The sequence below is a fragment of the Sphingopyxis sp. 550A genome, from assembly GCF_053569535.1.
Window position 1 is genome coordinate 763,397 of sequence record NZ_CM131615.1, and the last position, 57,186, is coordinate 820,582.

Below are 57,186 nucleotides of genomic sequence, written 5' to 3' on the forward strand. Positions count from 1 at the left end.
CGGCGATGCTCTATCCGCTCAAATCGCTGTTCGCGATGATGGTCGGGACGGCGCGCACGCCGCAGGATTATATGGCGACGACCTATGCGGCGATCTCGCAGAGCGGCAGTGTCGTGGTGCTGATCGCGACCGGGCTCGTCATGCTGCTGGTGACGATGCGCGACACGACGGCCGAGATGATCGCGCGCTCCGAAACCGACCCGCTGTCGGGCGTCTTCAATCGCCGCGGTTTCGAACGCCATGCCGAAGCCGCGCTCGCGCGTGTCGGCGAGAGTGGGGGCGATGACGGGGGCCAGGCGGTGCTGATCGCTGCCGATCTCGATCATTTCAAGCGGATCAACGACAATTTCGGCCATGCCGCGGGCGACGGCGTGATCGCCCATTTCGCCGCGATGCTCGCCGAGGCCGCGCCACCCGAAGCGATCGTCGGCCGCGTCGGGGGAGAAGAGTTCGCCGTGCTGCTGCCCGCTGCGCTGCTGTCCGACGGACGCCTTTATGCCGAGGCGGTGCGCGCCGCCTTCGCCGCCGCGGAATTGCCGGTGCTTGGCGTCGATCGCCGGTTCAGCGCTTCCTTCGGTGTCGCGCAATGGATGCCGAAAGAGGCTTTGCCGGACCTGTTCCACCGTGCCGACACCGCGCTCTACCGGGCCAAGGCGGGCGGACGAAATCGGGTTCGTGTCGCGCTGGTCGACCTCCCGCCGACGCCGGTGCGCGGCGCCGCCTGACGGGGCCACCCGGCCTCATCCGATCGCCGCGAGCATGGCCTCCAGCATTGGGCGCATTCGCCGGATCTCGTCCCGATGCGCCGCCGACAGCGCCGCCAGTGCGTCGCGCGCCTTGGTGGTCAGGCGCAGTCGTGCGCGGCGCCGGTCGTCGGTTGCGGCGATCCGTTCGATCCAGCCCTGATCGGCGAGACGGTTGATGAGGCCCGTCGCGCTGTGCGGTTTGAGCATCAGCCGCCGCGCGACGTCGCCGATGGTCGGCAGGTCCGGCCCGGTGCCGCGAATCGCGAGCAGCGCCTGATGCTGCTGCGGGGTCAGCCCCTGCTCGATCGCGCGTGCCTCGCTGAACGCATGGAACTGGCGCAGCGCATGGCGGAACTCGGCGAGCGCGGCATAGTCGGCATCGGTGAGGGCGGTCTCGCGCGGCATGGCGGTCGGCATAGGGGGCGGCACGAAAGGAGGAAAGCTCTATTGAATTATATCGTATTGCGATATAATGGCGCGGGCCGCCCGTCCCATCCTGTTGGAAGCCGCATGTCCGTTTCTCCCGCCGCCTATAAACTCGCGGACCATAGCGCCGACCGGCGGATGCTGCTGCTCGCGGGGCTGGCGCTGGCGATCGGTGCTGGCGCTGCGGGCGGCGCCTGGGTCCTGCTGAAATCGATCGCGCTCGCGACCAACCTCTTCTGGTTCGGCCGCTTCTCTTTCGCCGCGACCGCGATCACCGATGCGTCGGTCGGCCTGTTCGTCGTCGTCATTCCGGTGATCGGGGCGCTGATGATCGGGGTGATGGCGCGCTTCGGGTCGGACAAGATCCGCGGCCACGGCATTCCCGAAGCGATCGAGGCGATCCTCTATGGCCAGAGCCGCCTGTCGCCGAAGGTCGCGGTGCTGAAACCGATCTCGGCGGCGATTTCGATCGGCAGCGGCGGGCCGTTCGGCGCCGAGGGGCCGATCATCATGACCGGCGGCGCGATCGGCTCGCTGTTCGCGCAGCGCTTTCGCCTCAGTGCCGCCGAGCGCAAGACGCTGCTGGTGGCGGGCGCCGGGGCGGGGATGACCGCGATCTTCGGCACCCCGCTCGCCGCGATCCTGCTGGCGCTCGAGGTGCTGCTGTTCGAGTGGAAGCCGCGCAGCTTCGTCCCCGTCGTCGTCGCGGTGCTCGTCGCGATGGGCGTTCGCCCGCTGCTGATCGGCAGTGAGCCGATGTTTCCGCTTGCCGCGTCGCTGCCGCCCGCTGGATCGGCGCTGCCGATCGCCGGCGCGCTCGGTGTGGTCGTGGGGCTGGAGGCGGCGCTGCTGTCGGCGCTGCTTTATCGCATCGAGGACGGTTTCCACCGCCTGCCGATCCACTGGATGTGGTGGCCCGCGATCGGCGCCGTGGTGGTCGGGCTCGGCGGCCTGATCGACGCGCATGTCCTCGGCGCCGGCTATGGCAGTATCCAGGCGTTGCTCGACGGAACGCTCGCGATGCGCGTCGTCGTCGCGCTGCTGGTGGTCAAGGCGGTGGTTTGGCTCTTTGCTCTGGGGTCGGGGACGTCGGGCGGCATTCTTGCGCCCTTGCTCATCCTCGGCGGCGCGGCAGGGGCGCTTGCGGGGCACCTGTGGCTGGGCGATCCGGGCGTCTGGGCGCTCGTCGGCATGGCCGGTATCCTGAGCGGCGCGATGCGCGCGCCGCTGACCGGCGCGCTGTTCGCGGTCGAGGTGACGGGGTTGTACGGCGCGCTGCCGCTGACGATCGCGGCCGCGTGCGGCGCCTATGCGGTCAGCGTGCTGCTCATGCAGCGCTCGATCCTCACCGAAAAGATCGCGCGGCGCGGGCGGCATATCCGGCAGGAATATGTCGTCGACCCGATGGACCTGGTGCAGGCGCGCGACCTGATGACGCCGGAGCCCGCGACGCTGCCCGGCGCGATGGTCGCGGGCGACGTCCTCGACTTCTTCGCCGAAAGCGCCGAGCATCGCAGCTATCCGGTGGTCGATGGCCAAGGGCGGCTGCTGGGCCTTGTGTCGCGTAGCGACGTGCTCGAATGGCGCGTCGCCGACATGCCGGCCGACCGCACCCTCGCCGACCTGGTCTCCGACGCCGCGCAGCCGGTCGCCCACGCCGACGCGCCGATCGGGCAGATTGCCGACCTGATCGTCGAAACCGGGGTCGGGCGCATTCCGATCGTCGATCCGGCGACGCGCAAGGTGCTGGGGATCCTGTCGCGCCACGACTTGCTCAAGGCGCGCCGCGACCATCGGAGGGCGGAGACTGCGCGGTCGCGGTGAATCTGGCCCGTCATTGCGAGGAGCGCAGCGACGAAGCAATCTCCAGCCCGCGTTGATTCAGGACGATAGCTGGAGATTGCTTCGCTCCGCTCGCAATGACGAGCGGGGTCAATCCACCGCCCCATTGCCAAGCCCCGTCATTCGCGCCATAGGGCGGCGGCCCTTTCCTCCCCGGGTCCACTGGCGCGTCCGCGCTGACCAAAGGGTGTTTGCATGACTGATTTCCTCGATCGCCACGGCCTCTCCGTCGATTCGCGTCTGGCGTCCTTCATCGAGAACAAGGCGTTGCCCGGAACGGGGCTCGACGCGACGCGCTTCTGGGGCGATTTCGCGGCGCTGCTCGGCAAGTTCGCACCCGAAAACGCCGCGCTGCTCGCCAAGCGTGAGGATTTGCAGGCGAAGATCGACGCCTGGCATCAGGGGCGGGAAGGGCAGGCGCATGACGCCGGGGCCTATCAGGCGTTCCTGCGCGAGATCGGCTATCTCGTCCCGGAGCCCGCGCCGTTCGCGGTCGGCACCGCGAACGTCGATGCCGAAATCGCGACGATGGCGGGGCCGCAGCTCGTCGTCCCCGCGCTCAATGCGCGCTTTGCCTTGAACGCCGCCAACGCGCGCTGGGGCAGCCTTTACGACGCCTTCTACGGCACCGACGCGCTCGACGCGCCGCCCGCGAAGCCCGGCGGCTATGATGCCGAGCGCGGCGCGGCGGTGATCGCGCGCGCGAAGGTCTTTCTCGATGAAGCGGTGCCGCTGGCGAACGGGAAATGGGCCGACTGGCAGGGAGGGGACCTGACGCTCGCCGACCCGTCGCAGCTTGTCGGCACGCGCGATGGCGGTATCCTCCTCAAGCACAACGGTCTGCATATCGAACTGGTGATCGATCCCGCGAGCGCGATCGGCAAGACCGACCCTGCGGGCATCGCCGACGTGATCGTCGAAGCCGCGCTGACGACGATCATCGATCTCGAGGACAGCGTCGCCGCGGTCGATGGCGAGGACAAGGTACTCGGTTATACGAACTGGCTCGGCCTGATGCGCGGCGATCTGGTCGAGAGTTTCGACAAGGGTGGCAAGGTGATGACGCGCCGCATGGCCGCCGACCGCGACTGGACCGCGCCCGACGGCACGGCCTTCGCACTGCACGGACGCAGCGTGCTGTTCGTGCGCAACGTCGGCCACCTGATGACGACGCCGATGATCCGGCTCCTCGACGGCAGCGAGGCGCCCGAGGGATTGTGCGATGCGGTGATCACCAGCCTCTGCGCGGTCCACGACCTCAAGGGGCTCGGCAGCCTCCGCAACAGCCGCGCGGGCAGCGTCTATATCGTCAAGCCCAAGCAGCATGGGCCGGAGGAATGCGGCTTTACGAACCGGCTGTTCGATGCGGTCGAGGATATGCTCGGCCTCGCGCGCCACACTGTCAAGGTCGGGGTGATGGACGAGGAACGCCGCACCAGCGCCAACCTTGCCGCTTGCATCGAGGCCGTGAAGGACCGCATCGTCTTCATCAATACCGGCTTCCTCGACCGCACCGGCGACGAGATTCACACCTCGATGCGTGCCGGGCCGATGATCCCCAAGGGCGAGATGAAGGCGTCGGACTGGATCGCGTCGTACGAGGACCGCAACGTCCGCATCGGCCTTGCCTGCGGGCTCAGCGGCAAGGCGCAGATCGGCAAGGGCATGTGGGCGATGCCCGACCTGATGAAGGCAATGCTGGACGCCAAGATCGGCCACCCGAAATCGGGTGCGAATACGGCATGGGTGCCGTCGCCGACCGCTGCGACGCTCCATGCGCTGCATTATCATATGGTCGACGTCTTCGCGCGGCAGAAGGAGATCGCGGGTGAGGCGGTGCCCGCGCTCGATCGGCTGCTGAACATCCCCGTCGCAACGGGGCGCAACTGGAGCGAGGCCGAGGTTGCGCGCGAGCTCGACAATAATTGCCAGGGTATTTTGGGCTATGTCGTGCGCTGGATCGACCAGGGCGTCGGCTGTTCGAAAGTGCCCGACATCGACGACGTCGGCCTGATGGAGGATCGCGCGACGTTGCGTATTTCGTCGCAGGCGCTCGCGAACTGGCTGCTTCATGGCGTCTGCACCGAAGCGCAGGTCGACGCCGCGCTGGCGCGCATGGCGGCCAAGGTCGATGCGCAGAATGCGGGCGACCCGCTTTACGAAAAGCTGACGCCCGACGGGATTGCGTATCAGGCGGCCCGGGCGCTGATCTTCGAGGGGGTGACGCAGCCGTCGGGTTACACCGAACCGCTGCTCCACAAGTTCCGGCAGGCGAAGAAGGCGGCGTAGGGGCGGCATCGGCTCTCTCCCCTTCCGGGGAGAGACGCGCTGGCTTGCTGGCTTGTCCGGCTAGCCGGAGTTGAGAGGGGTTTGCACCGCTTCTACCCCCTCTCCCAACCCTCTCCCCTGAAGGGGAGAGGGCTTCCACCGCATCTCACCTCAAAACCGCCGCTTCGATACAATACACCTTGCCTTTGCGCCCTATAAACCCGCATCTGATCACAGGGCAGGCAGGGGGCATGGCGATGGCGGCACCGTTCAATTTCGGGCAGCTCAAATTCCTGAAGGCGCTGACCGAGGCGCTGTTCCATGGCGCCGAGATGAAGATCACGCCCGATCAGGTCGTCGCCAACGTCAGCGACCTGTTCGCGAAGGTCGGCGGGACGAAGCTCGACGAGATTCGCCTGTCGCTCACCGCGACCGAAATCGTGCTGGGCCCGCTGTTCGCGCTCGCCGATGTCGAGGAGCGCGCGCGGCGGATCCGGAACCGGCTCCAGAATAGCCAGATCGACCTGTTCCAGGACATGGCGCGGCTGCGCGGCATCATCTACGGTTGCTATTACGGGCATTGGATGCCGGGCGATCAGGACGCCAACGCTGCGAACCCGGTGCACAGGCAGATCGGTTTCACCCTGCCGAAGCATCGCCATCGCGGTTCCGGCGAAATCGAGATCACGCGCGTCGAGGGGCGCGAGATCGATCCGGCGCATATTCTGGACGCCGCGACGCTCGCGGACGAATATGACGTGATCGTCATCGGGTCGGGCGCGGGCGGCGCGGTCGCGGCGCATGGGGTCGCGGCGCAGGGCTACAAGGTGCTGATCGTCGAGGCCGGACCCTTCTATCCTTCGCCGCGGATCAATCATCACGAGCTCGACATGGTCGCGAACCTGTTCAAGCACGGTGCGCTGCAAACCTCGACCAACCGCGATTTCGTGGTGTTCCAGGGACGCTGCGTCGGCGGGTCTTCGACGATCAACAACGGCATCTGCCTGCGCGTGAACGAGGCGGGCCGGACGCACCCCGACGCGGTCGACGTGTTCGCCAGATGGGCGAGCGTCGGCGCGCCGATCGACGCCGATGCCTTTCACAAAAGCTATGACGCGATCCGGGACCGCCTCGGCATCGCGCCGATCGAACCGCGCAGCGGGCGGCACAACGGCCCGCACCTGCTGAACGGCTGGCACGCCTATGCCGCGACCTCGACCGACCCGAAGGATCGGCGCGCGGTCGCCGACTGGTTCGCGAAGAATTTCGGGCCGCCGCACACGCCGACCGCCTGCGCCTATTGCGGCTATTGCAACACGGGATGCGCCTATGGGCGGCGGCTGGGGATGGCGCAGACCTATCTGCCCGACGCCTGCCGCGACCATGGCGCGCGCATCCTGCCCGGCACCAAGGCCGACCGCATCATCTGGCAGACCGCGATCGACGGGCGGCGCGAGGCCGAGGCGGTGAAGCTGATCCTGCCCGATGGATCGCAGGCGCTCGTCCGCACCCGCGTCGGGGTGATCGTCGCGGGCGGGACGATCGCTTCGTCGAAGCTGCTCGGCCGCAGCGACATCGACGGCACCGGGCGGCAGGTGTCGCTCAACATCGCCTCGCCGGTCGTCGCGCTGATGCCGCCCGGCGCCGGCGGCGATGCGTGGGACGAGGATCAGATGGCGACCTATGTCGATTGCGGCGACTTCCTGCTCGAAAGCCATTTCCAGCCGCCGATGGCGATGGCGTCGTTGATGCCCGGCTGGTTCGCCGACCATGCGGCGCGGATGCAGAATTTCGGCCGCGTTCATTCGGCGGGCATCCTGTTTCCCGCCGACCGGCGCGGGCGGGTGAAGGACGGCAAGCTCAAGTTCCAGCTCGACAAGGCCGAGGATCTGCCGCTGCTTCGCCGCGCGATGGCGACGCTGACCAAGGTCCATTTCGCCGCAGGTGCGCTCGAATGTTACCCGGCGCTCACCAAAGGGCAGACGGTGACCCCCGGCATGGATGTCGATGCCTTTTTCGAGGACGCGATCGAGGAGGCCGACGATGTCACGCTGTCGAGCAGCCATCCGCACGGCGGCAATGCGATCAACGAAGACCCGCGGCACGGCGTCGTCGACCCCGAATGCCGTGTCCACGGCACGACCAATGTGCTGGTGACCGACGCCAGCGTTTTTCCCACCTGCATTCGCGTCAACGCGCAATGGACGACGATGGCGATGGCGCATTATGCGACGGCGCGGGGCGATCCGTTCCGGTGATGTGGCAGGTCTTTCAGGGGGTTGGGCCGATTGCCCGAACTTGACGCTGCTGGAGGGATGATCCAGACAAGGGGTCATTCTCCATGCCCGGAACAGGAGCAGCGAATGAAAAACATCTTCGTGATCGGGATGCTCGCCTTGGCGGGCTGCGCTTCTCCCTCGCCATCGGAAACGCCGGTCGGCTTGGCCAATCCGGCATCCGTCTATTGCGTGGAGCAGAAGGGAAAGATTGAAATCCGTCGCGGGCCGGATGGCGAAACCGGCTATTGCCACCTTCCCGATGGCCGTGTGGTCGAAGAGTGGGAATTCTACCGCTCGCAGAAAAAGGATGCCGGTGCCTGAACATCGCGGCGAAGCGGCGCAAGCAGCCCTGGACCTGCTTATTGCCATGGCTCTGCGGGATTCTCGCGCCGATTCTGCTGTGAAATTTGTCGCTACGGCCTAAGAAGCGGGCGCTATGAGTATCGCCGTCGCCGCCCTCTATCGTTTCGCCGCCTTCGACGATCCCGCCGTGCTGCGTCAGCCCTTGCTCGATCTGTGCGCGGCGGAAGGGATCAAGGGCACGCTGCTTCTCGCCCGCGAGGGCATCAACGGCACGATCGCGGGCAGCGCGGATGGGGTCGCGGCAGTGATTGCGCATATCCGCGCGCTCCCGGGCTGCGCCGAACTCGACGTCAAATATTCGGCCGCCGCGGCGATGCCGTTCCGGCGGCTCAAGGTGCGGCTCAAAAAGGAAATCGTGACGATGAAGGTGCCGGGGCTCGACCCGGCGCGCGGCGCGGCGCCCTATGTCGACCCGGCCGACTGGAATGCGCTGGTCGACGATCCGGACACGGTTCTGATCGACACGCGCAATGGCTTCGAGATCGGCTATGGCAGCTTCGCCGGCGCGATCGATCCGCAGACCAAGAGTTTCGGCGACTTCCCCGGCTGGTGGCGCGACCATGCCGCCGAATTCGCGGGCAAGCGGATCGCGATGTTCTGCACCGGCGGCATCCGCTGCGAGAAGTCGACCGCTTTTCTGCGGAGCGAAGGCGTCGAGGATGTCGTGCATCTGAAGGGCGGCATCCTCGCCTATCTGGAACAGGTGCCGGAAGCGGACAGCCGCTGGCACGGTAGCTGCTTCGTCTTCGACGAGCGGGTGAGCGTAGGGCACGGGCTGGCCGAGGTGGGGGAGAAGGAATAGCTGGGACGCCCCGGCATGGCATCCGCTTCGGGGGTAGAGGGCGGCCGTTCCCCCTCTTTGTCATTCCCGCGAAAGCGGGAACCCAGTGTGGGGTCAGCCGATGCCCACTCTGGGTTCTCGCTTTCGCGGGAATGACGAAGTTATGAAACACGGAATGCCGCTTATCTTTCGCTGACCGCCTTCACCCCACCGTCAGCGTGTAAGTCACGCGATAGTCGCTCGCGTCTCCGGTCAGCGTCCTGGTGAACGTCCCCGGCTCGCTGCCGAGGTCGACGGTGCCGATATGGTCGCTGCCGCCGATATCGTCGAATTCGCGGAGCTGGAAGCTCACCGGCTGGTCGAACGAGAACGCCTTGTCGACGACCCAGCTTTCGCCTTTCTTGATCGAGAAGATCTCGCTCTTGCCCTCGGGAAAGCGCTCGCCGGTGTTGAAGCGCAGGAAAAGCTGGTCGGGCAGACCGAGTCCCAGCCGCCCGGTCAGCTTGACGCAATCGACGCGGACGTTCGAGAGGATATATTTGGGGCCCGCCGGCCGGACCGCCGCGGTGATCGCCGCCGGTGGTGCGGGCGCTTTGGGGTCTCTGGTCAGCCGTGCGACGCCGTCGCTCGCCTGCGCCGCATATTTGCCCGCGGGAAATTCGGCGAGATAGGATTTGAACGCGCTTATGCTGTTGTCGGCGAGCGCGCCTTTCCACATCAATTCCTCCATCGCCGCGCGGTTGGCGGCGCCGGGGCGCGGGACGAGATAGACCGGTGTCCCGGTGATGCTCGCGCTGACGAAGGGGCGCTGGAGGCCGCCGGTCGCCGCGAGCACATCATCGCGGATCGCGCCGCCGAGAAGCTGCACCGGCAGATCGGGCTGCGGCAGGCGTTTCGCGAGCGAGGTCGCGAAGGGCGAATTGGCGCCGCTGCCGTCGGCGGCGGTCTGCCCCGGCGCGGCGGCGAAGATAACGAGCACGTCGTCGGCCTCGACCCCCGCGAGCCCGGTCTGCACCGCGCGCGTCCCCGACCGCCAGCTGCGGCCGAAGGGATTGTTGCGGCACGAATCGAGGATCACCATGCGGATTTGCGCGCCCGACACCGATTCCATCAGCCGGTCGAGGTTGATCGCTTCATAGGGCAGGTCGAGGTCGGACTTGAGTTGCGCGTCGGTGGGGATCAGCCAATTCTTGCCCTGCGCCTCGATCCCGTGCCCGGCGTAATAGACCATGGCGACTTCGGCGCCCTCGGCCTTGGCGCGAAAATCGCGCATCGCCTTCTGGAACTCGTTGACCGCAAGGTCCGCGGCGACGGTGACGTCGTCGAACCCCGCGCTCCGTGCCGACGCGGCGACGAGCTTGATGTCGTTTGCCGGGTTCACGAGGTGGCTGGTGTTCGCATAGTCGCTGTTGCCGATGATCAGCGCGACCTTGCGCGCCTCGGCGCCGGTCGGGGCGAGCAGGAAGAGGGTGGTGAAGAGGACAAGCCAGAATCGCGTCATCGCGCCATCCTTTCGTCAGGCGGCGGCGTGCGCCGCGCCATATTCGATCCAGCCGAAGGGGCGGGGGGTCTTGGGCATATAGGCCGCGCCCTGCCGCTCGACCGCGAAGCCCGCCTTTTCATAGGCGTCGCCGATCGGCCGGGTCAGGTGACAATTGCCGCCGATGCGTTTCCACAGCGGCTCGATCCGCCGCTGCCATTTCGCGACTCCCGCGTCGGGCGCGCCGCCATGTTCGAGGAAGAGCGCGGTGCCGCCGGGTTTAAGCACCCGGCGGATTTCGGCGAGCACCGCGGCCTGATCGGCGACCGAGCAGAGAGTGAAGGTGGTGACGACGGTGTCGAAGCGCCCGCTCTCGAACGGCATCGCCTCGCCGACCCCGCCCTGGATGTCGGCGTCGATCCCGCGCGCCGCCGCCGCGGCGCGGCTCATCGCCAGCAGTTCGGGCGAGGGGTCGAGCCCGGTGAAGCTGACGATCCGCATCGGATCGTAAAATTCCATGTTGATGCCGCCGCCGCAGCCAAGCTCCAGCACGTCGCCCGCCGCGTGCGGCACGACCCGGCTGCGCGCCTTCATGATCTGCCCCTGCGAACAGGCGCATTTGATCAGCCGCGGCACCCCATGACGTTCCCACCAACTCGCCATCGTCCCGTCTCCCCTTGGCGCGGAAGGTGAGCCTTGCTAGCGCGGTTGGCAACACCCATCTGTGCGATCCCGCACAAGATCAGAAAGACCGTCATGCCCGCCACCCACCATACCAAGATGCTCATCCTCGGCTCCGGCCCCGCCGGCCTGTCGGCCGCCATTTACGCGGCGCGCGCTGGGATGCAGCCGATCGTCGTGCAGGGGCTCCAGCCGGGCGGGCAGCTCACCATCACCACCGACGTGGAAAATTATCCCGGTTTCGCCGAGGTGATCCAGGGCCCGTGGCTGATGGAGCAGATGACCGCACAGGCGACGCATGTCGGCACGAGCATGATCTGGGACACGATTGTCGACGTCGACCTGTCGCAGCGCCCGTTCAAACTGACCGGCGACGGCGGCGATGTCTATCTGGCTGAAACACTGGTGATCGCGACCGGCGCGCAGGCGAAGTGGCTCGGCGCCCCCGGCGAGCAGGAGCTTGGCGGCAAGGGCGTGTCGGCGTGCGCGACGTGCGACGGCTTCTTCTATCGCGGCAAGAAGGTCGTGGTGATCGGCGGCGGCAACACTGCGGTCGAGGAAGCGCTCTATCTCACCAATCACAGCGACGATGTGACGCTGATCCACCGCCGCGATCACCTGCGTGCCGAAAAGATATTGCAGGACCGGCTGCACGCGAACCCCAAGATCAAGGTGCTGTGGAACAAGCGCGTCGATCGCTTCGTCGGCGGCGAAGGCACGGCGGGCCTGATCGGGGTCGACCTGATCGACACGGTGACCGGCGAGGCGAGCCACGAGCCGACCGACGGCGGCTTCGTCGCGATCGGCCACAGCCCCTCGACCGAGCTGTTCAAGGGCAAGCTGCCGCTCGACGACGACGGCTATCTGCAGGTGACGCCGGGCACGTCGCTGACGTCGATCCCCGGCGTGTTCGCGGCGGGCGACGTGACCGACAAGGTATATCGCCAAGCAGTGACCGCCGCGGGCATGGGCTGCATGGCCGCGCTGGATGCCGAGCGTTTCCTCGCCGAGGCCGAGTATAAGGCGCTGGTGGAGGCGTAGAAGGGGACGGAAGGGCCGTTCGCGACCGATTGCGGTCATAACAACCTTCGTCACCCCAGGGTCCATGGCCTGTCGTTTCCTTCGGCGCAGCGCCTGACGAGAGCGCAGGCCATGGATGCTGAAACAAGTTCAGCATGACGAGGTGGCAAGGTCCGCTCCCCACCACCCCAAAGCCGTCGTCATTCTGCGGACGAAGCGGAATTGACGATCGTCAATCCGGCCGCGAGCACAGCGCGTAGCCGTGGCCTTTTACCGTGCGCAGCATCGGCCAGGCGAAATCGCGGTCCACCTTGGCGCGGAGCCGCGACATATGCACCTCGACCCGATTGGTTCCGGGGTCGAAATCGAGCCGCCACACCGCCTTCAGCAGCGCCGAGCGCGACAGCGGCCGGTCGGGAACGCGTGCGAGGTTGGCGAGCAGGTCGAATTCGCGCAGCGGCAGGCGGATCAGCCGCCCCGCGCGCTCGACGCGGCGGTCGATCAGGTCGATGCGAAGCTCGCCCTCGCCGAGTTGGCCCGCGGCGAGCCGGCTGCGGCGGATGAGGCTGGCGATGCGCGCGAGCAGTTCGGGCAGATTGTCGGTCCAGCCGACCGCGTCGTCGGCACCATGGGTCAGCCCGGTCATCCGGTCACCCAGCGAATCGCGATCCGACAGGACAAGCAGCGGACGGCGCCCCGCGATGCTGCGCGCGAGCCGGACGAACGCGGACGGCTCCTGCCAGCCCAGAAAGGGATTGATCACCAGAAGGTCGAAACAGCAATCGAGCCAGGGGCGGAGCCCGCCGACCGGCGCGGGCAGGATATGCGCACGATGCCCCGCCGCCGTTACGGAATCGAACAAGGCCCGGTCGCGCAGCGGATGATAGACAGCGACCAGCAGCGTCCTGTCCTCGTCCACCGCCGCGCCGATCGCTTCCATTCGCGTCTCCCCCGATCCGCCATGCGCGGCATTGCGCCGCGCCTCCGCTGTGCTAACCCCGAGTCATGACCAGTGCCACCTTGCTCGAAGCCGACTTCGCCACCCTGCCCGATCTCGTCCGCGCCCATGCGGCCGAACGTCCCGATGCCATAGCCGCCGCCGACCCGGCGCGGCGGCTGAGCTGGTCCGAACTGGACGCAACGATCGACCGGATCGCGGCACGGCTGCAGACCGACGGCCTTGCCAAGGGCGACCGCACCGCGATCGCCGGGCTGAACAGCGTCGAACAGATGGCGGTGATCCTCGGCACGCTGCGCGCCGGCGGGGTCGCGGGGCTGATCACCAACAGCGCGACCGGCGAGCAGATGGCGGCGATGATCGCCGACACTGGTGCGCGCCACCTGTTCCTCGACAGCGCCGCGGCGGCGAGCCTCGAAGGGCAGAGCGTCGCCGCGAGCGACCGCATCGCGATGGACGGCAGCGGCGTCGGCGTGGCGCTGGACGCGTGGATGGCGCCCGCGGGCACGGCGCCCGCGCCGGTCGCGATCGATCCGCTTGACGGGTTCAACATCATCTATTCGTCGGGCACCACCGGCACGCCCAAGGGTATCGTCCACAGCCATGCGATGCGCTGGCAGCATATCCAGCGCGGGGTTCCGGCCTATGGGTCCAAAGCGGTGACGATCCTGTCGACCCCGCTCTATTCGAACACGACGATGGCGAGCTTCCTCCCCACCGTCGGATCGGGCGGGCAGGTCGTGCTGATGAAGAAATTCGACGCGCGCGGCTTCCTGGAGCTGGCGGAGCGCGAGCGCGCGACCAACACGATGCTGGTGCCGGTGCAATATCGGCGGATCATGGCGCTCGACGATTTCGACCGCTTCGACCTCTCCGGCTTCGTGATGAAATATTGCACCTCGGCCCCCTTTCCCGCCGCGCTCAAGGCCGACGTGCTGAAGCGCTGGCCCGGCGGGCTCGTCGAAATCTACGGCATGACCGAGGGCGGCGCGGCCTTCATCCTCGAGGCGCATCAATTTCCCGACAAGCTCCACACCGTCGGCAAGCCCGCGCCCGGCCATGTCGCCAAGGTGATCGACGAAGAGGGCAACGAACTGCCGCAAGGATCGGTCGGCGAAGTCGTCGGCCGCTCGCCGGCGATGATGACCGGCTACAACAACCGCCCCGACGCGACGAAGGCGATGCACTGGCACGATGCCGAGGGAAACCTCTTCTACCGCCACGGCGACATCGGCCGCATCGACGAGGACGGCTTCCTGACCCTGATGGACCGCGCCAAGGACATGATCATCTCGGGCGGTTTCAACATCTTTCCGAGCGACCTCGAAGCGATATTGAACGCCGACGAGCGCGTCGTCGAAGCGACCGTCGTCGGGATGCCGAGCGAGGAATGGGGCGAGACGCCGGTCGCCTTCGTCGTGCTGAGGGACGGCGCGGACGCCGAAGCGGTGCGCGCCGACTGCAACGCCAAGGTCGGCAAGACCCAGCGGCTGAGCGCGATCGAGGTCGTGGAGGAACTGCCGCGCAGTGCGATCGGCAAGGTGCTGAAGCGCGAATTGCGCGATGCCTATGCAGGGTGAATGGCGGGTAGCGGCCGGGAGCGGACCTAATCTTGCATCGTCATCCCGGACCTGATCCGGGATCCATTCATCCGGCGCTGAGAGAATGGATCCCGGATCAAGTCCGGGATGACGAAAGAAAAGAACGGCAGCTCCCCACCCCAAAGCTGATGTCAGCTCAGCTTCTCCAATATCCGTGCCGCCAGCCAATCGGCATCCGCTCCCGCAAAGCTGTGCGACCCGCTGTCCAGACGTTCGACCTTTATGTCGCCCGGCCGGCAATTTTCCGCAAACGCCTGCGCGGTGCGGTCGCCGGTCGCGAGCAGGATCGTCGCGGGGCAGGGTAGCGCCGCCATCGCGTGGTCGAGGCGGGTGGGCAGGCTGTCGGGGGCGGCGGGCGGTTTCGGCTTGCCGAGCGCCGACAGGCCGCGCAGCAATTTGCGGACATCGACCTCGCCTTTGACCAGCCGCAGCAGGCTTTTCGGGTCTTTCAGCCGCGAAAGATAGCGCGCGCGGATCGCGGCGGCCGGGGGCAGGGCAGGTTCGTCGGCTTCCGCCTCGCTCTCTTCATAGGTCCAGGGATTGGCGAGGATCAGCCCGCCCAGCGGCAGCGGCTGATGCAGCAGCAGCGCGCTCGCTGCGTCGCAGTTGCCGAAGGCGATGATGCGCTCGACATGCGGCGCGGCCTCCCGGAAAGCGGCGATCGCGGCGGCGATGTCGGGACCGCTGCTGGTATAGCCGCCGTTCGCGCCTTCGCTGTCGCCGATCCCGCGGCGGTCGAAGCGGAAGACCGGATGGCCCGCCGCGGCGATGCGCTGCGCGAGCGCCGCCATGCCGCGATGCGCGCCGCTGCGGACCTCGTTGCCGCCCGAGACGATCAGCAGGCCCGTCGCGCCGGGCGCTTCGTCGAGGCTCGCGGCGAGCATCGCGCCTTCGCAGGCGAAGCTCAGATGACGCCGCATGTCCGGCTCCATGCGACGATGTCGGCGGCGATTGCGGCCGCCATCGCGGCATCCTCTCCGGGTTCGGCGCGCAGCCAGAGCGGGGTGCCTGCGATGCCATCGGCGCCGAGGCCGATGCTGCGTAGCGGCCCGACTGCCTGCGCTTCGGCGGCGCCGAGCTGCGCGACCATGGCGGGCGACAGAGCGTTGCCTGCGAGCAGCAATGGCGTGGCCTGTGCCGTCTCGTGCAGGCTGTCGAGCGACGATTCGATCCCCGCCTCGCGATCGGCGGCGACGCGCGCGCGCATCATCGTGCGGAGCAGCGATGCGCCGCCGACGGGCGCGAGGCGCCACCATGCGGCGGCCTCGGCGTGGTGATCGATCAGTGCGCCGCCGCGGATCGATGCGATGATGACGGGACCGGCGAGGCTCGCGGCGACAGCGGCGAGTGCATTCTGCCAGCGCTCCAGATCGACGTCTTCGAGCGCGATGAGGCTTTCATTCTGGCCGGGTAGGTCGGGCAGCACCGCCGCGAAATCCTCCATGCTCAGCGCGCGCATCGCGAGTACCAGCGTGCGGCGCAGCCGGTTCGCTTCGTCGAACAGCGGCGGGACGATCAGGACGGTGGCGCGGGGAGCGTTTGCGGGGGCGATGCGCAATTGATGTTCGAGAACATCCGCCGCCATGACTGCGATTCCCTCCCGTCATCCCGGCGAAGGCCGGGATCTCGCCATAGCTGGAAACGCCACGGCGAGATCCCGGCCTTCGCCGGGATGACGGGATGAAAGGGAAGCGATGGCCGTCAACCGGCCACCTTGCGCTGCGAGAAAGCGAGCAAGTGCCCATAGGTTTCGAAAATCTCGCCGTCGATCTCGTCGTCGTCGATGGTGATGCCGAGCCGGTCTTCCATCTCGGTGAGCACGGTCGCGACCGCCATCGAATCGAATTCGGGCAGCTCGCCGAACAGGCCGCTGTCGTCGGTCAGCGCGGCGGCGCGGTCCTCGCCGAGGCCGAGCACGTCGGCGAGCAGGGCGCGAAGGGTGGCGTCGACGGTGTCGGTCATATGTCTTTCCTGATCAGCGAACGCGCAAAGGCTTTGAATGCCGGTCCCCATGCCGCGATGCGCGCCGGATTGAAAGCCTCGATGCGCCACAGCGGGTCGTGCCGGTTCATCCAGTCGCGTTTGTAGGCGTCGTTGCCGGTGCCGAAATCGACCCGCGCCACGCCGTCGGTCTCGATGACATGGCGGAACAGCGCCGCCGACAGCAGGGTGCCGGGCGAGGCTTTCAGGCTGTCCTCGACATGTGCGAGCTTGTGGATGAAGGCGGTGCCGTCCTCGACGGTCCAGAACTGCGCGGCAACGGGTCGCCCCTCGATGCGGGCGAGCCCCATGCGAAAGGTGCCGCGCGCCGATTCGGCCTCGGCAAAGGCGCGGAGCAGCGCGGGGTCGCCCTCTTCGGGTTTCCAGCTCGCCGCGTAGATGGCTTCATAGGCGGCCCAGGCGTCGGCGTCGAAGCGGGTAAAGAGCGCGATGTCGACGACGCCCTTTTTTGCCTTGCGCTTGACGGTGTTGCGGAGTGCGCCGGGGCGGCTCTCCCACCATAGATCGTGCGTCAGGCCCGTAAGGTCGAGCCAGTGGCGGTCGCCCGCCGGCACCGCCCTGACCCACCAGCCAGCGTTGCGGAGCGCGATGCTAATGTCTCCGGGCAGGCCGTCCATCTCGGGCACCGGATAAAGCGTCAGGCGCGCGGCGCGGTCCCTCAACCGTGCGAACAGGTCGCGCAGCGCCCCGCCGCGTTCGCCGGGATGCGCCGGGCCGTCGTAAAGCGGCCGGATGCCGAAACTATACCAGCAGGTCAGCCCCGAAAAATAACCCGGCTTCTCAAGGCGCAGCGGCAGCCATGCGCTGACCGCCCCGCAGTCGCCGCGCGCGTCGTGACGACCTTGTCCCGCAAAGCCATGCGCCGCGAGCAGGTCGAACCACTCGGCGCGATCGAAGGGCGAGGCAAAGCCCGCCGCGCGCGCTGTGGCGGGCAACCCGTCATCATTAGCGTGATCTTCACCGTTCCCTTGCATGACCCAGCGCTCTATCACCTAGCTCCTAACAGCCGATGACCATGATACAAAATCCGCCGTCGCGTCCGATCGACCATCTCGTCCGTTTTGGCGCCGCCGATGCGCCTGCGCTGCTGATTGGCGAGCGCGTGACGAGCTATGCCGATCTCGATGCCGGGGTCGGGCGGCTCGCGGCGTGGCTGCTCGATCAGGCGGGCGGCCCCGGCGAGCGCGTCGCGAGCTGGGGCGCAAAGGGCCGCGCAACCTGCCTGATGTCGCTCGCCGCGGCACGCGCGGGGCTGATCCATGTTCCGGTCAATCCGTTGCTGAAAGGACCGCAGGTCGCGCATATATTGGCCGATAGCGGCGCGGTTCTGCTCGTCACCAACGGTTCGCGCGCCGACATGCTCGGCGCCGGCCGGCCCGACGCTTGCGCGGTGCGCGATCTGAAGGTCGCCGAAGAGGTAATCGATTCGGGCGGCGACGGCCTGCCGCTTTCGATCGCCGAGTCCGACGACCTCGCCGCCATCCTTTATACCAGCGGCTCGACCGGGCGGCCCAAGGGGGTGATGCTCAGCCACGCGAACCTGTGGCTCGGCGCCGAAAGCGTCGCTTCCTATCTGAAGCTTTCGCCGCGCGACCGAGTGCTCGGGGTGCTTCCGCTCAGCTTCGACTATGGGCAGAACCAGCTTCTGTCGGCGTGGCACGCGGGCGCCGCGGTCGCGCCGCTCGACTATCTGACCGCGCGCGACGTGGTGAAGGCGGTCGCTCGCCACCGGATCACGACCCTCGCGGGGGTGCCGCCCCTCTGGGTGCAATTGGTCGAAAGCGACTGGCCGACCGAAACGGCGGCGCTGCTCGAACGGCTGACCAACAGCGGCGGCGCGCTGACGCCCTCGCTGATCGACGCAATGCGCGGCACCTTTCCGAACGCCGCCATCTATCCGATGTACGGGCTGACCGAAGCCTTTCGTTCGACCTACCTCGCCCCCGAACTGGTTGCGACGCATCCGACCTCGATGGGGCGCGCGATCCCGCACGCCGAAATTCTCGTCTGCCGCCCCAACGGCAGCATCGCCGACGATGACGAGCCCGGCGAACTCGTTCATTGCGGGCCGCTCGTCGCCAAGGGCTATTGGCGCGATGCGGAGCGCACGGCCGAACGCTTCAAACCCGCCCCCGCCGCCTCGCGCTATGGCGGGACCGCAGTCTGGTCGGGCGATACGGTGCGGCGCGATGCCGAGGGTCTACTGACGTTCGTCGGCCGCGACGACGCGATGATCAAGACCGCGGGCAACCGCGTCAGCCCGACCGAGGTCGAGGATGCCGCGGTCGCCTCCGGCCTGATTTACGAAGCGGTCGCCTTCGGCGTTCCCGACCCGCGCCTCGGCGCCGCGATCGTGCTGATCGTGCGGGGGAAGGGCGCGCGCGACGAAGCGGGGCTCGCGGCGTATCTTCGCCAGAACCTCCCCAATTTCATGCAGCCGCAAGTGATCGAGTGGCGCGACGCCTTGCCGCGCAATCCCAACGGCAAGCTCGACCGGGTGGCGATCGCCGCCGACTGGAAGGTGACGGCATGAAGCCGCACGGTCCGATCCCGCCCGCTTTCCGCGCCGATGCCAGCGGCATGTTGCTGATCGGCGGCGACCGCGCCGAAGCGCTAGCCGATGCGGCGGGGGACACGCCGCTGTTCGTCTATGACAGTGCGATGCTGGCTGCGCGCGTCGCCGAGTGGCGCGCCGCGATGCCGAAGCAGGTCCAGCTTCATTACGCAATGAAGGCGAATCCCTATGCACCTTTGCTCGCCCATATGGCGGGGCTGGTCGACGGGTTCGACGTCGCCTCGGGCGGCGAACTCAAGGCGGCGCTGGCGAGCGGAATGGCGGCGGCGCATGTCAGCTTCGCGGGACCCGGCAAGCGCGACCGCGAACTCGAAGCGGCGATATCGGCAGGTGCGACGCTCAACCTCGAGTCGATGGGCGAAGCCGATCGGGCGCTTGCGATCGCGCAGAGGCTCGGCATCACGCCGCGCCTGGCGGTGCGGGTCAATCCCGATTTCGACCTCAAGGGATCGGGAATGAAGATGGGCGGCGGCGCCAAGCCTTTCGGGGTCGATGCCGCCGGGGTTCCGGTGCTGGTGCGCCGCCTGATCGACGCCGGCGCCGACTGGCGCGGCTTTCATATTTTCGCGGGATCGCAGGCGCTTGACGCTGCCGCCATTGCCGACACGCAGGCGCAGACGGTGGCGCTCGCGGCGCGGCTGGCGAAGGCGATCGGCACCGCGCCGCCGCTCGTCAATCTGGGCGGCGGGATGGGCGTGCCCTATTTTCCCGGCGACACGGCGGTCGATGCCGCAGCGGTTGGCGCGGCGCTGGCGGAAACGCTCGACGGGCGCGATCCGGTTCTGGCGGACAGCGGTTTCGCGATGGAACTCGGGCGCTGGCTCGTCGCCGAGGCCGGGGTCTATCTGACCCGCATCGTCGACCGCAAGACCAGCCATGGCGAGACCTTTCTCGTCACCGATGGCGGGCTTCACCACCAGCTCGCCGCGAGCGGCAATTTCGGCACCGTGATCCGGCGCAACTATCCGATCGCGGTGGCAAGCCGCTTTGGCGAAGCGCCCGCGGAGACGGTGTCGGTGGTCGGCTGCCTCTGTACCCCGCTCGACCGGCTCGGCGATCAGGTTGCGCTGCCGCGCGCCGATGTGGGTGATCTTGTTGCGATTTTTCAGGCGGGGGCTTATGGGGCGACCGCGAGTCCAGCGGCCTTTCTGGGGCAGGGACCGGCGCAGGAAATGCTCGTCTGAACCGCCGGTACGGTTAATTTCTGTGCCAAGGCGGCACAAGGTTCGACAAGCGCGGTGCGAACTTATCCCAATACTAACGGTATGTTCACCCTTTCCGAGCAATGGCTGACCCTGACGCAAAGGCTGTTCTGGCGGGATATGGAGCCTGCACAGGGCCGCGGCCGCTCGAAAGGTGATTTGAATATGATGTCCTTCCCCCTGCTTCGCGCCGCCAAGGCGGCGCTTGTTTCGGGCATCGCCGCCACCGCGCTGACCGGCTGCATGGGCGCGGGCGGCGCCGCGCCGCAATTGCCGAGCGCCAATTTCGTCGCGAATCAGGAAGGACCGGGCGAGGAATATATCATCGGCCCGCTGGACGAGCTTCAGATCTTCGTGTGGCGCAATCCCGAACTGGGCGGCAAAGTGCAGGTCCGTCCCGACGGCCGCATCACCACGCCGCTGATCACCGACATGCCCGCGGTCGGCAAGACGCCGACGATGCTCCAGCAGGACATCAAGCTGCAGCTCAGCCAATATATCACCGATCCGATCGTCAGCGTGATCGTCACCAGTTTCAACAGCACTTTCTCGCAGCAGGTGCGCGTCGTCGGCGCGACCGAAAAGCCCGCGTCGATCCCGTTCCGCGCCAATATGACCGTGCTCGACGCGATGATCGCGGTCGGCGGCCTCGGCGAATATGCGGCGGGCAACAAGGCGCGGCTCGTCCGGTTCGACAAAGGCACGGGCAAGCAGCACGAATATGCGCTGCGCCTCAACGACCTGATCAAGCGCGGCGACATCAAGGCGAACGTCCGGTTGCAGCCGGGCGACGTCATCATCATTCCCGAAAGCATGTTCTGACGCAGGCCCAAGGGGTCCGCACGATGCCGATTGCCAAGGATTAAGAGCAGACGATGAACGGCCTTTACGACGAAATCCGGGTGGTGGTGCACAGCGTCTGGACACGGCGCTGGCTGGTGCTCGGTGTCGCCTGGGGCATCTGTATTCTCGGCTGGCTGGCGGTCGCGTCGATCCCGAACCGCTATGACAGTCGCGCGCGCCTGCTCGTCGAGGTCAATCAGATTCTGCCCGACGACGCCGGCGGCGGTCCTTATTCAGGTGCCCAGCAGATCGACCAGATTCGCGAAACCCTGACCAGCGCGCGCAACCTTGAAAAGGTCGCGTTGACGACGGGACTGATCGGCGCCGACGCCGGCGAGCGCGACAAGGCGGGCGCCGTCGCGATGCTGCAAAAGAATATCAAGGTCGTCCCGCAGCAGCAGAATATCTTCGAAATCACCTCTTCGGTCGGGGTCGGCAGCCTGTCCGACGCCGACAATGCAAAATTGGCGTCGGGCGTGCTCGACAGCCTGATCACCGTGTTCCGCGACGACCAGCTTCGCGGCGGGCGGATGGACGCGCGCGAGGGCCTCAAATTTCTCGATGCGCAGATCGCCGACCGCGAAAAGGGGCTGCGCGAGGTCGAGGCGCGCCGCGGCGCGTTCGAGGCGCAGAATATCGGGTTGATCCCCGGCGGAAGCGGATCGCCTTCGCAGCGCGTCGATGCCGCGCGCGCCGAACTCAGCCAGATCGATTCGCAGCTCGTTTCGGCGCAGGCACAGCTTGCGGCGGCGAACGGCCAGCTTTCCTCAACTCCCGCGACGGTGCCCGGGGTCGGCGGTGTCGGCGGCGGTGTCGCGCGCCAGCAGCTTGCCGGGGCGCAGAACGAGCTTGCGTCGATGCGCGCGCGCGGCCTGACTGACGCGCATCCCGACGTGATCGCGCTCAAGAGCCAGATCGCTTCGCTGAAAGCGATGGCCGATCGCGAAGGCACGGGTGGCGGTGGCGGCGGGATGCAGAACCCCGCCTATGCCTCGCTCGCCGCGATGCGCGCCGATCGCCAGGCGACGGTCAGCGCGCTGTCGGCGCGCAAGACGCAGCTGATGGGCGACATCGCGAAGATCACCTCGCAGCAGATCCAGAACCCCGGCATCGCGGCCGAATATGACCGGATCAACGGCGAATATACCGCGCTGAAGGCGCAATATGACAAGCTGCTCGCCCAGCGCGAGCAGGTGCGGCTGCGCGGCGAGGTGCAGACCGAAACCGACGCGATCAAGGTCGAACTGCTCGACCCGCCGTCGAAGCCGACGAGCCCCGCGGCGCCGAACCGGCCGTTGTTCCTGACCTTGGTGCTTCTGGCGGGGATCGGCGGCGGTATCGGCGCGGCCTTTGCCCTGTCGCAGGTGCGCGCCAGCTATGCGACCGCGACGAAGCTCGAACGCGCGAGCGGGCTGCCGGTGATCGGATCGATCACCGAGGTGGTGACGCCCGACCGCCATGTCGAACGCCGCAAGCGGCTCGTCTGGCTCGGCGGCGGCGCGGCGGCGCTCGTCGGCCTGTATGCGCTGTTGCTGATCGCCGAATTTGTCCAGCGCGGCATGGTCGCGTGAACGGGGAAGACGACATGAACGATCAACGCCCCGTCAAGCGCCCGCCCTCGCTGCTCGAACGCGCCGCCGACATGTTCGGCCTCGACCCCGCAAAGAATGCGGCGACGATCGACGTCTCGAAACTGCCGCCCGAGCCCGAGAAGCAGGCGAAGAAGGCCAAGGCGAAGGAAACGCCCGCCGCCGTGCTGCCACCCGAAGCGCCGGCGGTCGAGGCCGCGCCTGCGGTCGAGCCGGCCCCTGCGCCGAAACCCTCGACGCGCAAGGATGTCGCCAGGGCCGCACCCGCGATCGTGCCCAACCGTCAGGGGACGATCGACCGCGAGCGCCTCGCGGCGCGCGGCATGGTCGTTCCCGGCGCGCCGGTCACCGGCATCGCCGAGGAATATCGCATCGTGAAGCGCGAGATCATCCGCAATTTCGCGGGCACCGCGAACCGCCCGGTCGTGCCGCGCGGCCACCGCGTGCTGATCGCGTCGGCCAATCCGGGCGAGGGCAAGACCTTCACTGCGGTGAACCTTGCGCTCAGCCTTGCGGTCGAGGCCGATCACGACGTGCTGCTGATCGACGCCGACATCGCGAAACCGAGCGTGCTCGAAGCGCTGGGGCTGGCGGAGGGGGCCGAAAGCGGTCCGGGCCTGATGGACGCGCTTGCCGACCCGCATCTGGCGGTGGGCGACTGCCTGATCCAGACCGACATTCCCGGGCTCAAGGTCATGCCCGCGGGCACCCAGCATATGCACGACACCGAATTGCTCGCTTCGGCGCGCACCGAGGCGTTGCTCGCGCAGCTCGAAGCAGGGGCGCCGGGGCGTATCGTCATCCTCGATTCGCCGCCGGTGCTCGCGGCCTCGCCCGCGGCGGTGCTCGCGGGACATGTCGGTCAGCTCATCATGGTCGTGCGCGCCGACCAGACGCTTGAATCCTCGCTGCGCGACGCGATCGGCCTGATGGGCGCGTGTCCGCATATCCAGCTGCTGCTCAACGGCGTCAAATTCTCGCCGGGTGGCCGCCGCTTCGGCACCTATTATGGACAAGGAGGCGCGTCATGAAGCGCACCAGTCTCAAGCTGCGCCGCGGGGCGGCGTTCGCCGCCCTTCTACTCGCCGGAAGCGCGACGGGCGCGCAGGCGCAATTTTCGGGCGACCCGGGCTCGGGCGGCGCGGATACGCCTGCCGCCGGAGGCGCGTCGGCGTCGGATTCGAGCACCGATCGCCAGAGCAAGCGCGGCGAACGCCAGAAGAAGCAGCGTCAGGTCTCCGTCGCGCCCTATCTGGAAGTCGACCAGATTCTCTCCGCCGACCTCAAGAATGGCGGCGACGTACTGACCTATACGACCGTCGCGGCCGGGGTCGATGCGTCGATCGTCACGCGCCGCGTCGAACTTGCGGGCACGCTCCGCTACGAGCATCGCTTTGGCGAATCGGGCGGGCTGCGGGACAGCGACACCGTCACCGGCCTCGCACGCGGAAGACTCGAAGTCTCGCGCGGCTTCAACCTCGAGGCCGGAGCGCTCGCGACGCGGACCAGTGCCGACGGGCGGGGCGCGGTCAGCGGGCTGCTCATCGGTGATGCGGGCAATGCCGCCGACCTCTATTCCATCTATGCCGGACCGACGCTTGCGCAACGCATCGGCAATCTCGACGTCGGGGCGGGCTATCGCTTCGGTTATACGAAGATCGATGTCGGCTCGGCGCCGACCCTCGCGCCCGGTGTGGCGGCACAGGACGTCTTCGACAGCTCGACCAACCATCTCGCCTGGGCGAGCATCGGCCAGCGTCCCGGCGACCTGCCCTTCGGCTGGCAGGTTTCGGGCGGCTACGAACGCGAAGATGCGAGCCAGCTCGACCAGCGGTTCGAGGGCAAATATGCGCGTGCCGACGTGACCGTGCCGATCGGCCCGACCGTCGCACTGCTCGGCGGCGTCGGTTATGAGGATATCGAGATCGGCCAGCGCAGTCCGGTCCTCGACGGAAACGGTGTTCCCGTGCGCGATTCGGCGGGCCGTTTCGTCACCGACAAATCGACCCCGCGCCAGCTTTCGTTCGATACCGACGGGCTGATCTGGGATGCGGGCGTGATGTGGCAGCCGAGCCGCCGCACCTCGCTCACCGCGAAGATCGGCCGCCGCTATGGCGACACCATCTATACCGGCAGCTTCACCTATCGCCCCGACCATGCGACCCTGTTCCAGGTCGGCGTCTATGACGGGCTGTCGAGCCTCGGCCGCGGCATGTCGAGCGGGCTGTCGGCGCTGCCGACGCAGTTCGACCCGACGCGCAACCCGATCAGCGGCGATGTCGACACCTGTGTCTTCGGACAGGGGACGGGCGGTTGCCTCAACGGCCAGATCGGCAATGCCGGGGCGTTCCAATATCGCAACAGCGGCGTTCAGGCGGTGCTGTCTTCGCGCTACGGACGTTGGGCCTATGGCGTCGGGCTTGGCTATGATCGCCGCCGTCTGCTCGTGCCGCACGGCTCGGTTCTCGCCAATCTCGATGGCGTGACCGACGAAAGCTATTATCTGTTCCTGAGCGCGGGGCGTCCGCTGGGCGCCGATGCCGACATCAGCATCACCGGCTATCTCAGCTATTTCGACAATGGCGCCCCCGGAGCGAGCGACGTTCAGTCGGCGGGACTTACGGCCTCCTATTCGCGGCGCTTCTGGCGCGGGCTGACCGGGACCGCCGCCGCGTCGATCAATGCCTTCGACCAGGACGGCTTCAACAGCGAGCTTATCGGTTCAGCCTTGGTGGGACTGCGCTACAACTTCTGATCGGGGAATTTCGATGTACGATCAATATTATGGTTTCACCGGCCGTCCGTTTCAGCTGACGCCCGACCCGGCTTTCTATTTCGAAAGCGGCACCCATCGCAAGGCGATGTCCTATCTCGGCTATGGCCTCGCGCAGGGCGAAGGCTTCATCGTCATCACCGGCGACGTCGGCGCGGGCAAGACGACGCTGGTCGGGCATCTGATGAACACGATCGACCCCAATCGCCTGACCGCGGTCAAGCTGGTGTCGACGCAGGTCGAGGGCGACGACCTGCTCCGCCTCGTCGCCGAACAGTTCGGGATCGAATGGGAAGGGCAGAGCAAGGCCGAGCTGCTGCGCGCGATCGAGCAATATCTGCGCGAACAGGCGCGCGCCGGCCGCCGCACCCTGCTGATCGTCGACGAGGGGCAGAATCTGGCGATCTCGGCGCTCGAAGAGCTGCGGATGCTGTCGAACTTCCAGCTCGGCGACCATTCGCTGCTGCAGATTTTCCTGCTCGGCCAGCCCGAATTTCGCCAGACCTTGTTTCACACCCCCGCGCTCGAACAGCTCCGCCAGCGGGTGATCGCGACGCACCACCTCGACCCGATGGAACCCGAGGAGGTCGAACCCTATATCCTCCACCGCCTGAAGAAGGTCGGCTGGACCGGCAACCCCAGTTTCGCGCCCGAGGCGTATGAGCTGATCTTCGATTATAGCGACGGCGTGCCGCGCAAATTGAACGTGCTGGTCAGCCGGCTGCTGCTGTTCGGCGCGGTCGAGGAACTGCACCGCATTTCGGCGCAGCACGTCCGCAACGTCATCGCCGAGGTCGAGGCCGACCGCGGTATCGACGAGGCAAGCCTCGCGCCGCTGCCGGTCGAGGAGGTCGTCGCGCATGCCGCCGCCGCGGCCGCGCCGCTCGAATGGCCGGCGCCTGCGGCCGCGAACGATCGTCCGCCTTTCGCCGCGCCGGTCGAGCCCGTTGTCGAGCCAGCCGAAGTGGCCTCACCCGCCGCCGCGCTGCAGCCCGTGGCGGATGACGCACAGATCGCCGCGCTCAAGGAGCAGATCGCCAGTCTCGAGGCGCGCATCGTCGAACAGGATGCCGCGCTTCGCCGGGTGCTCGACCTGCTGATCGAGTGGGTCGAACGCGATCCCGAAAATTCGCCCAACCCCGCCCGGTCCGAAGTGTGGGCCGCGTGACGCGCTGAACATCATCGGCTAAGATGCTGATGAAGGTGAGGGAAAATGCAGAACGGCCTGTCGGTCGATGTCGAGGACTGGTTCCAGGTCGGCGCCTTTGAGCGCACGATCGACCGTGCCGACTGGCCGGGGCTCGAATGCCGGGTCGAGGCGAATTGCGACGCGGTGCTGCAAATCTTTGCCGATGCGGGCGCCAAGGGCACTTTCTTCACGCTGGGCTGGGTGGCGGAGCGTTATCCGGCGCTGATCCGGCGGATCGTCGATGCCGGGCACGAACTCGCGAGCCATGGCTATGACCACAAGCGCGTGTTCCAGATGACCGCCGACGAATTCGCGGCGGACCTCCAGAAGGCGCGGGCGATCCTCGAAGATTTGGGCGGGGTAGGGATCCGCGGCTATCGCGCGCCGAGCTTCTCGATCGACACGCGCACCCCCTGGGCGCATCCGGTGCTTGCCGAGCAGGGCTATGCCTATTCGTCGAGCGTCGCGCCCGTCGTCCACGACCATTATGGCTGGCCGCAAAGCCCGCGCCATGTCTGGCGGCCGGTGGCGGGCAGCGATCTCGTCGAATGGCCGGTGACGACCGCGCGGTTCGCGGGACGCACGCTCGCGGCGGGCGGCGGCGGTTTCATGCGGCTGCTGCCCTATGGCTTCACGCGCTGGGCGATCGCGCGAATGAACGCAGAGGGGCATCCGGCGATTCTCTATTTCCATCCGTGGGAGATCGACCCCGGCCAGCCGCGCGTCGCCGATGCGCCGATCAAGTCTAAGATCCGTCATTACAGCGGCCTGTCGGCGATGGCGGGCAAGCTGAAGAAATTGCTTGCCGATTTCGAATGGACCCGCGCCGACGCCCTGCTCCCCGCGCAGCAGGATCGCGCGCAGCCGTGGCGTGTCGCGGCGTGAACGCGCCGGTGCATCCGGTGACGAAGCTGTCGGTTGCGCCGCCGGATAATGCGGCGTCATGGGACGCCTATGTTGCGGCTCATCCCGATGCCACGCCCTTCCATAGCCGCGCGTGGTGCGAGGCGATCACGAAGGCGACGGGGCACACATGCCATGTGCTCGCGGCGCATGATGCGGCGGGGGCCATCGTCGGCCTGCTGCCGCTTCACCATATCCGCTCGCCGCTGTTCGGGCAGGCGCTCGTCGCGACCGGCTTTGCCGTCGATGGCGGGCTGCTCGCCGACGATGATAATGCGGCGGCGGCGCTTGCCGACGCGGCAGCTGCCCTCGCTGCATCGCTGGGTGTCTCATCGGTCGAACTGCGCGGCGGTCCCTTGCCCGAAGGCTCGGGCTGGCGGGTCGAAGACGGCGTATATGCCGGTTTCGCGCGCGACCTGGCCGCCGATGACGATGCCGAATTGCTCGCTATCCCGCGCAAACAGCGCGCCGAGGTGCGCAAGGCGATCGAAAGCGGGCTGACCGTGACGACGGGCCGCGACGCCGCCGAACGCCGCGATCATTATCGCATCTATGCGACGAGCGTCCGCAATCTCGGCACGCCGGTGTTCCCGAAGGCGCTGTTCGACGCGGTGCTCGATGCCTTCGGCGACGATGCCGACATATTGACCGTGCGCGACGGCGGGAAGCCGGTGGCGAGTGTGCTCAGCCTTTACTGGCGCGGCACGGTGATGCCCTATTGGGGCGGCGGCACCGCCGAGGCGCGGAGCCTTCGCGCCAACGAACGCATGTATTACGCGCTGATGTGTCATGCCCGCGCCAAGGGCTGCACGCGCTTCGATTTCGGGCGCTCGAAGGTCGGAACGGGACCTTTCGCCTACAAGAAGAATTGGGGTTTCGAGCCACGCCCGCTCGTCTATGCGCGCTGGCTCGCGCCGGGCGAAACCCCGCGCGACACCAACCCCAACAGCGCCAAATATAGGCTACAAGTCGACCTCTGGAAGAAACTGCCGCTGTGGGCGGCGAACCGCATCGGCCCGCTGATCGCGCGCGGGTTGGGGTAATGGCCGAAATATTGTTTCTGGTGCATCGCGCGCCATGGCCGCCCGACCGCGGCGACCGCATTCGCAGTTGGCATATGGTCGAGGCGCTGGCGAAGCTCGCGCCGGTGCATGTCGCCGCGCTTGCCGACAATGAGGCTGATGCGGCAGCGGCGCGGGCCAAGATGGCGCCGCTTTGTAAGAGTTTGTGCATCGAAGTGCGTAAGGTTTCGCGCCCCGCCGCGCTGGCGCAGGCGGTGCTGCGCGGCGAGCCGGTATCAAACCGGCTGTTCCGGAATGCCGCGCTCGCCGAGCATGTCGGGGCGCTGCTCGCGCTCGGCACCGTCACCCATATCGTCGCTTTCTCGGGCCAGATGGCGCAATATCTGCCGACGCGGTTCGGCGGGCCGGTGATCATGGATTTCGTCGATGTCGATTCGGCGAAGTTCGCCACTTACGCGGAGCAGGACAAGCGCCAGCCGCTGAACTGGGTCCATGCGCGCGAGGCGAAAAAGCTCGCCGCGTTCGAAGCCGAGGTCGCGCGCCAGGTCGACACCAGCCTGTTCGTCAGCGAGGCCGAAGCGGCCTTGTTCCGCGAACGGAGCGGGCTCGGCGGCGATATCGTCTTCGCGGTCGAGAATGGCATCGACACCGATCGCTTCGATCCCGCGCTGCCGTTCGACCGTGTCGGCGAGGGCGAAGGGCCGCTGGCGGTATTCACCGGCCAGATGGACTATCGGCCGAACATCGACGCGGTGCAGAGGTTCGTCGCCGACGTCCTGCCGCTGATCCGCAAGGCGCGTCCGGCAGCGCGTTTCGCGATCGTCGGCCGCGCCCCGCCTGAAGAGGTGCGTGCGCTGGCGGCGCTGCCCGGCGTGACCGTCACCGGCGAGGTGCCCGACGTTCGCCCGTGGCTCGCGGCGGCGGATGCGGTCGTCGCGCCGCTGCTGCTGGCGCGCGGGGTGCAGAACAAACTGCTCGAAGCGATGGCGATGGCGCGGCCGGTGGTCGCGAGTGCCGCCGCCGCGACCGGAATCGACGCGGTGGACGACGAGCATCTGCTCGTTGCCGATGACGCGGCGGCGATGGCGGCAGCGGTAGGACGCCTGTTCGACGACCCCGCCGCTGCGGCCACAATGGGCAAGGCAGCGCGCGCGCGGATGATCGCGCGCTATGGCTGGGACGCACGGCTCGCGCCGCTCGCCGACTTGCTGGGGCTGGACGCGTGACGCGCTGGCAGCGGCATCTCGCGGCGCTGGCGATCCTGTCGGCGGTGATCCTCGCGATTTTTCACGCCGATGCCGTCGATATGATCGGCATCTGGTGGCATAGTTCGACCTTCACCCATTGCCTGTTGATGGTGCCGATGATCGGCTGGCTGGTGTCGCAGCGCGCCGCGTTGCTGAGACCGTTGACGCCGGCTTATTGGTGGCCCGCGCTGATCTGGATGGCGGGCGCGGGGCTGGTCTGGCTTGTCGGCGAGGCGGCGGGGGTCGGGCTGTTCCGCCAGCTTGGACTGATCCTGATGTTGCAGGGGGCGGTTGCGGTCACGCTCGGCGAGAAACTGGTGCGCGCTCTGCTCTTTCCGCTCGGCTATGCGCTGCTGCTGGTGCCGTTTGGCGAGGAGCTGGTGCCGTTGCTCCAGACGCTCACCGCGAAGATCAGCATCGCGCTGCTTCACCTGTCAGGGCTTTCGGCCGAGATCGAGGGCGTGTTCATCACCACCCGCGCGGGCTTCTTCGAGGTGGCCGAGGCCTGCTCGGGGGTCAATTTCCTGATGGCGATGCTCGCCTATGCGGTGTTCGCGGCGCACCTCTGTTTCAAAAGCTGGACGCGGCGGATCGTCTTCGTCGCGCTCGCGCTCGCGACGACGGTGCTCGCCAATGCGCTGCGCGCTTATGGCACGATGGTTGCCGCCGAAATCTGGGGGATCGACCGTGCGGGCGGGATTGACCATGTCTTCTATGGCTGGGTCTTTTTCGGGCTCGTCATCCTGCTCGTGATGCTGATCGCGCGGCGCTGGTTCGACCGGCCCGCGAACGACATCGCGGTCGATGTCGCTGGCCTCGATGGCCTGCCGCGCCATGCGCGGGCGGCGAAGGGGGTTCTTCCCGCCGCGCTCGCGCTGCCCCTGCTCTTCGCCGCCTGGGGCTGGCTGGTCGGCGGTCGTTCGGCGCCGTTGCCCGAAGCCATGTCGATTGCGGCCCCTGCCGGATGGAGTGTCGCGGCGCGGGAACGGGCGGTATGGATGCCGCGCTTCGACGGCGCAGACCAGCGGTTGGTCCGCGATTTCACCGATGCGAAAGCGCGCCGCGTCACCGTCGCGATCGGCGGCTATGCGCGGCAGGCCGAGGGGCGCGAGGTCGTCGCTTATGGTCAGGGCGCGGTCGACCCCGACAGCAAATGGGCGTGGAGCGCGGCGCTGCCACCGGTCGAGGGCGCCAAGACCGAGCGTTTGCTCCATCCCGGCCCGGTACTGCGCGACGCGGCGACCTGGTATGTCGTCGACGGTCGCGCGACGGGCAACCCGCGCGGCGCCAAACTCGCCGAGTTGAAGGCGCGATTGCTTGGCGGCGACCCGCGCGCGCTGTCGCTGATCGTGTCGAGCGAGGAGGGGCAAGGCGGCGCGCAAGCGATCAGCGATTTCGTTTCCGCGTCGGGCGGAGCGCAGGCGATGGCTGACCGCGCGCTGAAACTGCGCTAAGGCCGCTTCCTATATGTGCGGGATCGCAGGCATTTATCATCTGGAGACGGCGAAGCCGGTCGACCCCGCGCGCGTCCGCGCGATGTTGCACCCGATGGCGCATCGCGGCCCCGACGGATCGGGCGACTGGACCGCGCCGGGCGTCGGGCTCGGCCACCTCCGCCTGTCGATCATCGACATCGCGGGCAGCCCGCAGCCGATGGCGAGCGACGACGAAGCGGTGACGCTCACCTACAACGGTGAAATCTATAATTTCCGCGAGTTGCGCGCCGAACTCGAGGATCGCGGCCACCGCTTTCGCACCAGCGGCGACACCGAAGTGATCATCGCGGCGTGGCGGCAGTGGGGCGTCGAATGTCTGTCGCGCCTCAATGGCATGTTCGCTTTCGCGATCCACGACCATGCGCGCGGCTGCCTGTTCCTCGCGCGCGACCGGCTGGGGGTGAAGCCGCTCCATCATGTCCGCCTGTCGGATGGATCGGTCGCGTTTGCGTCGGAACTCAAGGGCCTGCTCCGTCACCCGCTGCTGCGGCAGGAGGCCAATCTGTCGGCGGTCGAGGATTTCCTGGCGCTGGGCTATGTTCCCGACGATGCCTGCATCGTCGCGGGGGTCGAGAAACTGGCCGCGGGTCATTATCTCCTCCTCGAACGCGGCAAGCCCGTTTCCGCGCCGACGCGCTGGTGGGCGCCCGATTTCTCGAAGCGCGTCCGGGCGAGCGAAGGCGAGGCCGCCGAACATCTGGTCCACCTGATGCGTACGGCGGTGACCGACCGCATGGTCGCCGACGTGCCGCTCGGCGCCTTCCTGTCGGGCGGCGTGGACAGCAGCGCGGTCGTGGCTCTGATGGCCGAGGCGAGCGCCAAGGCGGTCAAGACCTGCACGATCGGCTTCGACCAGGCGGCGCTCGACGAGACCGCTTACGCCCAGCAGATCGCCGAGCGCTTCGCGACCGATCATCGCACCCGTACCGTCGCCGCGGGCGATTTTGCGCTGATCGACCGGATCGCCGACATGTTCGACGAGCCTTTTGCCGATGCGAGCGCGCTGCCGACGTACCGCGTCTGCGAACTCGCGCGCGAGGAGGTGACCGTCGCGCTCTCGGGCGACGGCGCCGACGAGGCGTTCGCGGGATATCGCCGCCTCGTCTTCCAGCATCAGGAGGAACGGCTGCGGGGGATGATCCCGCGTTTCCTGCGCAAAGGGCTGTTCGGCCCGCTGGCGCGCGTCTGGCCGCAGATGGACTGGGCGCCGCGTCCGCTGCGCGCGCGCGCGACGTTGGCGAGCTTATCGCGGAGCGGAGCGGAGGGCTATGCCGAGGCGGTCGGGGTGACCGGCCCCGCGCAGCGCGCGCGCCTGTTCAACGACGCTGCGGTCCATGCGCTCGGTGATCATATCGGCGAAGCGCGTTACTGGAAGGCGATGGCCGAGGCGCCCGCCGCCGAGCCGCTCGATCGCGCCCAATATGCCGACCTGATGATCTGGCTCCCCGGCGACATATTGACCAAGACCGACCGGATGAGCATGGCGGTCAGTCTTGAGGCGCGCGAGCCTTTGCTCGACTATCGCCTGATCGAATTTGCTGCGACCTTGCCCGCGTCGATGCGCGTGCAGGGCGGCACCGGCAAGGCGATCCTCAAGAAGGCGATGGAGCGTTACCTGCCGCACGACATTCTCTATCGTCCCAAGATGGGGTTCGTGACGCCGGTGTCGCACTGGTTCCGCGGGCCGCTGGTCGAGCAGGCGAAGGCGCTCGCGACGTCGTCGACGCTGACGCGCTCGGGCTGGTTCGACATGGCCGAGATCGAACGCATCGTCGCCGCGCACCAGTCGGGCCGCCGCGACCATGGGCGGCTGATCTGGCAATTCTTCATGCTGGAGAAATCGCTGGCGAAGCTGTTCGGGATTTGACGCCTGATGGTCGCCGTGGGGTGAGGAGTGGAAATTTCCGCTACTTTCGTCATCCCGGCGAAGGCCGGGATCTCGCCGGTGCGTCATGGCGATAGGGCGAGATCCCGGCCTTCGCTGGGATGACGAAGTTGGGGCGTTAGCAGCCATCTCGATCTGCGGAGAGTGATAGAAGGACGTAGATGAATCGCCACGCCCTCTTAACGACTTGCTGCTAGGCTCGCCGCCGATGACGGTCCACCCCGCCTTTCCGATCAGCGCCGCCGATGCCGCGCCGCTTGCCGTGCGTGTCGCCGACCCGCTGTCGCTTTCGGACGAGTTGGCAAAGGCGTGGGACCGGCTGGCGGACGAGGCAAGCGAGCCGAATCCCTTTGCCGAACGCTGGTGCCTGCAACCCGCGCTGCACCTGCTCGACCCCGAGCGGCGGGCGCGATTGGTGATGGTGCGGGCGGACGGTGCAGGGCCACTGATCGGCGTGATGCCGCTCGCGCCCGCGGTGAAATATGGGCGTCTGCCGCTCCGGCATGTAACCGGGTGGGCGCACGCCAATCACTTTCATGGCGCGCCGCTGGTCCGCGCCGGGATGGAGCCGCTTTTCTGGTCGATCCTGCTCGGCTGGTGCGACGCCGCGAACTGGACGCAAACCTTGCTCCATGTGCCGCGCCTGACCGAGGACGGGCCGTTGCATCGCGCGCTGGTCGAGGTTGCGCGTGGACGCGGGGGCGAGGCGGAAGTCGTCCACCGCGAGGAGCGCGCGCTCCTCGACAGCAACCTGTCGGCCGAAGCCTATTGGGATGAAGCAGTGCGCGCGAAGAAGCGCAAGGAGCTTCGCCGCCAGGCGAACCGGCTCGCCGAACAGGGTGCGATGGCCTTTCGTCATTGGCGGTCCGATGAGGCGGTCGAGCCTTGGATCGACGCGTTTCTCGATCTCGAGGCGCGCGGCTGGAAAGGCCGGGCCGAATCGGCGCTCGCCAGCCATGGCGAGACCGAAGCGTGGTTTCGCGCGATCGTCGCGGCCGCCGCCGGCGCCGGCAAGCTCGACATGCGCCTGCTCGCGCTCGACGATCGGCCGCTCGCGATGTTGATCAATTTCCTCTGTCCGCCGGGCGGCTTTTCGTTCAAGACCGCGTTCGACGAGGATTTCGCCCGCTTCTCGCCCGGCGTGCTGCTGCAACAGGCGAATCTCGATCTGTTGGGCGACGATCGCATCGACTGGGTCGATAGCTGCGCCGCGCCCGGCCATCCGATGATCGACAGCGTCTGGCGCGAGCGCCGCCATCTCGTCTGGGTCAACGCGCCGCTTGCGGGCGGCGCCGACCGGCTGCGCTTCAAGGCGCTGGTCGGCGTGGAAAAAATGTGGCGGCGCTGGAAACGCGCCGCGTCTGCTGAAAATAATCTATAGGAATCGCCATGACGGCCCATCAGACCATCGACCAGCCCGTCTTTCCCGCCGAAACGCTCGCGCGGATGGAGGCGCTCTATCCCGCGGAGGCGGGGCTGCTGCATCATCGCCTGCCCGACCATCCCTTGCTGTCGCTCGACGCGCTGGCGGCGCTCGGCGAAAACCTGCCCGACGCGCAGGTCGAATATAATCCCGGCGAACTGCCGATCGGGATCCGGCCCGAGGATATCCCGTCGAACGGCCTGTCGATCGGCGAGACGATCCGCACGATCGACACCAACCGCAGCTGGGCGGTGCTCAAGAATATCGAGTCAGTGCCCGGCTATCGCACATTGCTGATGGATCTGCTCGGCGAGCTCGAACCGGTTGTCGCGCCGCGCACCGGGGCGATGCTGACGCCGCAGGGATTCATCTTCATTTCCTCGCCCGGATCGATCACGCCGTTCCACTTCGATCCCGAGCATAATATCCTGCTGCAATTGCGCGGCACCAAGGTGATGAACGTCTGGCCCGCGGGCGACGAACGTTTCGCGCATCGCACCGAACATGAGCGATATCATCTGGGCGGGCACCGCAATCTGCCGTGGCAGGAGGAATTTCGCGATCGCGCGCAGCAGGTGCCGCTCGGTCCGGGCGACGCGGTGCTGATGCCGGTGATGGCGCCGCATTTCGTCGCCAATGGCGACGCGCCCTCGATCTCGCTGTCGATCACCTGGCGCAGCGAATGGAGTTACCGCGAATCCGAGGCGCATGCCGCCAACGCGACGCTTCGCCGCATCGGCCTCGACCCCGCGATGCCGCCGCGCTGGCCGAGCTATGCCTGGGCGAAAACCGTCGGCTGGCGGGTGGCGCGGAAGCTGAAACTCGTGTCCTGAACCGACGTTACAGATTGCTTTCAATTCCGCACATTTGGCGTTATGGGCGCCCATCCCGATATTTCGAGCCCCTAGAGGATAGATGGCGAAAGAAGAACTTCTGGAAATGCGCGGCCAGGTGGTCGAACTGCTCCCCAACGCGATGTTCCGCGTGAAGCTGGAAAATGATCACGAAATTCTCGGCCACACGGCCGGCAAGATGCGCAAGAACCGCATTCGCGTTCTGGTGGGCGACGAAGTGCTCGTCGAACTCACCCCCTATGACCTGACCAAGGGTCGGATCACCTATCGCTTCAAGTGAGCGGCGCGGCGACATCTCGCGCGCCAATTCCGGCTCTCGTCTTGGCTTCGACCTCGCCGCGCCGCCGCGAGTTGCTGGCGCGGATCGGCCTGACGCCCGCGCGTATCGCCGCCCCCGACATCGATGAAACGCCGCTGAAGGGCGAATTACCGCGCGCCTATGTCGCGCGGCTCGCGACCTGCAAGGCGCTCGCCGTCGAGCGCGCGGCGGACGAAGTCGTGCTCGCCGGCGACACGACCGTCGCGGTCGGGCGCCGCATCCTCGAAAAGCCGGTCGACGAAGCCGATCTCCGCCGGATGCTCGGGCTGCTTTCGGGGCGGCGGCATCATGTCTGGTCGGGCGTCTGCGTCGTCGGTGCCGACGGACGCCCGCGCGTTCGCGTCGCCGATACGATCGTGGCGTTCAAGGTGCTGAGCCAGGCCGAAATCGACTGGTATGTCGAAAGCGGAGAGGGGATGGGCAAGGCGGGCGGCTATGCGATCCAGGGCAAGGCCGAGGCTTTCGTCCGTTTCCTGTCGGGCAGCCATTCCAACGTCGTCGGCCTGCCGCTGTTCGAGACGCGCGCGCTGTTGAGCAGCGCCGGGGTGCCGCTTGGCTGAGTGGCTTTATGAAGCCGGTATCGGCGAACGCCGCGCCGCGCTGGTCGAGGACGGGGTGATCGTCGAAGCGCGGATCGAGCGTGACGGCGACGGGCCGCGCGTCGGTGCGGTGGTGGCGGCGCGGTTGGTCGAGGCGGGCAAGGTCGCGCTCGATGCGCCGGGCGAGCCGTTCGCGACGCTGGCATCGCCGCCCGGGCTTTCGCTGGGAACGCGGCTCACCGTCGAGATCACCCGCATGGCGCTGCGCGAGCGCGGCCGCGACAAGCCGGCGCGCGCGCGCCTGTCCGACCTGGCGGTGGGCGCCGGTCCCGATCTGCGCGCACGTATCGCGGCGACGGAATATCCGGTCGTCGAACTGAGCGCGATGGGCCCCGATCGTCTGGAGGAAGCGGGCTGGTCCGAACTGATCGAGCATATCCGCGCGGGGCACTGGCCGTTCGCGGGCGGCGCGCTGTGGGTCGACACGACGCCCGCTATGACGCTGATCGACATCGACGGCGACGGGAACGGTCTGGCGCTCGCGCGAGCGGGGGCCGAGGCTGCGGTTCACGTCATCCGTTGCTGCGATATCGGCGGGTCGATCGGGATCGATTTCCCGACCCTCGCCGGCCGGGCCGAGCGGCAGGCGATCGACGCGCTGGTCGACGAATGGCTGCCGCCGCCCTTCGAGCGCACCGCGATCAACGGCTTCGGCCTGATGCAGATCATCCGCCGCCGCGAGCGGCCGTCGCTGGTCGAGCAGGTGCGATTCGATCCTGCCGCCACCGACGCCGCGCTGTTGCTGCGCCAGGCCGAACGGGCAAAGGGCGCGGGCGCGTTGCAACTGACCGCGCGCCCGGCCGTTGCCGATCATATCGCGGCGCATCCCGGCTGGGTCGCCGAGTTGCAGAAACGCACCGGGCGGCCGGTCGAGATCGTGCGCGATGCCCAAGTGAAAGGAGTGGGCCATGCCCAATGAAGCCGCCGCTGCACCCGGCAAATGCCCGCTTTGCGGCAATCCGCGCGTCCAGCAATATCGGCCGTTCTGCAGCCGCGGCTGCCGCGATCGCGACCTCAATCACTGGTTCGACGAACGCTATCGCACCCCCGCGCACGAAGGGCCCGACGGGGGCACCGACGACGCCCGGTTCGAAGGCGATTGACCCGCGAAATTGACGCAACAAAGGCTCTGGACAGGATGAAACGCCCTGCCTATAGCCGCCGCTCGCCAGCAGGCCGACCGGCCTCGCGACGCCCGTGCCCGGGTAGCTCAGTTGGTAGAGCATGCGACTGAAAATCGCAGTGTCGGCGGTTCGACTCCGTCCCCGGGCACCATTATTTCCTCGACGCGCATCGGCTTGTCCGGGAAACGAGCGCTCGCTTTGGCGGCGCCGAAATTCGACCCGTGCTTCGCATCACATCGCTTCGCCGCCGAAAGGATCGAGCGTCCCGAACCAGGCGACCAGGGCCAGGATCGCGAAAGCGGCCGTCGCTTCGGCGATCAGGCTCTTGCACAGGGCGGCGATCGCTTCGGACGGGTTCGCGTCGTCGCGTGCTTCCATCCGCGCGACGGCGGCGCTGAGCGCCGGGGTGAGCCGCCAGCGATTGGCGGCGGCGAGGGCGAGCATGAGCGCGAACAGCGCGAGCTTGGCGAGAAGCCCTTGTCCATAGGGAGCCGCGAGCGACCGGCCGAGATTCTCCGCGCCGATGATCATCTGGCCGTTGATGAGCCCGGTTCCCGCAATGGTCAGGACGCAGATCGTCCCCACGACCGAAAAGCGATCGAGGCTGCGCGCGGCGATCGCGATCGTCCCCGGCGGCGGGCCGCCGCGCCGCGGCGACAGAAGCAGCAGAAAGGCGGCGATCGCGCCGATCCACACCGCCGCCGCCGCCATATGCACGATGTCGCTGATCCGGTGGATGGTCCCGGCAGTTCCCTCGGTCGCGCCGGCGTGACCCGACCAGGCAAGCGTGCCGACCGCCACCAGGCCCGCCGCCGCGAGCAGCGCGGCGACGGGGGTCGGCCATCGCCTCATCCAGATCGACGCCACCAGCGCGGCGGCAAGCGCGGCGCTGCGATAGAGCCAGGCGGTGCCGACGTCGCTTTGCCCGACGATGTCCCGGAACGACTGCGCGTCGAGCGCGAGGAGACCGACGCCCTGCATCGATGCCGCGAGCACCCCCATGCCGAGCGCCGACAGGAGAAGGCCGGCCGCGCAGAGCCATCGTGCGGCGCGCCAGATCCTGTCCGTCGGTTCGGGCCTTGCACGGTCTTGCCGCGTCAAGGCGTAAAGGGGGAAAGCAGCGAGACCGGCGAGGAGCATAAGGTCCGCATAGAGCGCGAACCGGATGCCGATCAGGACGGGATCGCCCACCGCCCTATTTCACCGTGAAGCTGAATTCGCTGCCCATGCGGTGGGTGTCCGCGCCCGCGGCCGACCAGCTCAGCGTGTAGCTGCCCGCCGCGAGCGGACGCTTGAGCAGGAGCGTCATCGACTTTCCATCCTTGCCCATCGCCGAAGAATAGGGAATTTTCATTGGCGGATGATCGGTCATTCCGGGCATGGCGGTCATGACGAGGCTGGTCTTGATCGTCGCGGGAATGAGTTTCTCACTGAAGTGCAGGCTCACCGACGTCACTTTCGAGGCTGTCGAGCCGGCTGCGGGGGTCGAAGCAATGAGCCGGGTGTGCGCACTTGCCGCGACTGGCGCCACCAGCAGGGCGACGGCTGCTGCTGCGGACGGAAGAAAGGACTTGAGCATAAAACCTCCAATATCGGATCTGTCCTGCTAATACGCGGGCGGGCGGATTTTCCCTCATCGATCGGTTTGAGGGATGATCGCCGCGGGCGCGTATGCTCTATATAGGAAGGCTGTTCGGCAAAGAGGTTTCATGGACGACGAACTTCGCATCTTGGGCCGGGTCGATCTGCCGGCGGCGCTCGACGCGCTCGACGACCGGGTCGTCCGCGCGCTCGGCGTCCGGCGCCGCGAAGCGGTGGTGATGCGCCGGGTGATGACGCTCGCCGCCGTTCTGTCGCTCGGCGGCGGCATTTTCGCGGGGAGCGTGGTGCCGCGTCCGGCGGTGGCGGCGAGCCCGCTCAGCCCGCTCGCCCCGGCCAGTGCGCTGGCGCCCTCGTCGCTGCTGGACGCGCAATAACATGCCCTCTCGCCGTGTGCTTCTGGTCTGCCTCATCGCCTTTGCCGCCGCCATCGCCGGGGTGTTCGTCGGCCGTCTGGCGACCGACACCCCGAGAGCCAGTGAAACCGAGCTTCATGCGCTCTTGCACAGCCAGCTCGACCTGACGGCCGCGCAGAAGGTCCGGATCGACACGATCGAGGCCGATTTCGCGGGCCGCCGGCGCGCGCTGGAGCAGGAGATGCGCGCCGCCAATGTGGCGCTCGCGCAGGCGATCGAGGCCGAGCACGGCTATGGCCCGCGCGTCACCGAGGCGATCGACCATAGCCATCGGGTCATGGGAACGCTGCAAAAGGAAACGCTGGAACATCTCTTTGCGATGCGCGCCGTCCTCGACCGCGATCAGGCGCGCATGTTCGACAAGAGCGTGGTCAAGGCGCTGACCGCCGATGCGCGGTGAGTGCCGACCCGTCGCAATGGTCGGACGCGGACCTGGCCGCGCTTGCAAGCGCGGGGCGCGAAGACGCCTGCCGTGAACTGCTGAATCGCTACAAGGCCGGGGTCTACCGGCTGATCGTCCGGCAGACCGGCGATGCCGAGGAGGCGATGGATTTGACCCAGGAAGCCTTTGTCGCGGGTTTCGCGGCGATCGATCGTTATGATGGCGAGCGGCCCTTTCGCATCTGGATCAGCCAGATCGCGATCAACAAGTGCCGCGACTGGGCGCGGCGGCGCAAGGTTCGCGCCTTTTTCGCGCGCGCGCTCCCGATCGAAGCCGCGCATGACGTCGCCAGCGCCACACCGCTGCCCGATAGCGAGGCGAGCGATCGCTCCGAACTCGCCCGCGTTCGCGCCGCGATAGCCGATCTGCCCCGGAATTTGCGCGAGGTTCTGCTGCTGCGCGGAGTGGAAGAGATGAGCCAGGCGGAAACGGCGGTTCTGCTCGACGTCAGCGAGAAGACGGTCGAAACGCGGCTCTATCGCGCACGCGCGAAACTGCGGCAATTGCTTGCCGGCAAGGGCGACGACAGACGATATTGATGCAGTGAGCGACCGATTGGCGTGAGGGGTGGTGGCGGCGCCTGCGTATGAAAGCGAAGGACAAACATAAACGGTCGGAATGAACATGCAGATCAACAGGCGTCGGTTCGTCAGCGGGGTTTTGGGGGGTGGGGCCGCGGCGGCTGCGTGGTTCCCCGCCTGGGCGCAGCCGGTGTCGGCCGGCATCACCGCCCCCATCCCGACGGTGTCGGGTAGCGACATCACGCTGCGCATCGCGCGCCAGACGCTGCGTATCGACGGCAAGCCGAGCCACGCGATCGGGATCAACGGGACGGTGCCGGCGCCGCTGGTGCGCCTGAAGGAAGGGCAGACGGCAAGACTCACCGTCGTCAACGACCTCGACGAGGACAGCTCGATCCACTGGCACGGGATTCTCCTTCCCTTTGAGATGGACGGTGTTCCGGGGGTCAGTTTTCCGGGGATCAGGCCGCGCTCGACCTTCGTTTACGAATTTCCGGTGATTCAGTCGGGCACCTATTGGTATCACAGCCATTCGGGCCTTCAGGAACAGATCGGTCATTATGGACCGATCGTCATCGACCCCGAAGGCGCCGATCCGATCGCCTATGACCGCGAGCATGTCGTCGTGCTGTCCGATCACAGCCGGATTTCGCCCGAGGCGATCTATCGCAAGCTCAAGGTCAATCCCGGGCACTTCAACCAGCAGCGCCAGACCTTGGCGGGCCTGCTCGGCGGCAAGGATCAGCCGCTCGGCGAGCGGATCGATTGGGGGCGAATGCGGATGGACCCCACCGACATCGCCGACGTCAATGGTTCGACCTATACATTCCTCGTCAACGGTCATGGGCCGCGCGACAATTGGACAGCGCTCTTTCATCCGGGCGAGCGCGTCCGGCTGCGCATCATCAACGCCTCCGCGATGTCGATCTTCAATGTCCGTATCCCGGGGTTGCGGATGACGGTCGTGCAGGCCGACGGCCTCAATATCGTCCCGGTCGAGACCGACGAGTTCCAGATCGCGGTTGCCGAGACCTATGACGTCATCGTGACCCCGGTCGAGGACCGTGCCTATACGCTCGTCGCCGAAGCCAATGATCGGTCGGGGGTGGGGCGGGCGACGCTTGCGCCGCGCCCCGGCATGGTGGCGGAGGTTCCGCCGCTGCGACCGCGGCCGCTCGCGACCATGAAGGATATGGGGATGGGCGACATGGGGGCGATGACGAGCGGTGACGCTGCGTGTCCCGCCGAACATGCCGCGATGGGGCATTGCACGCCGGCGGGCATGGATCATGGATCGGGCGGCGCCATGAATCATTCCATGCGCGACTTCGACGCCGCGCCGCAGGTGAAGCGCGACCCGGGCGTGCAGACGATCTCGCCGATGCCCGTCGACCGGATGGGCGAGCTCGGTCAGGGGCTCGAGGATGTCGGGCACGCGGTTCTGACCTACAAGGATCTCGTCGCGCTCGACCGCAATCCCGACGTTCGCGCGCCCGAACGCTCGCTCGACATCCATCTGACCGGCAATATGGAGCGCTTCATGTGGTCGTTCGACGGCATGAAGATGTCGGACCACCACGAACCGATCCCCTTTATCGAGGGCGAGCGGGTGCGTGTGAACCTGATCAACGATTCGATGATGAGCCACCCGATCCATCTCCACGGCCATTTCTTTGAGCTGGTCACGGGGAAGGGCGACCGGGCGCCGCGCAAGCATACGGTGCTCGTCCAGCCGGGAGGGATCGCGACCTTCGATTTTACCGCCGACGCGGTCGGCGACTGGGCGTTCCACTGTCACCTTCTCTATCATATGTATGCGGGCATGATGCGCGTCGTCAGCGTCCGTCCGCGCGGAGAGGCGGCATGACCCGGCTCGGCCTGATCGTCGCCGTCCCGGCGCTGGTCTTCGCCGTTCCGGCGGGGGCGCAGGGTCATGCGATGCACTATAGGCAGCCCGCTGCGCCCGCGTCCGATCCCCTATGTCCGCCGGACCATGCCGCGATGGGCCATTGCACGCCCGGCGCGATGCCGCCGGTTCCGGAAACGGCCGCAGTCGGCACCGACCTGCCGCCGGGCGATGCCCCCGCTCCCGCGCCGCCCGACGATTGGTATGCCGACCATATCTATCCAAAGGCGGAGATGGATCGCGCGCGTCACGAGATGATGATGGAGAATGGCGGACAGACGATCGCCTTTCTGAGCCTCGATCGCGCCGAATATCAGGCGCGCAAGGGGCGCGACGGATATCGCTGGAGCGCCGAGGGCTGGTATGGCGGCGACATCGACCGCGTCACGCTCAAGAGCGAAGGCGAAGGCCGGTGGGGCGAGGGGGTGGAGGAGGCCGAACTCCAGCTGCTCTACAGCCGGGCGGTCGGCCCCTATTTCAACCTCCAGGCCGGTGTGCGGCAGGATCTGGGCGAAGGGCCGGACCGCAGCTATGCCGTCGTCGGGTTCGAAGGACTGGCCCCCTATTGGTTCGAGGTCGAGGGTGCGCTGTTCCTGTCGAACAAGGGCGATCTGCTCGGGCGCGTCGAGGGCTATTATGACCAGCGCATCACCCAGCGGCTGGTCCTGCAACCGCGGGCGGAGGTCAATTTCGCGCTGCAGGACGTTCCCGAAACCGGCACCGGATCGGGGCTTTCCGATATCGAACTGGGGGTTCGGCTCCGCTACGAGATCGTCAAGGAATTCGCACCTTATGTCGGGGTCGAATGGGCGCGCAAGCTCGGCGACACCGCGCGCTTCGCGCGCGCGGGCGGCGAGGATGCGGACGGCGTCAGTTTCGTCCTGGGGGTGCGCGCCTGGTTTTAGGTCGGGTTGACGTCGTTAGCGCTTGAACAAGGCCGGGTGATTTGGGCACAATCGGCTATGCGCCCGTCCTTCATCCTCGATCGCGATAGCGATGCCACGCTGCAGGACCAGATCCGCAAGGGCGTGATCGAACTGATGCGGTCGCAGGCGTGGCCGGCGGGGCACCGGCTGCCGTCCTCGCGCGCGATGGCCCGCCTGCTCGGCGTCGCCCGCAACACGGTGACCATCGCCTATCAACAGCTCGTCGCCGACGGCCACGTCGTCGCGCGCGAGCGCAGCGGGCTGTTCGTGTCGGGCGACCTGACCGCCGGGCGCACCGGGTTCGGCGAGGTCGCGGGGATCGCCGGGCGCGCGACGCCGAACGGCGTGCCCTGGTCCGAACGCCTGCCGCGCCTGCCCACGCTTCCAGAGCCGCGGCCCGCCAACTGGCAGCAATATCCCTATCCCTTCCTCGACGGCTGTTTCGACGACAGCCTGTTTCCGGTCGACGACTGGCGCGAGGCGGCGAGCCTGTCGCTGAAGCGGCGGCAGGTCGCTTCCTGGTCAGGGATCGCCGACGACGACGCGGCGCTGATCGAGGAAATCCGAACCAAGATATTGCCGCGGCGCGGCATCTATGCGCGTCCCGACGAGATATTGCTGACGCTCGGCACGCATCATGCCCGCGTCCTCGCGCTCGATCTGTTCTGCACCGACGGTAGCTGCGTCGCGATCGAAGACCCCGGCCTGTTCGAACTGCGCGCGCTGATCGAGGCGCGGCGCGGCGTGTGGATGCCGCAGCCGGTCGATGCTGAAGGCGTGGTGACCGACGCGCGGCTGGCCGATTGCGACCTCGTCATGGTCACGCCCAGCCATCAACTGCCCACCGGCGCGACCTTGTCGCTCGACCGGCGCCGCGCACTGCTCGCCGCGGCCGACGCGCATGACCTGATCATCGTCGAGGATGATTTCGAATGCGAGACCAACTATCTCGACGAGGATTTTCCGGCGATGCGCGGCATGGCGGGGGGCAGCCGCGTCGTCTATATCGCCGGGCTCGCCAAGGTACTCGATCCCGGCCTCAGGCTCGGTTTCATGGTCGCCGACCGCGAAGTGATCGCGCATCTGCGCGAACTGCGCCGCCTGTCGGTCAAGCAGCCGCCCCCGAACAACCAGCGCGCCGCCGCGCAATTCCTGTCGCTCGGCCATTATGATTCGATGATGCGGCGGATCGGCCGCGAATTCCGCACCCGGCAGATCGCGCTGCGCGACGCGCTCAACCATTATTTGCCGCGCTCGATCGCGATCCAGCCGGTGCGCGGCGGGACGACGATGTGGGTCCGGGGAGCCACCGGGCTCGACGTCGCGGATCTCGCCGCAGCGGCCGAGCGGCGCGGGGTGCTGATCGAGCGGGTCGATTCCTATTATGCGGGGACCGCGCCGCCGGGCCTGTTCCGGCTCGGTGTTACCAGCCTGCCCGTCGAACGCATCCGTCCCGGCGTGGCGGCGCTGACCGCGGCGCTCAACGATGTACTCGAAAAAAAGGCCGAGCCGCCGCCGATCCTGACCGGCCGCGCGCTGCGCCGCAAGATGAGCGGCGCCCGGCTCGAATGCCGCACCGTCTATGGCGATCCGTGCACCATATTGCTGATGCCCGACGGCACGATGACCGGGCGCGCGGGCTACGCCGACGAAGATATCGACACCGGGCGCTGGTGGATCGAGGGCGACCGCTGGCACCGCCAATGGCAAAGCTGGTCCTATGGCGAGGCGACCTCGTTCGAGGTCGCGGTCGAGGGCGACGTCATCCAGTGGCTCGGCGCCGGACAGCGCATTGTCGACTGGGCGCTGATCGGTCGCATTGGCGATCTGGCACCATCCTAGTTTGCAAACTGGACCTATCGCAAGCGCCGCATAGCGGACAGATTATCCCCCGGACGCGCCCCGATCGGCGCGCTGGGGAGGATTATGACTCATTTCGCTATCGCCGGACTGCAACTGGCCTTGCCGCGCGGCGACAATCTGGACCGCATCGCCGAGGAAGTGCGGCTCGTCCGCCGCCGCTTCGGCTGGGTCGACATGGTCGTGCTCGGCGAACTCTCCTGCTTTGGCCCCGCTACCGCGAATGCGCAGCCGCTGCCCGGCCCCGCCGAGGACGCCTTTGCGGCGATGGCGCGCGAACATGGGCTGTGGCTCGTCAACGGCTCGCTGTTCGAGCGCGACGGCGACACCATCTACAACACCGCCAGCGTCTTTGCCCCCGACGGCAGCATCGCTGCACGGCACCGGAAAATCTATCCCTTCTATCCCTATGAAGAGGGGGTGACCGGTGGCGTCGAGCCGACCATATTCGACGTTCCCGGCGTCGGGCGCTTCGGCCTCGCCATCTGCTACGACATCTGGTTTCCCGAGGTTGTCCGCTCGCTGATCTGGCGCGGGGCGGAGGTCATCCTCAATCCGGTGATGACCAACACCATCGACCGCGACGTCGAATTGTCGATCGTCCGCGCCGCCGCCGCGACCAACCAGGCCTATGTCGTCTCGGTCAATGTCGCGGGCGACCTCGGCTATGGGCGTTCGTGCGTCGCGGGGCCGGGCGGCGAGATGATCCACGCGGCGGGGGAGGGGCGCGAGGTGATCGCGGTCGATCTCGACCTCGGCTACGTCCGCCGTTGCCGCGAACGCGGCTGGCACGGGCTCGGCCAGCCGCTCAAGAGCCTGCGCGACGGTCCGCAGCATTTCGAAGCCTTCGACCGCGGGCCCGCGGCCTCGCCGACGCTCCAGGCGCTCGGCCCGCTCGTTCAGCCTGCTTCTTCGCTCACCGACAAGGATAGCGCCGACGCGCGCGCGATGACACAAAAGGGGGGAAAACCATGACCAACACTACGCGACTTCTGGCGACGACATCGCTCGCCTGCACCGGCCTGCTGGCGGCGATGCCGGCAACGGTCTTCGCCCAGGAGGCGGGGGCCGCGAACGACGGCACCGACATCGTCGTCACCGCGACGCGCCGCGAAGCCCGGACGATCGATATCCCCTATAATATCTCGGCGGTCGGCGGCGACCGGATCGACGCGAACCAGACGCGCGATCAGGCCGAGCTGCTCCGCTCGATCCCCGGCGTCGCGGTCGTCGATCGCGGCCGGCGCAACGCGGGCGTCATCAACACGGTGACGATCCGCGGCGTCAACGTCGACAGCGCCGCGCTCGGCGACTACGCCGTTTCGGGGGTTTCGCCGGTCTCGACCTATGTCAACGACACACCGCTGTTCGCTGCCTATCTGCTCAAGGATCTCGACCGGGTCGAGGTGCTGCGCGGGCCGCAGGGAACGCTCTATGGATCGGGCGCGCTCGGCGGCACGGTGCGCTATATCCTCAAGAAGCCCGTGCTCGGCCGTTTCGAGGGGCGCGTCACCGGCGGCGTCAGCAACGTCAAGGGATCGGACGGCATCGGTTACGAGGCCGACGTCGTGCTCAACGTGCCGCTCGGCGATACCTTCGCGATCCGTGCTGTGGGTAGCCGCCAGCATTATCCGGGCCTGACCGACTATGTGAACGTCTACAAGCTCGACGGCGACGGCATCCCGACCGCGCCCGCCGGGGTGCTCGCGCCCGATGCTGAATATCGCCGCGTCAAGGATGCCGATTTCGTCCATGTCTGGTACGGCCGCATCGCCGCGCTATGGCAGCCGAGCGACGCGGTCGACCTGACGCTGACCTATAATCACCAAGAGGATAATGTCGGGGGTCGGCGGCAGATCACCCGCGGGCTCGACGGCTATGGCAAGGCCTATGAAGGCTATCAGAACGGGTCGATCCAGCTCGAACCCTCGACCCGCAACGTCGATTCGGTCGCCTTGGAAGCGAATGTCGACCTGGGCTTTGCCACGCTGACCTCCAGCTCCTCCTGGTATGATCATGAGGGCGACAGCGTCAGCGAGAATACCGGCTTCTACGCCAAGGCCGGCTTCCTCGCCTTCTATTACAACTACCCGCGCCCGATGGCATCGGCGGTGCGCAGCTATCGCGACAAGAGCTTCGTGCAGGAACTGCGTCTCGTGTCGAAGGGCGGCGGACCGCTCGATTATGTGATCGGCGCTTATTATCAGGACCAGAAGCTCTTTTCGTCGCAGGACAGCTTTCTGCGCGGCTTCAAGCGCTGGTGGGACGCCGCGACCGGCCTGCCCGCCGCGGTCGCGAGCGATCAGGATTTCTTCTATCGCCGGCACGAGACGTTCAAGGATCGCGCGCTGTTCGGTGAGCTGACATGGCACGCCACCGATACGGTCGATCTGACCGGCGGGGTGCGCTATTTCTGGAACAAGGCGCATAACGACACCTCGATCGACATTCCGATCTTCCCCTCGCTGTCGCAGCCGACCGACGCGACCTTCCGCACCAGCGAGGACAAGGCGCTGTTCAAGGGCAATCTGTCGTGGAAATTCGCCGACCGCGGCCTGCTCTACGCGACCGTGTCGCAGGGCTATCGGCGCGGCGGGTCGAACGCGGTGCCGACGATTGGCCGCTATGCCGAGGACCCGTCGTGGCAGCAGTACAAGTCCGACACGCTGGTCAATTACGAGGTCGGGGTAAAGGGCGCGCTCGGCGGGCTGACCTATAATCTCGACGCCTTCTACATCGACTGGAAGGATATCCAGCTCAACACCGCGACTCCGGTCTGGGGCTTCTACGTCGTCCAGAACGGCGGCAAGGCCCGCTCGCAGGGGATCGAGGCGCAGATCGAGGGGCGCAGCGGCGGCCTCCACTATGCCCTCGGCTATACTTATGTCGATGCGAAGCTGACGCGCGATTTCTTCTCGCCCGACCCCAGCCACACGCTGATCGGGCGCGACGGTGATCGCCTGCCGGGGTCGGCGCCCCATATCGTGACCGGCAGCGCCGACTACAGCTTCGATCTCGGGAACGACACCAGCCTGACGCTGCGCGGCGATGGCTTTTATCAATCGTCGACGCGCAACGCGATCAGCACCTCGCCCAAGTTCAACGTCCGCCTGCCGGGCTTCTCGATCTGGAACGCCTCGGCGACGCTGCGCAAGGGTTCCTATGGGCTGACTTTGTTCGTCAAGAATCTGTTCAACGCGGATGGCGTGACGGGCGTTTTTACCGAGGCTTATATGGGGACGTCGCCGTCGCAGGGCTATTATGGCAATGGGTCGAAGGATCTGATCACGCTGCCGCGGACGATCGGCCTGTCGGCGGACGTGCGTTTCTGACGATGACGGCCCGGCCCGCCGCCTCCGCCGCCCGCGACCTTTCCGGCGATTTCGACGCCGGGCTGGCACGGGCGCGGGAAGCGGCGGTGCGGGGCCGCTATGGCGAGGCGCGCGCGGTCCTCGCCGCGATCGAGGAACTGGCGTGGGACGACGCCCATGCCTTGCGCTGCCTCGCCGAATATCACGGGCATATGAACCGGCCGGTCGAGGCCGAACGCTGCTGCGCGCGGGCGGTCGAACTGGCGCCGGACGACGGCCGCGCGCGCTACGACCTTGCCGCTGCCTCGATCGCGCTCGGCCGGATCGACGCGGCGGAAGCGCATTTCGACCGCGTGATCGCCGCGGACCCGCGCGACTGGGACGCCTGGGCCAACCGCTCGACGCTGCGCCGCGCGACCGCGGACAATAATCATGTGGCGGCGCTTGAAAACGCGCTGGCAGCGACGGGGAGCGATGCCGAGGCGCGCATCGCGCTCGGTCATGCGCTGGCGAAGGAACTCGAGGATCTCGGCGACCATGGCCGGGCGTTCGCGGCGCTGAAAGCGGCGGCCGATGCGCGGCGGGCGCGGCTGTCCTATCGCGTCGCCGACGACGTCGACACGATGGCGGCAATCGCCGATGCCTTTTCGGTCGCACGCCTGCGAGCCGCGCCGCCGCCGTCCGCCGAACCGGGACCGATCTTCGTCCTCGGCCTGCCGCGCAGCGGGACGACGCTAGTCGACCGCATCCTGTCGTCGCACAGCCAGGTCGCGAGCCTCGGCGAGATTCAGGATTTCGCGCTCGCGCTGATCGAGGGCGCGGGGCAGGCGCGCGACAAGGCCGACCTCATCCGCCGCAGCGCCGCGATGGACCATGTTGCGCTCGGCCGCGCCTATCGGTCGCGCATCGCCGAGCGCGATCCCGGCGCGCCTTTCGCGATCGACAAGACGCCGCTCAATTTCCTCTACATCGGGCTGATCGTGCTCGCGCTGCCCGACGCGCGTATCGTTCACGTCCGGCGCGGGGCGATGGATGGCTGCTATGCGATGTACAAGACGCTGTTCCGCATGGGCTATCCCTTCAGCTACGATCTCGGCGACCTCGCCGCCTATCGCATCGCCTATGAGCGACTGATGGCGCATTGGCGCGATGCCTTGCCCGGCCGAATGATCGAGATCGATTATGAAGCGCTGATCGCCGATCAGGAGGGCGAGAGCCGCCGGCTGGTCGCGGCGTGCGGGCTCGCCTGGGAAGACGCCTGCCTCGATTTCCACCGCAACCCCGCCCCCGTGGCGACCGCGAGCGCCGTGCAGGTGCGCGCGCCGATCCATGATCGTTCGGTCGGCCTCTGGCGGCGCTATGCGGAGGGGCTCGCGCCGCTCGCCGATGCGCTCGGCAAGGCGGGTATTGCGCTGTGAGATATGGACTGCTCGCCCTGATCGCGCTCGCAGCGCCCGGCAGCGCATCTGCCGAGGAATTGCTGCGCAGCGATTTTCAGCAGGGCAGCGCCGATCCGTGGCGCGCGGCGGGTGCGGGCGATGTGCGGCTGACGAGTTTCGCGGGCAATGTCTCGATGCGCCTCACCGCCGGGGCGAGCGCCGAGGTCGCAGTGCCGGTCGAAGGCAAGCGCCGCCTTTTTGCGACCGTGAAGATCGCTGCCGATGCGCTCAGCGACGACGCGACCTGCACGGCCGAAGCCTCGCGCGACGGCGGCGCGACCTGGGCGCCGATCCTGTCGGTCGGCAAAGCGCGCGCCGATGCGGTGACGCTGTGGCCGGGCGGGCAGGCGCTCGCCGAGGGTGATGGCGGGCTGCGGCTCCGCCTGTCGGCGCGGGGCGAGCGCGCGACCTGCTGGTTCGACGATGTGGTGGTGACGGGCCTCGCCAAGGCCGAGGTTTCGGACACAAGGCAGGCGCTCGGCCGCGCCGCGTTGCAGGCGGGCGAGGGCTTCGACAGCCCGGTCGACCTGTCGGCCTTCTCCCCCGCCGCCGATGCTGCGACCCCGCAAGCGAGTTTTGCGGGCCGCCTTCATCTGGCGGGCGGGCCGATGGCGGGGTTCCGCCTGATCGTCGAAGAAAAGGGCTATGAGCGCGGCGACACAATCCGTTCGCTGCCCGCTCTCGACCTCGATCTCGTCCAGCACGGCGAGGCGCTGATCCCCGCGCAGCGGGGGCTGATCGCATCGACCCATCCCGACTGGAACTGGATCGTCGAGCCGGGTCGCGTCTGGTCCGAAGCCGGCGATGGCGGACTGACCCGCGCCGCGCTGCCCTTCGCGCTGCAGGAGCGGGGCGCCAATTGCACGCACAACGGGATGCTGACCTTCCTGTTCGGCGCGGACGGAACGGTGAGCAAGGCCGCCTTCGAGATTGCGGGCGAGACTTGCCGCTATCGCAAGTTCGACGCCTGGGGCTTCGCTGCCGCGCGCCTTGCGCCGGGCGCAGTCCGCGACGCCGACGCGATTGTGCGGCGTCATGAGGAGGCGGTGGCGGCGCGCTTGCCGGTGCGTTCGATCGAGGAACGCCCCGATGCGCTTGCCTTCGCCACCGCGGCGGGGCCGGAGCCGACCGTCTATGGTGCGGTGGTGGACGGCGTCCATTACCGCAGCGCCTGCGCGACCCGCCACGGCGACTATCCGGCGTGCGAGGCGATCGACCTGCCGTCCTATTCGACCGCCAAGTCGGTGTTCGGCGGGGTCGCGCTGATGCGGCTCGAAAAACTCTATCCGGGTAGCGCGGGAACGGAGATCGCCGCACACGTCCCGCAATGCGCGCGCGGCTGGGCGGGGGTGACGCTCGAGCAGGCGCTCGACATGACGACCGGCCATTATCGCTCCGACGCCTATATGGCCGACGAGGACGATCCGTCGATCGCCGCTTTCTTCGAGCCCGCCGATCATGCGGCGAAGATCGCCTTTGCCTGCACCCATTATCCGCGCAAGGCGTCGCCGGGCGGCAAGTGGGCCTATCACACCTCCGACACCTATCTGCTCGGCACCGCAATGAGTGCGATCTTGCGCGCGAAGCGTGGCGCGAAGGCCGATCTCTACGACGATCTCGTCCGGCCACTGTGGGATGGTCTCAAGCTTAGCCCAACGCTGTCGACGACCCGACGCAGCGAGGATGCGGTCGCGCAGCCCTTTGTCGGTTGGGGGCTGACCTATCAGCCCGACGACATCGCCCGCCTGTCGCGCTGGCTGATGCAGGGCGCGGACGGGCAACTCGACCGGCGCCTGCTCGACGCGGCGATGCAGCGCGCGCCGCAGGGCGGCGGGCTGCCCGCGGGCTTCCCCGGCTTCCGGTACCGCGCCGGCTTCTGGACGCGCGACATGGGCGCGAAGCTCGGCTGCGCCGGATCGCTCTGGGTTCCGGCGATGTCGGGGTTCGGCGGCATTTCGGTCGCGATGCTGCCCCGCCGCGACGCGCTCTTCTACAGCTTCGGCGACAGCGATCATTGGGATTGGAGCGCGGCCGCCGTGGCGCTTGCCGGAAAGGATGCGCCATGCGGCTGACCGATACGCTGCCGAAGGTCGCGCCTGACGGCTTGCCCGCCGCGGTGCTGCTGTCCTTCCTCGCGACCGCCGGGCTTTTCTACGTCAACATCATGGCGGCGCTCGTCACCGGCCTGTCGGACGGGCTGGGGATCAAGCCCGCGAGCGCCGGGCTGATCGCGTCGGCCAATGTCTATGGCGCGGCGGTCGGGGCGCTGATCGCGGTGTTTCTCGTCCGCCGCATCCCATGGCGCGTCGCCGCGACGGCAGCGCTGGTCGGCCTGATCGCGGTCGATCTCGTCTCGACGCAGCTTGTGTCGGTGGCCGCGCTGACCGTGATCCGCGCCTGCCACGGCATGATCGGCGGGCTGCTCGTCGGGATCGCCTTTGCGGTGATCGCGCGCACCCGCTCGCCCGACCGCGTGTTCGGAATGCTGCTCGTCGTGCAGTTCGGGATCGGCGGCATCGGCCTCTGGGCGCTGCCGCCGCTGGTGCCGAACTACGGCACCGGCGTCCTCTTCCTCGCGCTCGCCGCCTTCAGCCTCGCGACGCTGGCGATGCTGCCCTTCCTGCCCGCCTATCCGGTCGCCGCCGAAAGCGCCGCGGCAGCCGAGGCGCCGCCGATCGCCCGCAAGCCGCTCGCCGCGACGCTTGCCGCCATCTTCCTGTTCCAGGCGGGCAATATGGGACTCGCCGCCTTCATCATCGGGCTTGGGCGGGGCGCCGGGCTGTCGCAGGGTTTCATCGGACCGACGCTCGCCGCCGCCAACTGGCTCGGCGCACTGGGGTCGATCCTCGTCGTCGCGATGGGCGCGCGTTTCGGCCGGGCGAAGCCGATCCTCGGCTCGATCGCGGTGACCCTGATCTTCACCGCCGCTTTCTGGTGGTCCGACCTTCCGGCCGTTTATGTCGCGGCGAACATCGGCTCGGCGATCGTCTGGGCCTTCACCATCCCCTATCTGCTCGGCCTCGCCGCCGCTTTCGACAAGGTCGGGCGGACCGCGGCGCTCGGTGGCTTCTGCTCGAAGCTCGGGCTGGCGAGCGGGCCGCTCCTGACCGGGCTGCTGCTCGATCATGGCGGCTATCCGCTGACGATCGTCGCGGCGGTGATGCTGCTCCTGCTGAGCGGGCTCGCGGCCGCATGGCCCGCGCGCCTACTCGACCGCGCGCCGCCTTCCCAAGACTGAAAACCCAAACAAACGAGGTCCCACGATGAGCAATAATGCCCTTCTTTTGTCGCGCCGTGCCGCCGCGGTCCCGCAGGGGGTCGCGAGTGCGACGCCATTGTTCGCGGCGCGCGCCGAAAATGCCGAACTGTGGGACGCCGACGGCGGCCGCTATATCGATTTCGCGGGCGGCATCGCGGTGCTCAACGTCGGCCACCGCCATCCGCGCGTGATCGCGGCGGTGCGCGACCAGCTCGACCGTTATACGCATACGGCGTTTCAGGTCGCGGCCTACGAGCCCTATGTGGAACTTTGCGAACGGCTGAACGCGCTCGCACCCTTCTCCGGTCCGGCCAAGACGATCCTTTTCACCACCGGCGCGGAAGCGGTCGAGAATGCGGTGAAGATCGCCCGCGCCGCGACCGGTCGCCCCGGCGTCATCGCCTTCGGCGGCGGCTTCCACGGCCGCACGCTGCTGACGATGGCGATGACGGGCAAGGTGCTGCCCTACAAGCGCAGCTTCGGCCCGCTGCCGGGCGAGGTGTTCCACCTGCCGTTCCCGATCGCCCATTATGGCGTGAGCGTCGAGGACAGCCTGCGCGCGCTGTCGCTGCTGTTTGCCGCCGACATCGAGCCGTCGCGCGTCGCTGCGATCATCGTCGAGCCGGTGCAGGGTGAGGGCGGCTTTCACATGGCGCCGCCCGAATTGCTCGCGGCGCTCCGTCGTCTCTGCGACGAGCATGGCATCTTGCTGATCGCCGACGAGGTGCAGACCGGCTTCGCGCGCACCGGCCGCATGTTCGGGATCGAGCATGGCGGGGTCGAACCCGACCTGATGACCGTCGCCAAGTCGCTTGCCGGCGGCTTCCCGCTATCGGGGGTGATCGGCCGCGCCGACATCATGGACGCGGCGCAGCCCGGCGGGCTCGGCGGCACTTACGCCGGCTCGCCCGTCGCCTGCGCCGCCGCGCTCGCGGTGCTCGACGTGATCGAGGAGGAGGGGCTGATCGAACGCGCGAACGCCCTCGGCGACAAGCTGCGGGCGACGCTGGAGGTTTTCGCGGCGCGCAATGATCTGCTCCCCATTGGCCATGTCCGCGGCCCCGGCGCGATGGTCGCCTTCGATCTGCTCGCGGCGCGCGGCAGCGACGAACCCGACGGCGCGGCGGCGAAGCGCGTGACGGCGCGTGCGCTCGAACTCGGCCTCGTGCTGCTGAGCTGCGGCATCCATGGCGAGACGATCCGCCTGCTGATGCCGCTCACCGCGTCCGACGCGCTGATCGACGAAGGCATGGCGATCCTCGAGAAGGCCCTGAGCGCACTATGAGCAATGTCCCGACCCTCGCCCGCCCCGACCTGCTCCGCACCGGCGCGTTCATCGGCGGCCACTGGATCGCGGGCGACCGCCGCCTCGCCGTCACCAATCCCGCGACCGGCGCGTTGATTGCCGAGGTTGCCGACACGACTCCCGCCGACACGCGCGCCGCGATCGAGGCCGCGGCGGCGGCGATGCCCGCCTGGGCGGCAACCCCCGCCAAGGCGCGCGCGGCGATCCTGCGCCGCTGGTTCGACCTGATCATGGCGAATCAGGAGGATCTCGCGCGGCTGATGACCGCCGAACAGGGCAAGCCGCTCGCCGAAAGCCGCGGCGAGATCGCCTACGCCGCCTCCTTCATCGAATGGTTCGCCGAGGAAGCGAAGCGCGCCTATGGCGATATCATCCCCGCGACCCAGAACGGCCAGCGCATCCTCGTGCTCAAGCAGCCGGTCGGCGTCGTCGCCGCGATCACGCCGTGGAATTTCCCCGCCGCGATGATTACCCGCAAGGTCGGCCCGGCGCTCGCCGCGGGCTGCGCCATCGTCGTCAAACCCGCGGCGCAGACGCCGCTGTCGGCGCTCGCGCTCGCGGTGCTGGCGGAGGAGGCGGGACTGCCCGCCGGACTGCTGTCGATCGTTCCGACCAGCGATGCGCGCTGCGTGGGCGCGGAAATGACCGACAACCCGCTCGTCCGTAAACTCTCCTTCACCGGATCGACCGAGATCGGGAAGCTGCTCTATCGCCAGTCGGCCGACACGGTGAAGAAACTCGGGCTCGAACTCGGCGGCAACGCGCCCTTCATCGTCTTCGACGACGCCGATGTCGACGAAGCGGTCAGGGGCGCGATCGCCTCCAAATATCGCAACGCCGGGCAGACCTGCGTTTGCGCGAACCGGCTTTATGTGCAGGCGGGAATCCACGACGCTTTCGTCGCGAAGCTCGCCGACGCGGTGCGGGGGCTGAAGGTTGGCGACGGCGCCGACGCGGGGGTTGAGGTGGGCCCGCTGATCGAGGAAGCGGCGGTCGAGAAGGTCGAGCGCCATATCGCCGACGCGACCGCGAAGGGCGCGCGCATCGTCTGCGGCGGCCGCCGCTCGGCGCTCGGCGGCACCTTCTTCGAGCCGACCTTGCTGACCGGCGTGACCGCGGCGATGGACGTCGCGCAGGAAGAAACCTTCGGCCCGCTCGCCCCTGTCTTTCGCTTCGCGGACGAGGCCGACGTCGTCGCGCAGGCGAACGACACGCGCTTCGGCCTCGCGGCCTATTTCTATGCCCGCGACCTTTCGCGGGTCTGGCGTGTGGCAGAAGCGCTCGAATATGGCATCGTCGGGGTCAACACCGGGTTGATCTCGACCGAAGTCGCGCCCTTCGGCGGGATCAAGGAGTCGGGCCTGGGGCGCGAAGGGTCGCGCTATGGCATCGAGGATTATCTCGAAGTCAAATATGTCTGCGTCGGCGTTGCCTAACCGCTTGCAACTGCAGCCCACTTGAGCGGGCTATAATGAAACAGGAATATCGCATATTCGACAATCTATTATATCGATATAGAAAGCCCGCTAGGTTTCCCTCGTCCAATCGTTCAGGCCGGCACGGGACCTCCCGAAAGAGGACAGGATGCGTCCGGCCGCTGGGGAGGGTAGATTATGCGAATGAATCGAAACTGGCGCCGGGCCTTGCTGGTTACGGCTGCGGCCTGCGCCTTGCCGACCGTGGCGGAGGCGCAGTCGGCGCCCGCAGACAATGAAAGTGCCGGCAGCGCGGCGCTGGGCGACGATATCGTCGTGACGGCGCGCAAGCGCGAGGAGAGCCTGCAGGACGTGCCGATCTCGGTCCAGGCGTTCAGCAGCGCGGCGCTCGAACGCGCGGGGATCAAGGATTTCTCCGAAGTCGCCTATCGCGTGCCGGGTCTCAAGCTCAGTGCCGAGCGTGCGGTCGACACCGAGCTCTTCATCCGCGGCATCGGCTCGGACATCCAGGGCGCGGGCGCCGACGCGGCGGTCGGCATCTTCGTCGACGGCGTCTATCTGTCGCGCGGCACCGGGTCGCTGCTCGACCTTTATGACCTCGAGCGCGTCGAGGTGCTCAAGGGGCCGCAGGCGCTGCGCTTCGGCAAGAGCGTCGTCGGCGGCCTGATCAACTATGTCACCAAGAAGCCCGGCGATACCTTCGAGGGCCGCTTCGAGGCGACCTATGGCAATTACAACCGCCTCGACGTCGCGGCGTCGGTTCGCGGGCCGGTGTCCGACACGGTCAGCCTCGGCCTGACCGCCAGTTCGCGCACCCACGACGGCTATGCCAAGAACCTCAGCGGCGGCGACGAGGAGGACCAGAATATGCAGTCGGTGCGCGCCCAGCTTCGCTGGCAGCCCGACGCGACGCTCGATATCAATCTGTCGGCCGATTATACGCGCCATCGCGACGGCGCGCGCTGGGTCGACATCCTGATTCCCGGCGACAGCCAGGAAGTGACCTACCTCGGCTATTATGCGCCGACGATCGACAGCCTGCCGGGCTTCGTGTTGCCGAACCGCAACGCGCCGTTCAAGAGCGCCAAGCATCGCTCGGGCAACCATAATTTCACCGGTTTCCAGAACGGCGACATGTATGGGGTGAGCGGCACGATCGACTGGCAGCCAAGCGACGGGATCAGCATCACCTCGCAGACCGCCTATCGCGACAGCTCGCTCACGGCGCGCGAGGACGGGTCGGGGATGCTGTTCAACTTCCCGATCGACCCCGCAA

General features: G+C 67.6%; 50 protein-coding genes and 1 tRNA gene (2 of these 51 only partly in view). 41 read left to right on the forward strand and 10 right to left on the reverse strand.

Translation table 11 applies throughout. The annotated features are described in order from the left end of the window. Positions 1–725 carry the 3' portion of a GGDEF domain-containing protein gene (locus tag ACVENA_RS03720; RefSeq protein ID WP_449327702.1) on the forward strand. Its footprint begins 472 nt before the window's first position, so the window shows 725 of its 1,197 coding nt (coding positions 473–1,197); its start codon lies off the left edge, out of view; the stop codon is at positions 723–725. A 15-nt stretch (positions 726–740) separates the two neighbouring features. Here ACVENA_RS03720 and ACVENA_RS03725 read toward each other — a convergent pair whose 3' ends face one another. Next, the gene (locus ACVENA_RS03725) at positions 741–1,163 is read right to left on the reverse strand and encodes a MarR family transcriptional regulator (protein ID WP_449327703.1); all 423 of its coding nucleotides are present in this window, start codon (positions 1,161–1,163) and stop codon (positions 741–743) included. A gap of 93 nt (positions 1,164–1,256) precedes the next feature. Here ACVENA_RS03725 and ACVENA_RS03730 point away from each other — a divergent pair, with 93 nt between their 5' ends. The 5 genes from ACVENA_RS03730 (at position 1,257) to trhO (ending at position 8,726) form a co-directional block, all read left to right on the forward strand. Continuing rightward, positions 1,257–2,996 (forward strand): chloride channel protein, encoded by a 1,740-nt coding sequence (locus ACVENA_RS03730; RefSeq protein ID WP_449327704.1) that lies wholly within the window; start codon positions 1,257–1,259, stop codon positions 2,994–2,996. Positions 2,997–3,209: 213 nt separating this feature from the next. Beyond that, the gene (locus ACVENA_RS03735) at positions 3,210–5,303 is read left to right on the forward strand and encodes a malate synthase G (protein WP_449327705.1); all 2,094 of its coding nucleotides are present in this window, start codon (positions 3,210–3,212) and stop codon (positions 5,301–5,303) included. A gap of 230 nt (positions 5,304–5,533) precedes the next feature. Then, a complete protein-coding gene (locus tag ACVENA_RS03740) occupies positions 5,534–7,540 on the forward strand; it encodes a GMC family oxidoreductase N-terminal domain-containing protein (protein WP_449327706.1) in 2,007 nt (668 codons plus the stop codon). 105 nt (positions 7,541–7,645) lie between these two features. Then, complete coding sequence (locus ACVENA_RS03745) at positions 7,646–7,882, forward strand: putative hemolysin (RefSeq protein ID WP_257548246.1); 237 nt, start codon at positions 7,646–7,648, stop codon at positions 7,880–7,882. Positions 7,883–7,997: 115 nt separating this feature from the next. Then, complete coding sequence (gene trhO, locus ACVENA_RS03750) at positions 7,998–8,726, forward strand: oxygen-dependent tRNA uridine(34) hydroxylase TrhO (protein ID WP_306998158.1); 729 nt, start codon at positions 7,998–8,000, stop codon at positions 8,724–8,726. Positions 8,727–8,907: 181 nt separating this feature from the next. Here the strand turns inward: trhO and ACVENA_RS03755 are convergent, their stop codons facing one another. Then, entirely contained in the window at positions 8,908–10,206 is a 1,299-nt protein-coding gene (locus ACVENA_RS03755) for a caspase family protein (RefSeq protein WP_449327707.1), read from the reverse strand. A 15-nt stretch (positions 10,207–10,221) separates the two neighbouring features. Further along, positions 10,222–10,848, reverse strand: a complete 627-nt coding sequence (locus tag ACVENA_RS03760) for a class I SAM-dependent methyltransferase (RefSeq protein WP_449327708.1) — start codon at positions 10,846–10,848, stop codon at positions 10,222–10,224. Positions 10,849–10,941: 93 nt separating this feature from the next. Here ACVENA_RS03760 and trxB point away from each other — a divergent pair, with 93 nt between their 5' ends. Continuing rightward, positions 10,942–11,907: a thioredoxin-disulfide reductase gene (trxB, locus tag ACVENA_RS03765; protein ID WP_257548251.1), complete on the forward strand. Its 966-nt coding sequence runs from the start codon at positions 10,942–10,944 to the stop codon at positions 11,905–11,907. A 211-nt stretch (positions 11,908–12,118) separates the two neighbouring features. Here trxB and ACVENA_RS03770 read toward each other — a convergent pair whose 3' ends face one another. Further along, the gene (locus ACVENA_RS03770) at positions 12,119–12,826 is read right to left on the reverse strand and encodes a winged helix-turn-helix domain-containing protein (protein WP_449327709.1); all 708 of its coding nucleotides are present in this window, start codon (positions 12,824–12,826) and stop codon (positions 12,119–12,121) included. A 65-nt stretch (positions 12,827–12,891) separates the two neighbouring features. Here ACVENA_RS03770 and ACVENA_RS03775 point away from each other — a divergent pair, with 65 nt between their 5' ends. Further along, positions 12,892–14,424, forward strand: a complete 1,533-nt coding sequence (locus tag ACVENA_RS03775; protein WP_449327710.1) for a class I adenylate-forming enzyme family protein — start codon at positions 12,892–12,894, stop codon at positions 14,422–14,424. Between the two features lie 152 nt (positions 14,425–14,576). Here the strand turns inward: ACVENA_RS03775 and ACVENA_RS03780 are convergent, their stop codons facing one another. The 4 genes from ACVENA_RS03780 to ACVENA_RS03795 form a co-directional block, all read right to left on the reverse strand. Then, complete coding sequence (locus ACVENA_RS03780; RefSeq protein WP_449327711.1) at positions 14,577–15,365, reverse strand: hydrolase 1, exosortase A system-associated; 789 nt, start codon at positions 15,363–15,365, stop codon at positions 14,577–14,579. Then, complete coding sequence (locus ACVENA_RS03785; protein ID WP_449327712.1) at positions 15,350–16,030, reverse strand: hypothetical protein; 681 nt, start codon at positions 16,028–16,030, stop codon at positions 15,350–15,352. The genes ACVENA_RS03780 and ACVENA_RS03785 overlap by 16 nt, the downstream gene beginning before the upstream one ends. A 116-nt stretch (positions 16,031–16,146) precedes the next feature. Next, the gene (locus ACVENA_RS03790) at positions 16,147–16,407 is read right to left on the reverse strand and encodes an acyl carrier protein (RefSeq protein WP_257548260.1); all 261 of its coding nucleotides are present in this window, start codon (positions 16,405–16,407) and stop codon (positions 16,147–16,149) included. Then, a complete protein-coding gene (locus ACVENA_RS03795; protein WP_257548261.1) occupies positions 16,404–17,381 on the reverse strand; it encodes a GNAT family N-acetyltransferase in 978 nt (325 codons plus the stop codon). Before ACVENA_RS03795 ends, ACVENA_RS03790 begins: the two co-directional genes overlap by 4 nt. Before the next feature lie 74 nt (positions 17,382–17,455). Between ACVENA_RS03795 and ACVENA_RS03800 the strand changes: the two genes are divergently transcribed. The 19 genes from ACVENA_RS03800 to ACVENA_RS03890 all read left to right on the forward strand — a co-directional run bounded on the left by ACVENA_RS03800 (position 17,456) and on the right by ACVENA_RS03890 (position 37,640). Further along, positions 17,456–18,979 (forward strand): acyl-CoA ligase (AMP-forming), exosortase A system-associated, encoded by a 1,524-nt coding sequence (locus tag ACVENA_RS03800; RefSeq protein ID WP_449327713.1) that lies wholly within the window; start codon positions 17,456–17,458, stop codon positions 18,977–18,979. Next, positions 18,976–20,205 carry a pyridoxal-dependent decarboxylase, exosortase A system-associated gene (locus tag ACVENA_RS03805; protein WP_449327714.1) on the forward strand — a complete coding sequence of 410 codons (1,230 nt, stop codon included), beginning with the start codon at positions 18,976–18,978 and terminating at the stop codon, positions 20,203–20,205. Before ACVENA_RS03800 ends, ACVENA_RS03805 begins: the two co-directional genes overlap by 4 nt. A 186-nt stretch (positions 20,206–20,391) precedes the next feature. Next, entirely contained in the window at positions 20,392–21,045 is a 654-nt protein-coding gene (locus tag ACVENA_RS03810; protein ID WP_414713086.1) for an XrtA/PEP-CTERM system exopolysaccharide export protein, read from the forward strand. A gap of 53 nt (positions 21,046–21,098) precedes the next feature. After that, positions 21,099–22,637: an XrtA system polysaccharide chain length determinant gene (locus tag ACVENA_RS03815; protein ID WP_449327715.1), complete on the forward strand. Its 1,539-nt coding sequence runs from the start codon at positions 21,099–21,101 to the stop codon at positions 22,635–22,637. 14 nt (positions 22,638–22,651) lie between these two features. Continuing rightward, positions 22,652–23,686 carry an AAA family ATPase gene (locus tag ACVENA_RS03820; protein ID WP_449327716.1) on the forward strand — a complete coding sequence of 345 codons (1,035 nt, stop codon included), beginning with the start codon at positions 22,652–22,654 and terminating at the stop codon, positions 23,684–23,686. Further along, positions 23,683–25,410 carry a hypothetical protein gene (locus tag ACVENA_RS03825; RefSeq protein WP_449327717.1) on the forward strand — a complete coding sequence of 576 codons (1,728 nt, stop codon included), beginning with the start codon at positions 23,683–23,685 and terminating at the stop codon, positions 25,408–25,410. The genes ACVENA_RS03820 and ACVENA_RS03825 overlap by 4 nt, the downstream gene beginning before the upstream one ends. A 13-nt stretch (positions 25,411–25,423) precedes the next feature. Continuing rightward, on the forward strand, positions 25,424–26,596 hold the full coding sequence (locus tag ACVENA_RS03830) for an XrtA/PEP-CTERM system-associated ATPase (RefSeq protein ID WP_449327718.1): 1,173 nt from the start codon (positions 25,424–25,426) through the stop codon (positions 26,594–26,596). 45 nt (positions 26,597–26,641) lie between these two features. Beyond that, entirely contained in the window at positions 26,642–27,502 is an 861-nt protein-coding gene (locus ACVENA_RS03835) for an XrtA system polysaccharide deacetylase (protein WP_449327719.1), read from the forward strand. Beyond that, a complete protein-coding gene (locus ACVENA_RS03840; protein ID WP_449327720.1) occupies positions 27,499–28,563 on the forward strand; it encodes a FemAB family XrtA/PEP-CTERM system-associated protein in 1,065 nt (354 codons plus the stop codon). The genes ACVENA_RS03835 and ACVENA_RS03840 overlap by 4 nt, the downstream gene beginning before the upstream one ends. Next, a complete protein-coding gene (locus ACVENA_RS03845; RefSeq protein ID WP_449327721.1) occupies positions 28,563–29,768 on the forward strand; it encodes a TIGR03087 family PEP-CTERM/XrtA system glycosyltransferase in 1,206 nt (401 codons plus the stop codon). The genes ACVENA_RS03840 and ACVENA_RS03845 overlap by 1 nt, the downstream gene beginning before the upstream one ends. Then, positions 29,765–31,243, forward strand: a complete 1,479-nt coding sequence (gene xrtA / locus ACVENA_RS03850; RefSeq protein WP_449327722.1) for an exosortase A — start codon at positions 29,765–29,767, stop codon at positions 31,241–31,243. The genes ACVENA_RS03845 and xrtA overlap by 4 nt, the downstream gene beginning before the upstream one ends. A 13-nt stretch (positions 31,244–31,256) precedes the next feature. Beyond that, positions 31,257–33,152 carry an XrtA/PEP-CTERM system amidotransferase gene (locus ACVENA_RS03855; protein WP_449327723.1) on the forward strand — a complete coding sequence of 632 codons (1,896 nt, stop codon included), beginning with the start codon at positions 31,257–31,259 and terminating at the stop codon, positions 33,150–33,152. A gap of 226 nt (positions 33,153–33,378) precedes the next feature. After that, positions 33,379–34,551: a GNAT family N-acetyltransferase gene (locus ACVENA_RS03860; RefSeq protein WP_449327724.1), complete on the forward strand. Its 1,173-nt coding sequence runs from the start codon at positions 33,379–33,381 to the stop codon at positions 34,549–34,551. Between the two features lie 8 nt (positions 34,552–34,559). Next, positions 34,560–35,426 carry a cupin-like domain-containing protein gene (locus tag ACVENA_RS03865; RefSeq protein ID WP_449327725.1) on the forward strand — a complete coding sequence of 289 codons (867 nt, stop codon included), beginning with the start codon at positions 34,560–34,562 and terminating at the stop codon, positions 35,424–35,426. A gap of 82 nt (positions 35,427–35,508) precedes the next feature. After that, the gene (gene infA / locus ACVENA_RS03870; protein ID WP_010162480.1) at positions 35,509–35,727 is read left to right on the forward strand and encodes a translation initiation factor IF-1; all 219 of its coding nucleotides are present in this window, start codon (positions 35,509–35,511) and stop codon (positions 35,725–35,727) included. A 26-nt stretch (positions 35,728–35,753) separates the two neighbouring features. After that, positions 35,754–36,326: a Maf family protein gene (locus ACVENA_RS03875; protein ID WP_449328886.1), complete on the forward strand. Its 573-nt coding sequence runs from the start codon at positions 35,754–35,756 to the stop codon at positions 36,324–36,326. After that, positions 36,319–37,284, forward strand: a complete 966-nt coding sequence (locus tag ACVENA_RS03880) for a ribonuclease (RefSeq protein WP_449327726.1) — start codon at positions 36,319–36,321, stop codon at positions 37,282–37,284. Before ACVENA_RS03875 ends, ACVENA_RS03880 begins: the two co-directional genes overlap by 8 nt. After that, positions 37,274–37,468: a DNA gyrase inhibitor YacG gene (locus ACVENA_RS03885; protein ID WP_449327727.1), complete on the forward strand. Its 195-nt coding sequence runs from the start codon at positions 37,274–37,276 to the stop codon at positions 37,466–37,468. The genes ACVENA_RS03880 and ACVENA_RS03885 overlap by 11 nt, the downstream gene beginning before the upstream one ends. Before the next feature lie 96 nt (positions 37,469–37,564). Beyond that, positions 37,565–37,640: transfer RNA gene (locus ACVENA_RS03890), tRNA-Phe, on the forward strand. Positions 37,641–37,720: 80 nt separating this feature from the next. On the opposite strand, the gene copD is transcribed toward ACVENA_RS03890, so the two are convergent. Further along, entirely contained in the window at positions 37,721–38,680 is a 960-nt protein-coding gene (gene copD / locus ACVENA_RS03895; RefSeq protein WP_449327728.1) for a copper homeostasis membrane protein CopD, read from the reverse strand. Positions 38,681–38,684: 4 nt separating this feature from the next. After that, positions 38,685–39,068 (reverse strand): copper resistance protein CopC, encoded by a 384-nt coding sequence (locus ACVENA_RS03900; protein ID WP_449327729.1) that lies wholly within the window; start codon positions 39,066–39,068, stop codon positions 38,685–38,687. A gap of 130 nt (positions 39,069–39,198) precedes the next feature. On the opposite strand from ACVENA_RS03900, the gene ACVENA_RS03905 reads away from it, so the two are divergent. From ACVENA_RS03905 to ACVENA_RS03970, 14 genes are all read left to right on the forward strand, one after another. Beyond that, positions 39,199–39,465 carry a hypothetical protein gene (locus tag ACVENA_RS03905; RefSeq protein WP_449327730.1) on the forward strand — a complete coding sequence of 89 codons (267 nt, stop codon included), beginning with the start codon at positions 39,199–39,201 and terminating at the stop codon, positions 39,463–39,465. 1 nt (position 39,466) lies between these two features. Then, complete coding sequence (locus tag ACVENA_RS03910; RefSeq protein ID WP_449327731.1) at positions 39,467–39,904, forward strand: periplasmic heavy metal sensor; 438 nt, start codon at positions 39,467–39,469, stop codon at positions 39,902–39,904. After that, positions 39,901–40,485 (forward strand): RNA polymerase sigma factor, encoded by a 585-nt coding sequence (locus tag ACVENA_RS03915; RefSeq protein WP_449327732.1) that lies wholly within the window; start codon positions 39,901–39,903, stop codon positions 40,483–40,485. Before ACVENA_RS03910 ends, ACVENA_RS03915 begins: the two co-directional genes overlap by 4 nt. Before the next feature lie 79 nt (positions 40,486–40,564). Beyond that, positions 40,565–42,334 carry a copper resistance system multicopper oxidase gene (locus tag ACVENA_RS03920; RefSeq protein ID WP_449327733.1) on the forward strand — a complete coding sequence of 590 codons (1,770 nt, stop codon included), beginning with the start codon at positions 40,565–40,567 and terminating at the stop codon, positions 42,332–42,334. After that, the gene (locus ACVENA_RS03925; protein ID WP_449327734.1) at positions 42,331–43,278 is read left to right on the forward strand and encodes a copper resistance protein B; all 948 of its coding nucleotides are present in this window, start codon (positions 42,331–42,333) and stop codon (positions 43,276–43,278) included. The genes ACVENA_RS03920 and ACVENA_RS03925 overlap by 4 nt, the downstream gene beginning before the upstream one ends. A 57-nt stretch (positions 43,279–43,335) precedes the next feature. Then, complete coding sequence (locus ACVENA_RS03930) at positions 43,336–45,141, forward strand: aminotransferase-like domain-containing protein (protein WP_449327735.1); 1,806 nt, start codon at positions 43,336–43,338, stop codon at positions 45,139–45,141. A gap of 84 nt (positions 45,142–45,225) precedes the next feature. Then, on the forward strand, positions 45,226–46,134 hold the full coding sequence (locus ACVENA_RS03935) for a carbon-nitrogen hydrolase family protein (RefSeq protein ID WP_257548318.1): 909 nt from the start codon (positions 45,226–45,228) through the stop codon (positions 46,132–46,134). Beyond that, positions 46,131–48,491, forward strand: a complete 2,361-nt coding sequence (locus ACVENA_RS03940) for a TonB-dependent receptor (RefSeq protein ID WP_449327736.1) — start codon at positions 46,131–46,133, stop codon at positions 48,489–48,491. The genes ACVENA_RS03935 and ACVENA_RS03940 overlap by 4 nt, the downstream gene beginning before the upstream one ends. Positions 48,492–48,493: 2 nt before the next feature. Further along, positions 48,494–49,888 carry a sulfotransferase gene (locus ACVENA_RS03945; RefSeq protein ID WP_449327737.1) on the forward strand — a complete coding sequence of 465 codons (1,395 nt, stop codon included), beginning with the start codon at positions 48,494–48,496 and terminating at the stop codon, positions 49,886–49,888. Continuing rightward, on the forward strand, positions 49,885–51,981 hold the full coding sequence (locus ACVENA_RS03950) for a serine hydrolase (protein ID WP_449327738.1): 2,097 nt from the start codon (positions 49,885–49,887) through the stop codon (positions 51,979–51,981). The genes ACVENA_RS03945 and ACVENA_RS03950 overlap by 4 nt, the downstream gene beginning before the upstream one ends. Beyond that, positions 51,972–53,147 (forward strand): MFS transporter, encoded by a 1,176-nt coding sequence (locus ACVENA_RS03955; RefSeq protein ID WP_449327739.1) that lies wholly within the window; start codon positions 51,972–51,974, stop codon positions 53,145–53,147. Before ACVENA_RS03950 ends, ACVENA_RS03955 begins: the two co-directional genes overlap by 10 nt. Positions 53,148–53,172: 25 nt before the next feature. After that, positions 53,173–54,453 carry a 4-aminobutyrate--2-oxoglutarate transaminase gene (gene gabT, locus ACVENA_RS03960; protein ID WP_449327740.1) on the forward strand — a complete coding sequence of 427 codons (1,281 nt, stop codon included), beginning with the start codon at positions 53,173–53,175 and terminating at the stop codon, positions 54,451–54,453. Continuing rightward, complete coding sequence (locus ACVENA_RS03965; protein WP_449327741.1) at positions 54,450–55,910, forward strand: NAD-dependent succinate-semialdehyde dehydrogenase; 1,461 nt, start codon at positions 54,450–54,452, stop codon at positions 55,908–55,910. The genes gabT and ACVENA_RS03965 overlap by 4 nt, the downstream gene beginning before the upstream one ends. A 177-nt stretch (positions 55,911–56,087) precedes the next feature. Beyond that, positions 56,088–57,186, forward strand: the 5' portion of a protein-coding gene (locus ACVENA_RS03970) for a TonB-dependent receptor (RefSeq protein WP_449327742.1). It continues 1,292 nt past the right edge of the window; 1,099 of the gene's 2,391 nt are visible here — the first part of the coding sequence; it begins with the start codon at positions 56,088–56,090; its stop codon lies beyond the right edge, outside the window.

What these genes read in the sequence shown, in the direction of transcription:
- ACVENA_RS03725 (WP_449327703.1), bottom strand. Translation starts at nt 1,163, where the DNA reads ATGCCGACCGCCATGCCGCGCGAGACCGCCCTCACCGATGCCGACTAT.
- ACVENA_RS03730 (WP_449327704.1), top strand. Translation starts at nt 1,257, where the DNA reads ATGTCCGTTTCTCCCGCCGCCTATAAACTCGCGGACCATAGCGCCGAC.
- ACVENA_RS03735 (WP_449327705.1), top strand. Translation starts at nt 3,210, where the DNA reads ATGACTGATTTCCTCGATCGCCACGGCCTCTCCGTCGATTCGCGTCTG.
- ACVENA_RS03740 (WP_449327706.1), top strand. Translation starts at nt 5,534, where the DNA reads ATGGCGATGGCGGCACCGTTCAATTTCGGGCAGCTCAAATTCCTGAAG.
- ACVENA_RS03745 (WP_257548246.1), top strand. Translation starts at nt 7,646, where the DNA reads ATGAAAAACATCTTCGTGATCGGGATGCTCGCCTTGGCGGGCTGCGCT.
- trhO (WP_306998158.1), top strand. Translation starts at nt 7,998, where the DNA reads ATGAGTATCGCCGTCGCCGCCCTCTATCGTTTCGCCGCCTTCGACGAT.
- ACVENA_RS03755 (WP_449327707.1), bottom strand. Translation starts at nt 10,206, where the DNA reads ATGACGCGATTCTGGCTTGTCCTCTTCACCACCCTCTTCCTGCTCGCC.
- ACVENA_RS03760 (WP_449327708.1), bottom strand. Translation starts at nt 10,848, where the DNA reads ATGGCGAGTTGGTGGGAACGTCATGGGGTGCCGCGGCTGATCAAATGC.
- trxB (WP_257548251.1), top strand. Translation starts at nt 10,942, where the DNA reads ATGCCCGCCACCCACCATACCAAGATGCTCATCCTCGGCTCCGGCCCC.
- ACVENA_RS03770 (WP_449327709.1), bottom strand. Translation starts at nt 12,826, where the DNA reads ATGGAAGCGATCGGCGCGGCGGTGGACGAGGACAGGACGCTGCTGGTC.
- ACVENA_RS03775 (WP_449327710.1), top strand. Translation starts at nt 12,892, where the DNA reads ATGACCAGTGCCACCTTGCTCGAAGCCGACTTCGCCACCCTGCCCGAT.
- ACVENA_RS03780 (WP_449327711.1), bottom strand. Translation starts at nt 15,365, where the DNA reads ATGCGGCGTCATCTGAGCTTCGCCTGCGAAGGCGCGATGCTCGCCGCG.
- ACVENA_RS03785 (WP_449327712.1), bottom strand. Translation starts at nt 16,030, where the DNA reads ATGGCGGCGGATGTTCTCGAACATCAATTGCGCATCGCCCCCGCAAAC.
- ACVENA_RS03790 (WP_257548260.1), bottom strand. Translation starts at nt 16,407, where the DNA reads ATGACCGACACCGTCGACGCCACCCTTCGCGCCCTGCTCGCCGACGTG.
- ACVENA_RS03800 (WP_449327713.1), top strand. Translation starts at nt 17,456, where the DNA reads ATGACCATGATACAAAATCCGCCGTCGCGTCCGATCGACCATCTCGTC.
- ACVENA_RS03805 (WP_449327714.1), top strand. Translation starts at nt 18,976, where the DNA reads ATGAAGCCGCACGGTCCGATCCCGCCCGCTTTCCGCGCCGATGCCAGC.
- ACVENA_RS03810 (WP_414713086.1), top strand. Translation starts at nt 20,392, where the DNA reads ATGTCCTTCCCCCTGCTTCGCGCCGCCAAGGCGGCGCTTGTTTCGGGC.
- ACVENA_RS03815 (WP_449327715.1), top strand. Translation starts at nt 21,099, where the DNA reads ATGAACGGCCTTTACGACGAAATCCGGGTGGTGGTGCACAGCGTCTGG.
- ACVENA_RS03820 (WP_449327716.1), top strand. Translation starts at nt 22,652, where the DNA reads ATGAACGATCAACGCCCCGTCAAGCGCCCGCCCTCGCTGCTCGAACGC.
- ACVENA_RS03825 (WP_449327717.1), top strand. Translation starts at nt 23,683, where the DNA reads ATGAAGCGCACCAGTCTCAAGCTGCGCCGCGGGGCGGCGTTCGCCGCC.
- ACVENA_RS03830 (WP_449327718.1), top strand. Translation starts at nt 25,424, where the DNA reads ATGTACGATCAATATTATGGTTTCACCGGCCGTCCGTTTCAGCTGACG.
- ACVENA_RS03835 (WP_449327719.1), top strand. Translation starts at nt 26,642, where the DNA reads ATGCAGAACGGCCTGTCGGTCGATGTCGAGGACTGGTTCCAGGTCGGC.
- ACVENA_RS03845 (WP_449327721.1), top strand. Translation starts at nt 28,563, where the DNA reads ATGGCCGAAATATTGTTTCTGGTGCATCGCGCGCCATGGCCGCCCGAC.
- ACVENA_RS03855 (WP_449327723.1), top strand. Translation starts at nt 31,257, where the DNA reads ATGTGCGGGATCGCAGGCATTTATCATCTGGAGACGGCGAAGCCGGTC.
- ACVENA_RS03860 (WP_449327724.1), top strand. Translation starts at nt 33,379, where the DNA reads ATGACGGTCCACCCCGCCTTTCCGATCAGCGCCGCCGATGCCGCGCCG.
- ACVENA_RS03865 (WP_449327725.1), top strand. Translation starts at nt 34,560, where the DNA reads ATGACGGCCCATCAGACCATCGACCAGCCCGTCTTTCCCGCCGAAACG.
- infA (WP_010162480.1), top strand. Translation starts at nt 35,509, where the DNA reads ATGGCGAAAGAAGAACTTCTGGAAATGCGCGGCCAGGTGGTCGAACTG.
- ACVENA_RS03885 (WP_449327727.1), top strand. Translation starts at nt 37,274, where the DNA reads ATGCCCAATGAAGCCGCCGCTGCACCCGGCAAATGCCCGCTTTGCGGC.
- ACVENA_RS03900 (WP_449327729.1), bottom strand. Translation starts at nt 39,068, where the DNA reads ATGCTCAAGTCCTTTCTTCCGTCCGCAGCAGCAGCCGTCGCCCTGCTG.
- ACVENA_RS03905 (WP_449327730.1), top strand. Translation starts at nt 39,199, where the DNA reads ATGGACGACGAACTTCGCATCTTGGGCCGGGTCGATCTGCCGGCGGCG.
- ACVENA_RS03910 (WP_449327731.1), top strand. Translation starts at nt 39,467, where the DNA reads ATGCCCTCTCGCCGTGTGCTTCTGGTCTGCCTCATCGCCTTTGCCGCC.
- ACVENA_RS03920 (WP_449327733.1), top strand. Translation starts at nt 40,565, where the DNA reads ATGAACATGCAGATCAACAGGCGTCGGTTCGTCAGCGGGGTTTTGGGG.
- ACVENA_RS03925 (WP_449327734.1), top strand. Translation starts at nt 42,331, where the DNA reads ATGACCCGGCTCGGCCTGATCGTCGCCGTCCCGGCGCTGGTCTTCGCC.
- ACVENA_RS03930 (WP_449327735.1), top strand. Translation starts at nt 43,336, where the DNA reads ATGCGCCCGTCCTTCATCCTCGATCGCGATAGCGATGCCACGCTGCAG.
- ACVENA_RS03935 (WP_257548318.1), top strand. Translation starts at nt 45,226, where the DNA reads ATGACTCATTTCGCTATCGCCGGACTGCAACTGGCCTTGCCGCGCGGC.
- ACVENA_RS03940 (WP_449327736.1), top strand. Translation starts at nt 46,131, where the DNA reads ATGACCAACACTACGCGACTTCTGGCGACGACATCGCTCGCCTGCACC.
- ACVENA_RS03945 (WP_449327737.1), top strand. Translation starts at nt 48,494, where the DNA reads ATGACGGCCCGGCCCGCCGCCTCCGCCGCCCGCGACCTTTCCGGCGAT.
- ACVENA_RS03955 (WP_449327739.1), top strand. Translation starts at nt 51,972, where the DNA reads ATGCGGCTGACCGATACGCTGCCGAAGGTCGCGCCTGACGGCTTGCCC.
- gabT (WP_449327740.1), top strand. Translation starts at nt 53,173, where the DNA reads ATGAGCAATAATGCCCTTCTTTTGTCGCGCCGTGCCGCCGCGGTCCCG.
- ACVENA_RS03965 (WP_449327741.1), top strand. Translation starts at nt 54,450, where the DNA reads ATGAGCAATGTCCCGACCCTCGCCCGCCCCGACCTGCTCCGCACCGGC.